Annotated in this window: 45 protein-coding genes and 5 pseudogenes (2 of these 50 cut by a window edge); 38 read left to right on the forward strand and 12 right to left on the reverse strand. The window is 68.8% G+C overall.

Annotation, left to right across the window (positions count from 1 at the left end):
- Window positions 1-1,889, forward strand: the final stretch of a protein-coding gene (locus tag ACFYPC_RS28925) for a polymorphic toxin-type HINT domain-containing protein (RefSeq protein WP_388682012.1). It extends 5,419 nt beyond the left edge of the window; the window shows 1,889 of its 7,308 coding nt (coding positions 5,420-7,308); the start codon falls outside the window, past its left edge; it ends in the stop codon at window positions 1,887-1,889.
- A 421-nt stretch (window positions 1,890-2,310) separates the two neighbouring features.
- Here ACFYPC_RS28925 and ACFYPC_RS28930 read toward each other — a convergent pair.
- The 3 genes and pseudogenes from ACFYPC_RS28930 to ACFYPC_RS28940 form a co-directional block, all read right to left on the reverse strand.
- Window positions 2,311-2,530 (reverse strand): annotated as a pseudogene (locus ACFYPC_RS28930) (site-specific integrase); the annotation flags it as partial.
- A gap of 502 nt (window positions 2,531-3,032) precedes the next feature.
- Window positions 3,033-3,278: a hypothetical protein gene (locus ACFYPC_RS28935; protein WP_388682015.1), complete on the reverse strand. Its 246-nt coding sequence runs from the start codon at window positions 3,276-3,278 to the stop codon at window positions 3,033-3,035.
- The gene (locus tag ACFYPC_RS28940) at window positions 3,266-3,508 is read right to left on the reverse strand and encodes a hypothetical protein (RefSeq protein WP_388682017.1); all 243 of its coding nucleotides are present in this window, start codon (window positions 3,506-3,508) and stop codon (window positions 3,266-3,268) included. Before ACFYPC_RS28940 ends, ACFYPC_RS28935 begins: the two co-directional genes overlap by 13 nt.
- A 281-nt stretch (window positions 3,509-3,789) precedes the next feature.
- Here ACFYPC_RS28940 and ACFYPC_RS28945 point away from each other — a divergent pair, with 281 nt between their 5' ends.
- The 7 genes and pseudogenes from ACFYPC_RS28945 (at window position 3,790) to ACFYPC_RS28975 (ending at window position 9,061) form a co-directional block, all read left to right on the forward strand.
- A complete protein-coding gene (locus ACFYPC_RS28945) occupies window positions 3,790-4,509 on the forward strand; it encodes a DUF5919 domain-containing protein (protein WP_388682261.1) in 720 nt (239 codons plus the stop codon).
- Window positions 4,510-4,511: 2 nt separating this feature from the next.
- Window positions 4,512-4,982 (forward strand): NUDIX domain-containing protein, encoded by a 471-nt coding sequence (locus ACFYPC_RS28950; protein ID WP_388682021.1) that lies wholly within the window; start codon window positions 4,512-4,514, stop codon window positions 4,980-4,982.
- 551 nt (window positions 4,983-5,533) lie between these two features.
- Entirely contained in the window at window positions 5,534-5,902 is a 369-nt protein-coding gene (locus tag ACFYPC_RS28955) for a hypothetical protein (RefSeq protein WP_388682024.1), read from the forward strand.
- A gap of 496 nt (window positions 5,903-6,398) precedes the next feature.
- Window positions 6,399-6,869, forward strand: coding sequence for an SUKH-3 domain-containing protein (locus ACFYPC_RS28960; protein ID WP_388682027.1), 471 nt, complete (start codon window positions 6,399-6,401; stop codon window positions 6,867-6,869).
- A 682-nt stretch (window positions 6,870-7,551) separates the two neighbouring features.
- Complete coding sequence (locus ACFYPC_RS28965) at window positions 7,552-8,097, forward strand: transposase (protein ID WP_388682030.1); 546 nt, start codon at window positions 7,552-7,554, stop codon at window positions 8,095-8,097.
- A pseudogene (locus ACFYPC_RS28970) lies at window positions 8,058-8,468 on the forward strand (transposase); the annotation flags it as partial. The gene ACFYPC_RS28965 and the pseudogene ACFYPC_RS28970, both read left to right, overlap by 40 nt.
- A 113-nt stretch (window positions 8,469-8,581) precedes the next feature.
- Window positions 8,582-9,061, forward strand: coding sequence for a hypothetical protein (locus tag ACFYPC_RS28975; protein WP_388682274.1), 480 nt, complete (start codon window positions 8,582-8,584; stop codon window positions 9,059-9,061).
- Window positions 9,062-9,230: 169 nt separating this feature from the next.
- On the opposite strand, the gene ACFYPC_RS28980 is transcribed toward ACFYPC_RS28975, so the two are convergent.
- Entirely contained in the window at window positions 9,231-12,032 is a 2,802-nt protein-coding gene (locus ACFYPC_RS28980) for a hypothetical protein (RefSeq protein WP_388682033.1), read from the reverse strand.
- A gap of 336 nt (window positions 12,033-12,368) precedes the next feature.
- Between ACFYPC_RS28980 and ACFYPC_RS28985 the strand changes: the two genes are divergently transcribed.
- The 4 genes from ACFYPC_RS28985 to ACFYPC_RS29000 all read left to right on the forward strand — a co-directional run bounded on the left by ACFYPC_RS28985 (window position 12,369) and on the right by ACFYPC_RS29000 (window position 14,517).
- On the forward strand, window positions 12,369-12,737 hold the full coding sequence (locus ACFYPC_RS28985; RefSeq protein ID WP_388682035.1) for a sortase-dependent protein: 369 nt from the start codon (window positions 12,369-12,371) through the stop codon (window positions 12,735-12,737).
- Window positions 12,734-13,405, forward strand: a complete 672-nt coding sequence (locus ACFYPC_RS28990) for a class F sortase (RefSeq protein WP_388682038.1) — start codon at window positions 12,734-12,736, stop codon at window positions 13,403-13,405. Before ACFYPC_RS28985 ends, ACFYPC_RS28990 begins: the two co-directional genes overlap by 4 nt.
- Before the next feature lie 109 nt (window positions 13,406-13,514).
- Entirely contained in the window at window positions 13,515-14,006 is a 492-nt protein-coding gene (locus tag ACFYPC_RS28995) for an RNA polymerase sigma factor (protein WP_388682040.1), read from the forward strand.
- A complete protein-coding gene (locus tag ACFYPC_RS29000) occupies window positions 13,990-14,517 on the forward strand; it encodes a hypothetical protein (protein ID WP_388682043.1) in 528 nt (175 codons plus the stop codon). The genes ACFYPC_RS28995 and ACFYPC_RS29000 overlap by 17 nt, the downstream gene beginning before the upstream one ends.
- Here ACFYPC_RS29000 and ACFYPC_RS29005 read toward each other — a convergent pair whose 3' ends face one another.
- Window positions 14,518-14,979 carry an IclR family transcriptional regulator C-terminal domain-containing protein gene (locus ACFYPC_RS29005; protein WP_388682046.1) on the reverse strand — a complete coding sequence of 154 codons (462 nt, stop codon included), beginning with the start codon at window positions 14,977-14,979 and terminating at the stop codon, window positions 14,518-14,520. It lies immediately after the preceding gene.
- A 72-nt stretch (window positions 14,980-15,051) separates the two neighbouring features.
- Here ACFYPC_RS29005 and ACFYPC_RS29010 point away from each other — a divergent pair, with 72 nt between their 5' ends.
- A complete protein-coding gene (locus ACFYPC_RS29010) occupies window positions 15,052-15,582 on the forward strand; it encodes a hypothetical protein (protein WP_388682049.1) in 531 nt (176 codons plus the stop codon).
- Window positions 15,583-15,630: 48 nt separating this feature from the next.
- Here the strand turns inward: ACFYPC_RS29010 and ACFYPC_RS29015 are convergent, their stop codons facing one another.
- The 3 genes and pseudogenes from ACFYPC_RS29015 to ACFYPC_RS29025 form a co-directional block, all read right to left on the reverse strand.
- Complete coding sequence (locus ACFYPC_RS29015) at window positions 15,631-16,821, reverse strand: serine hydrolase domain-containing protein (protein WP_388682051.1); 1,191 nt, start codon at window positions 16,819-16,821, stop codon at window positions 15,631-15,633.
- A 153-nt stretch (window positions 16,822-16,974) separates the two neighbouring features.
- Window positions 16,975-17,658: a glycerophosphodiester phosphodiesterase gene (locus ACFYPC_RS29020; RefSeq protein ID WP_388682054.1), complete on the reverse strand. Its 684-nt coding sequence runs from the start codon at window positions 17,656-17,658 to the stop codon at window positions 16,975-16,977.
- Window positions 17,659-17,730: 72 nt separating this feature from the next.
- Window positions 17,731-18,844: pseudogene (locus ACFYPC_RS29025) on the reverse strand (adenosine deaminase).
- 99 nt (window positions 18,845-18,943) lie between these two features.
- Between ACFYPC_RS29025 and ACFYPC_RS29030 the strand changes: the two are divergent.
- Window positions 18,944-20,026: a DUF4190 domain-containing protein gene (locus ACFYPC_RS29030; protein WP_388682057.1), complete on the forward strand. Its 1,083-nt coding sequence runs from the start codon at window positions 18,944-18,946 to the stop codon at window positions 20,024-20,026.
- Window positions 20,027-20,265: 239 nt separating this feature from the next.
- Here ACFYPC_RS29030 and ACFYPC_RS29035 read toward each other — a convergent pair.
- Window positions 20,266-20,844 (reverse strand): annotated as a pseudogene (locus ACFYPC_RS29035) (NADAR family protein); the annotation flags it as partial.
- Between the two features lie 177 nt (window positions 20,845-21,021).
- Here ACFYPC_RS29035 and ACFYPC_RS29040 point away from each other — a divergent pair.
- The 8 genes from ACFYPC_RS29040 to ACFYPC_RS29075 all read left to right on the forward strand — a co-directional run bounded on the left by ACFYPC_RS29040 (window position 21,022) and on the right by ACFYPC_RS29075 (window position 30,932).
- Window positions 21,022-22,548: a gamma-aminobutyraldehyde dehydrogenase gene (locus ACFYPC_RS29040; protein ID WP_388682059.1), complete on the forward strand. Its 1,527-nt coding sequence runs from the start codon at window positions 21,022-21,024 to the stop codon at window positions 22,546-22,548.
- A gap of 157 nt (window positions 22,549-22,705) precedes the next feature.
- A complete protein-coding gene (locus tag ACFYPC_RS29045) occupies window positions 22,706-23,953 on the forward strand; it encodes a spermidine/putrescine ABC transporter substrate-binding protein (RefSeq protein ID WP_388682062.1) in 1,248 nt (415 codons plus the stop codon).
- Between the two features lie 5 nt (window positions 23,954-23,958).
- Window positions 23,959-25,110: an ABC transporter ATP-binding protein gene (locus ACFYPC_RS29050; RefSeq protein WP_388682264.1), complete on the forward strand. Its 1,152-nt coding sequence runs from the start codon at window positions 23,959-23,961 to the stop codon at window positions 25,108-25,110.
- A complete protein-coding gene (locus ACFYPC_RS29055) occupies window positions 25,110-26,033 on the forward strand; it encodes an ABC transporter permease (RefSeq protein WP_388682065.1) in 924 nt (307 codons plus the stop codon). Before ACFYPC_RS29050 ends, ACFYPC_RS29055 begins: the two co-directional genes overlap by 1 nt.
- Entirely contained in the window at window positions 26,034-26,834 is an 801-nt protein-coding gene (locus tag ACFYPC_RS29060; RefSeq protein WP_388682068.1) for an ABC transporter permease, read from the forward strand.
- Window positions 26,835-26,886: 52 nt separating this feature from the next.
- Window positions 26,887-28,305: an NAD(P)/FAD-dependent oxidoreductase gene (locus tag ACFYPC_RS29065; protein WP_388682071.1), complete on the forward strand. Its 1,419-nt coding sequence runs from the start codon at window positions 26,887-26,889 to the stop codon at window positions 28,303-28,305.
- Between the two features lie 159 nt (window positions 28,306-28,464).
- Complete coding sequence (locus ACFYPC_RS29070) at window positions 28,465-28,920, forward strand: hypothetical protein (protein WP_388682074.1); 456 nt, start codon at window positions 28,465-28,467, stop codon at window positions 28,918-28,920.
- 284 nt (window positions 28,921-29,204) lie between these two features.
- On the forward strand, window positions 29,205-30,932 hold the full coding sequence (locus tag ACFYPC_RS29075; RefSeq protein ID WP_388682267.1) for a chitinase: 1,728 nt from the start codon (window positions 29,205-29,207) through the stop codon (window positions 30,930-30,932).
- Here ACFYPC_RS29075 and ACFYPC_RS29080 read toward each other — a convergent pair.
- A pseudogene (locus ACFYPC_RS29080) lies at window positions 30,871-31,730 on the reverse strand (phosphatase PAP2 family protein). The gene ACFYPC_RS29075 and the pseudogene ACFYPC_RS29080 sit on opposite strands and share 62 nt — an antisense overlap.
- Window positions 31,731-31,900: 170 nt before the next feature.
- Window positions 31,901-33,235 (reverse strand): 4-aminobutyrate--2-oxoglutarate transaminase, encoded by a 1,335-nt coding sequence (gene gabT / locus ACFYPC_RS29085; RefSeq protein ID WP_388682077.1) that lies wholly within the window; start codon window positions 33,233-33,235, stop codon window positions 31,901-31,903.
- Window positions 33,236-33,536: 301 nt separating this feature from the next.
- On the opposite strand from gabT, the gene ACFYPC_RS29090 reads away from it, so the two are divergent.
- The 5 genes from ACFYPC_RS29090 to secA all read left to right on the forward strand — a co-directional run bounded on the left by ACFYPC_RS29090 (window position 33,537) and on the right by secA (window position 44,500).
- Window positions 33,537-35,663, forward strand: a complete 2,127-nt coding sequence (locus ACFYPC_RS29090) for an ATP-binding protein (RefSeq protein WP_388682080.1) — start codon at window positions 33,537-33,539, stop codon at window positions 35,661-35,663.
- Window positions 35,664-35,894: 231 nt separating this feature from the next.
- Window positions 35,895-37,553 (forward strand): PucR family transcriptional regulator, encoded by a 1,659-nt coding sequence (locus tag ACFYPC_RS29095; RefSeq protein ID WP_388682083.1) that lies wholly within the window; start codon window positions 35,895-35,897, stop codon window positions 37,551-37,553.
- Between the two features lie 352 nt (window positions 37,554-37,905).
- A complete protein-coding gene (locus ACFYPC_RS29100) occupies window positions 37,906-39,351 on the forward strand; it encodes an aldehyde dehydrogenase family protein (RefSeq protein ID WP_388682086.1) in 1,446 nt (481 codons plus the stop codon).
- A 305-nt stretch (window positions 39,352-39,656) separates the two neighbouring features.
- Window positions 39,657-41,588 carry an acyl-CoA dehydrogenase family protein gene (locus tag ACFYPC_RS29105; RefSeq protein WP_388682089.1) on the forward strand — a complete coding sequence of 644 codons (1,932 nt, stop codon included), beginning with the start codon at window positions 39,657-39,659 and terminating at the stop codon, window positions 41,586-41,588.
- A 173-nt stretch (window positions 41,589-41,761) separates the two neighbouring features.
- The gene (gene secA / locus ACFYPC_RS29110; RefSeq protein ID WP_388682092.1) at window positions 41,762-44,500 is read left to right on the forward strand and encodes a preprotein translocase subunit SecA; all 2,739 of its coding nucleotides are present in this window, start codon (window positions 41,762-41,764) and stop codon (window positions 44,498-44,500) included.
- Window positions 44,501-44,507: 7 nt separating this feature from the next.
- Here the strand turns inward: secA and ACFYPC_RS29115 are convergent, their stop codons facing one another.
- The gene (locus ACFYPC_RS29115) at window positions 44,508-44,957 is read right to left on the reverse strand and encodes a lamin tail domain-containing protein (protein WP_388682095.1); all 450 of its coding nucleotides are present in this window, start codon (window positions 44,955-44,957) and stop codon (window positions 44,508-44,510) included.
- 190 nt (window positions 44,958-45,147) lie between these two features.
- Between ACFYPC_RS29115 and dxr the strand changes: the two genes are divergently transcribed.
- The 11 genes from dxr to ACFYPC_RS29170 form a co-directional block, all read left to right on the forward strand.
- Complete coding sequence (gene dxr, locus ACFYPC_RS29120; protein WP_388682097.1) at window positions 45,148-46,422, forward strand: 1-deoxy-D-xylulose-5-phosphate reductoisomerase; 1,275 nt, start codon at window positions 45,148-45,150, stop codon at window positions 46,420-46,422.
- Window positions 46,419-47,723, forward strand: coding sequence for a M50 family metallopeptidase (locus ACFYPC_RS29125; RefSeq protein WP_388682100.1), 1,305 nt, complete (start codon window positions 46,419-46,421; stop codon window positions 47,721-47,723). The genes dxr and ACFYPC_RS29125 overlap by 4 nt, the downstream gene beginning before the upstream one ends.
- Before the next feature lie 184 nt (window positions 47,724-47,907).
- Window positions 47,908-49,818, forward strand: a complete 1,911-nt coding sequence (locus ACFYPC_RS29130; protein WP_388682104.1) for a recombinase family protein — start codon at window positions 47,908-47,910, stop codon at window positions 49,816-49,818.
- Window positions 49,819-49,994: 176 nt separating this feature from the next.
- Window positions 49,995-51,152, forward strand: coding sequence for a flavodoxin-dependent (E)-4-hydroxy-3-methylbut-2-enyl-diphosphate synthase (gene ispG, locus ACFYPC_RS29135; RefSeq protein ID WP_388682107.1), 1,158 nt, complete (start codon window positions 49,995-49,997; stop codon window positions 51,150-51,152).
- A gap of 332 nt (window positions 51,153-51,484) precedes the next feature.
- Window positions 51,485-52,333 carry a GNAT family N-acetyltransferase gene (locus tag ACFYPC_RS29140; RefSeq protein ID WP_388682110.1) on the forward strand — a complete coding sequence of 283 codons (849 nt, stop codon included), beginning with the start codon at window positions 51,485-51,487 and terminating at the stop codon, window positions 52,331-52,333.
- 108 nt (window positions 52,334-52,441) lie between these two features.
- Complete coding sequence (locus ACFYPC_RS29145) at window positions 52,442-53,011, forward strand: GNAT family N-acetyltransferase (protein ID WP_388682114.1); 570 nt, start codon at window positions 52,442-52,444, stop codon at window positions 53,009-53,011.
- Window positions 53,012-53,091: 80 nt separating this feature from the next.
- Window positions 53,092-54,783, forward strand: coding sequence for a proline--tRNA ligase (locus tag ACFYPC_RS29150; RefSeq protein ID WP_388682117.1), 1,692 nt, complete (start codon window positions 53,092-53,094; stop codon window positions 54,781-54,783).
- A gap of 161 nt (window positions 54,784-54,944) precedes the next feature.
- The gene (locus ACFYPC_RS29155; RefSeq protein WP_388682120.1) at window positions 54,945-55,250 is read left to right on the forward strand and encodes a hypothetical protein; all 306 of its coding nucleotides are present in this window, start codon (window positions 54,945-54,947) and stop codon (window positions 55,248-55,250) included.
- Window positions 55,247-56,437, forward strand: a complete 1,191-nt coding sequence (locus ACFYPC_RS29160) for an FAD:protein FMN transferase (RefSeq protein WP_388682123.1) — start codon at window positions 55,247-55,249, stop codon at window positions 56,435-56,437. The genes ACFYPC_RS29155 and ACFYPC_RS29160 overlap by 4 nt, the downstream gene beginning before the upstream one ends.
- Window positions 56,434-57,063 (forward strand): ferric reductase-like transmembrane domain-containing protein, encoded by a 630-nt coding sequence (locus ACFYPC_RS29165; protein ID WP_388682126.1) that lies wholly within the window; start codon window positions 56,434-56,436, stop codon window positions 57,061-57,063. The genes ACFYPC_RS29160 and ACFYPC_RS29165 overlap by 4 nt, the downstream gene beginning before the upstream one ends.
- Window positions 57,060-57,671: the 5' portion of an NADH-ubiquinone oxidoreductase-F iron-sulfur binding region domain-containing protein gene (locus tag ACFYPC_RS29170; protein ID WP_388682129.1), read on the forward strand. The gene runs 606 nt beyond the window's last position; the window shows 612 of its 1,218 coding nt (coding positions 1-612); its start codon is at window positions 57,060-57,062; its stop codon lies off the right edge, out of view. Before ACFYPC_RS29165 ends, ACFYPC_RS29170 begins: the two co-directional genes overlap by 4 nt.

Raw genomic sequence — 57,671 nt, forward strand, 5'->3', positions numbered from 1 at the left:
CGCCCACCGGCTCCACCCTGTACCTGGGCGAGACCGAGCTGACCACCGACTCCACCGGCAAGATCACCCGTTCCTCCCGCGCGTACGCCCAGGGCGGCGCCCCCGCCGTTGTCCGCACCACCGTCAACGGCGCGACCACGGGCCACAAACTCAACGTCCTCATCACCGACCAGCTCGGCACCGCCAACACCACGGTCGAACTCACCGGCACCCAGCCGGTCACCCGACGCGCCTTCAAGCCGTACGGAGAGGCCCGCGGCCCCAAGCCCACCACCTGGCCGAACAACCGCAGTTATCTGGGCGTCGGCATCGACGACGCGGCAACCGGCCTCACCCACATCGGCGCCCGCGAATACGACCAGGCAGCAGGCCGTTTCCTCTCGGCCGACCCGGTCATCGACATCGCCGATCCGCTCCAGATGAACGGCTACGCCTACAGCAACAACAGCCCGATCAGCAAGAGCGACCCCACTGGGCTGATGTACATGGCCGAGCGGGGAGGTGGAGGCGGAGGCAGCGGAGGGGACGTCAACAACGAGGGGGCCGGCACACCGCCGTCGACAGCCTCGGGCACCCCGACCACGGTCACGTACACGGTCACCAAGACCGTCACGGTGACGAAGCCCGCCCCCTGCGACTGGAAGTGCAAGGCCAAGGGCTGGCTGTCGAAGCACGTCACGGTTGTCACCATCGTCACCGAGATCGTCGTCGGTGTGGCATGCGGAGCTGTCGCGGTCGGCGCCGGCGCGGCCACGGCGGGAGCGGGCGCGGTAGCGGTCGGAGCGGCATGCGGAGCCATCGCGGGAGCAGCCGCCGGAGCCGTCGGCAACGCCCTTGACCCCAAAGCCGATCACAGCATCGGCGGATACGCATCCGCCGCCGGCACCGGCGCCGCCGTCGGAGGCGTCAGCTCGGTCATCGGCGGTGCGATTGGCAAGGCCGCGGTCAAGGGCGTCAAAGCGGTCGGCTCGAAACTCCTAGGAAAAACAGGCGGGACCAAGGCAGCTGCCACCAAGACAGGCGTCCCCCAGTGCTTCCTCGCCGGCACCCCGGTCCTCCTCGCCGATGGCTCCTCGAAGAACATCGAGGACATCGAGGTCGGCGACAAGGTCCTCGCCACCAACCCGGCAACGGGTGAGACAAGCGCTCAGCCCGTCACCGAACTCCTCCCGTCCGAAGGCGAAAAGGAGCTCAACGAGCTCACCATCGCCACGGACGACGGAAAAAAGAAGATCACGGCCACGGCCGAGCACCCCTTCTGGGTCCCCAAGGAAAACGCCTGGGTCAACGCCGCCGACCTCACCCCAGGCACAATCCTCAGCACCCCCGACGGCACCACCGCCAAGATCACCAACAACCGCCCCTACACGGACCACGTCCGCACCTACAATTTCACCGTCGCCAAACTCCACACGTATTATGTCCTCGCTGGGACCACGCCGATCTTGGTCCACAATACGTGTGGGCCGGTTTTCCGCGGCACAACAAGGGGATATAAAGGAAGCCCTGGAGTTCAGAGTGCCGGTGTGACACCAACCTCCTCTGATCCGGGAGTGGCCACGATCTTTGCGACTCACTCCGAGCAGTTTGGTGATGGTGCCATAGTGCAGATAGCTATGCCGGGGGATATCGCCGGTGTCGAAGCGCTGCCTGGATATATTGCCAGGGAAGCTGAGGTTCAACTGGGTATTTCGCCGACAGAGTTTTCTGCTCGCGCAAGCATGGACATACCTGCATCTGCCGCCAGGTCTATTCTTGATGGAATGGGCATAGGGATTCCGAGAAGTATTGGAATTGAAGATCTTAATCCGACTCTCGAATTCACCCCAAAACTAACGCCAGGTCAGATTGGCCAGTTCGTGCGGGAGGCAGGGCAGTATGGTGGCTAGTGGATCGCTTCAGATCGAACAGATCGTTGCGTCTTCGGCCGAGCGCATCGTCTGTATCGTTCGTTGCATGAGGGGCTCGGTACGTTCGGGTGATGCTGTGAGCGTCAATGATGGCCAGCAAATGGGAATCGGGGACGGAGCTATTTCGGCATATGTCGGAGAGATGTGGTTTCCTGGTCGAAGGATTGACCTTCTCGATCCCCCTCATGTTGCCAAGATAGAAATTCTTGGGCGTGGCTGCACGATGCTCCATGATTGCTCGCGAATTTACACCAATTCTGTAAATGGTGAAGATTTCGGCGATTCTTAGAGTGTCCCAGAAGCTTGCCTCGACTAATTCTGCAGAGTTATGAGCGGCCCCGCCGAAACCTACTTCCGGCGAGGCCGCCGGGGTGCCTGACGGCAGTAGTTGACGGCAACGTCAGCGGACGGGCGACGCACAGAGCGGTGGTTCGTCGCCGTCGTCGGACCTGCCGGTGGTCTCGGCGAGGTTGCGGAGGGCGTGGCTGGTCGATGGCGTCGCGTTGGAGGCGAAGTCGGATGTGGGCCGTAGACGGTGGCGGTGACGCCGATGTGTGCGTGGCCGAGGAGTCTTTGATGACGACGAGTTCGACGCCCCGTTCCACTAGGAGCGTCGCGGTCAAGGGCGTCCCGCTGACGCGGGCCGCCGCGCGCCAGCGGTCGGTGACCGTCGCCCGCTCCTGTCTGCCGCCCCGCTGGCGACGGTCACCGACCACTCGGCGCGCAGAGCCCGGGAGCGTAGGCGGGACCATCAGTCGTAAGGCCGGTCCGACCGCTCAGCAGCAGACTGGCCGGGCACCTGAGAGCCGCCCGGCGGGCTCGGGCCGTCCCGGACGCCCGTACTTGCTGCCTGGCTGGGGGCCGTGACGATGGAGATAACAGGGCTGATGCCGGTACGGGGTTGAGCGAGACTCACGTGGCGGGTGGCCGGTCAGCGTGCCCGCCGTGGTGGCTGACTTTCTGTGGCACAGGTCAGAACTCCCACAGCCATGGATGCGGCATGCACGTGAGGCCCGTCCCTGCCGGGGTTGACGAGTGCGGGGGAGCCTCGATCGGTTGCGCCCGGCAGGGACGGGAGTCGGGTGGGTCAGCGCGGTGCGGTGCCTGGGCGAGCGAGGTGGGTCACGTCTGGCGCCAGGTCCGCCAGGGGCGGGTGATGATCTCCCGGTAGGTGTGGTGGGACGGGTTCTGGCCGCAGTGCCGCAGGAACCAGTCCTGCGGTTCGGCGAAGTCCTCGCTCGTCGGGGAGGTCTCTCCGTCCACGGAGCACTGCATCGCGTACAGGACCGGCTCCGCGTCCGGCTCGCGGTCGGGCTGGAGCGTCCAGGTCTCGTAGCGCAGGACCGAGCGAGGGGTCACCGTCCCCACGTCCGGTTGGCCACGGCCACCTTCGCACTCAACGCCTCCGTCGGAGTCGGCGTACGTACGTCCTCGGGCGGCACGTCCCACTCCCGGCCACCGCGCGGTGGCCGAAGCTGCACGTACGTCCCCACATGCCCCATCACCACGCCCACCCGGTCGCTTCGCCGGTCGACCACCAGGGCGCCGGCATCGGGCGAGACAGTGTGCCCGTCGGCATCAGGGGTGGGGGCCGTCACCGTGACCGCCCCGGCGAGGCGGCGCGCGACCGGGCGTCCAGTCGCAGGGCGGGAACACGTGGGATGGCGCTCATTCGCACGGTGACGCTCCTCGGCGGCGTTGATGCGTGCCCTGGGCCTGTTGGTGCCGCAGGGTCGGCACCGATCCTCACGCCGGTCACCGGGACGAAGGAACCTCCACCAAACCCCACTTCGGGACGTCCCGCACCGTGTAGAACGTCCCTGGTGCCGTCCGGAGACGAAGGGGGAGACTCGTGCCGAACGAAAGACTACGAGCCGCCATGGCGGCGGGAGGCTGGACGTACGCCGCACTCGCTCAGCAGGTCGAGGTCGACCCCAAGTCGGTCGAGCGCTGGGTGAACCTCGGGCGTATCCCACGCCGCGCCACCGCCCTCCAGGCGGCCACGGCCCTGGGAGAAGACGTGCACGCACTCTGGCCGGCGCTCCGCCAGGCCCGCCCCGCCCGCGCCATCAGTCCTGAACTGGTGGCGCTCTACGAGCAGCGGGCCGACCTCCCCGTCTCGGCGTTCACCGACCTGATGGCCCAGGCCCGGGAACGGATCGACATCCTCGTCTACGCGGCCGTCTTCCTCCACGAGGCCTACCCGCGGCTGAACGAACTCCTCACCGAACGCGCCGCCGAAGGCTGCACCGTCCGCATCGCGATCGGGGACCCCGACAGCGACACCGTCCAAGCCCGCGGCCAGGAAGAGCGGTTCGGCCACGGCATCGAATCCCGCTGCCGCCTCGCCCTCATGCACTACAGGCCACTCGCCGCCACCCCCGGCATCGAAGTCCGCACCCACGCCACCACGCTCTACAACTCCCTCTACCGCGCCGACGACCAGCAACTCGTCAACGCCCACCTCTGGGGCGTCAACGCCTACGCAGCCCCCGTATGGCACCTTCGCCGACACCAGGAGAGCGGCATGTTCGACACCTACGCCGAGAGCTTCGACGCCGTGTGGGCGACCGCAACCCCCGTACGAGAGGAAGGCTGACCGTGGCCCGCACCGAGTACTACGACGACCCGAACGCGCCCAAGCCGAACAGCATGGTCGTCGCAGCCTCCGCCGTCGTCACCGACGACCACGGGCGCATCCTCCTCCAGCGCCGCCGCGACAACGACCTATGGGCCCTGCCCGGCGGCGGCATGGACCTCACCGACTCCCTGCCCGGCACGGCCGTCCGCGAAGTCAAGGAAGAGACCGGCCTCGACGTCGAGATCACCGGCCTGGTCGGCACCTACACCGACCCGAAACACATCATCGCCTACACCGACGGCGAGGTCCGCCGCCAGTTCAACGTCTGCTTCACCGCCCGCATCACCGGCGGCCAACTGGCAATCTCCGACGAGTCCACCGAACTCCGGTTCGTGCCGCCGGAAGAGATCGAGCAGTTGCCGATGCACCACACCCAACGACTCAGGCTCCAGCACTTCCTGGAACAGCGCGAGAAGCCGTACCTGGGTTGAACCATCTGACGGCACTAGCGACGGCAACAACCCCGCACAACCACGGACACCGGCGCACGTCACCGGACCAGCAAACCGCACTTGACCTGCGAAAAAGCAGGCAGAGGGGTCCGCGTAGCACACGTACTATGTGGTGGCGGAGGCTGCGCCAGTTCTTGTGTACAACACTCGTGGCAACGCGACTGTGCGCTGGGTTTAAGGATATGGAACACGCCACCATCCGTGTGGAAGGAGACGGTCTCCCCTCGAAACCGAGCAGGTGATCAGCGCCTGGGGGACGGTGCCGGAAGTCCAAGTGGTCTTGGCACCACCAGAGCGCATGCTGGACATCTTGTGCCGAACGTGATCGAGCGGACCTTTGACCTCCCCGATGTGGGGGCTGCCATGAGGGCCCAGTAACAATCTATTGGGGCAGACTTGGGCAGCCATGACGGAATTCATAACAGCTGCGTCGCCTACTGTGTCTCTATTCTCAGAGCTGGCGGGGTAGATATACCGGCTGGGGCGTGTGGAATGCTCGCACTTCGGAAAACGCTAAGTTAGGGATTGCGGTGACCTGGCAGAAAGAACATCATGACGCTATTCTGGCCGAGATTCTTTTGAGTGAAAAGGTTGGTGTTGCGCACGTGCGACACGTCGGTGATCTGATTTCCGCCAGGGCGCAATTGAGTATGGGGATGCAGGGAACGGTCGGCCTCTCCTTCGGTCAGCGCGCAGACATAGCTGAAGCCGTGCTAAATCTGGAGGACGCCTACTATCTCGAATGGGGTAAGGTGTCTGGTGAATCATGCATTGATCGGCGGATTCCAATGCTGGCCAAATTGGAAGGCGCCTTGCGTGATGCTGTGGTAGGTATACGAAGAGTCGCTTGTCAGAACGGAATTGAAATCGACTGCTGCTCACCTCGGATGGGAGGGTAAAAATTCGTCTTCGCTGTATCCTGAGATGGGGTCTCGGAATTATCGATTGATTATCTGATTCAGTTTGGTGGGAGCGTAAGGCAACGAGCCTGACCGCTCAGAAGGCGATCCGGCTCCTGCGCGGTCCGCTTTCCTTTCCGCAGGTGCCGGCCCGAGATCCCAGCCACCCGCATCAGCTGCGCGACCCGCTTGTGGTTCACCACCGGCCCGGTCTACCGCAGCGTATTTGGAGCCTGAGACTGAAGGGGCTGCAGCAGATGGCGGCCAGATGTTCGGCGGTGATGCGGCCAACTGTGCGGAAATTCCCGCCTGTAACGCGCTATTTGCTAACCATGCCGTCGACTTTGAAGACGATTTCGGGCGAGCGCTCCAGATTTCCGATATCGAATTCTTGACAGTTCGGAGCTCCAGTGGATCGCCGGAAGCCGCATGCCTTTCCTGTCAGAGTGCGCTTGTCAGACGTGGCGCTACCGACCTCGCAGGGGGAGGATGAAGTATGAGCACACCGTTCAGTGACGCGGCTCGAGCGTTGCTCGAAGGGGCAGGTTGGACCTGGGGGCGGAGAGTTGATGTCGCGGCTCTGGTTGGCGACATGAGGGCGGTGGGATTCGATGTATCGGATGCTTCCGTGGACTTCCTGGAGGAGTTCTCTCAACTGCGAATTTCGCACGCGCCGAGCATCATAATGGGCGAGCGAGAGATCTTCTGCTGGACTGAGTTTGACCCTGCTCGGGTCTGCACCAAACGTGACGCCAGGATTGCAAATCGATGCTCCGAGTTGGTGGGGAAACCGCTCTGCCCTGTGGGTACGGATGGGTTCCACTTCACGGTCTACATTTCCGCTGGCAGTAAGTTTTATGCTGGGATGGATGCATCGGTATATAGCTATTCGGAGAATGCTGGCGAGCTGTTCTCCCTGATGACTGGTGGGGTCAGGCCGCAGCACCTTGCAGACTGGGGAGTGTAAGGCGAGGAATCGGATCAGAATTGCCGACTATCGTCTTTTCTTTCCCATGTGAGAGGCCCTATTGGAGATATTTCCAGTAGGGCCTCTTGGGTTTCTGGCGGCAGTAGTACCCAGTCCTTGAAGGGTTACGGGCTGACCCGCCCCGGAGCTCCAAAGATCTTTACCATCCGAGCGTGAGGTGACGAGGTGAATACCATTCCAACCCGTATGGTCCTCGAGGTTGTCCGTGACGGGGGAGGGCGATGGGATACTCGATCGATCGATCGATCTGGAGCTTGGAAGGCGCGGGGCTCGAATCGAGAGCGGAATTCTCTCTGATTTGCGCCGGCTTGCCGATCGGCATCTAATTCGCGAAGGTGACACCGCGCCACGGGGGACTGGCCCTCGATGGCATCTAACTGCCCGCGGTGCCAGGTGGCTCGAGGGTGCAGAGAACGCGATCGAAGAGTAGTTGGCTTTGGGTGACTTCATCCCTAAATACGTTCCCGGGTCCGAATTCCGTCGAGTCTCTGGTCTACCGGAGGAAGACCCAGGCGGCGCTTACTTAGGCATATTAGGCCGAGCTGAATGAAGAAACCCGCGGGGCCTCGCCAGACGTAGGCTGCCTAGGCCCCAAAGCGTTTTGACGCTGAGGTTGAAAGGGTGGGGTGACAGAGGGTGTTGGCGGTGCTGAATCCTCGTGATGAGGTACGCGGATGGCGGCGGTCTGACCGCTGTGGGGCGGGCGAAGCGTGAAGCAGTGCGGTTCGAGGCCGCGGCGATGTTCGAGCAGGGTGTACGGCCGCCGGGGGTGGCCCGCAGGTTACGGGTGTCGCGGAAGTATGCGTACGCCTGGCTCGCCGCCTGGCGAAAAGACGGCAGAGCGGCCCTGGCCTCCGAGGGAGCCGGCGGCCTCCCGTGCCGACTGGGCGATGATCAGGCCGAGCGGCTGCGGGCCGAGTTGGAGGCCGGACCGGCCGCGTACGGCTGGAGCGAGGACCAGCGGTGGACCTTGACAAGGGTCGCGGAGCTGAATCACCGCATGTTCGGCTGTCAGTGCACCCCGCGCGGTGTGTCGTATCTGCTGCACCGGCTGGGCTGGTCACCGCAGGTCCCCGTGCACAGGGCCGTCGAGCAGGACGAACAGGTGGTCGCCGCGTGGCGGACGGAGCAGTGGTCACGGGTCAGGGGGCGGCCCGGTTTCTGGGCGTGTGGACAGTCTTCGAGGACGAGGCCGGCCAGGACCTGAAACCCGGCAAGGGCCGAACCCGGTCGCGACGTGGGCGGGCGCCACTGGCCAGGGTGACGGGCAAGGGTTCCGGCCGGGTCCTCATGGCCGGGATGATCTGCGTCAGGCAGGGCCGCGAGACCCGGCTGATCTACCGGACCCAGACGTACCGGGGCCGGACCGGCGAGAAGAAGGGCTTCCGGGCTTGCGAGTTCGCGGACTTGCTGACCTTCGCTCGTCGGCAACTCGGAGGTGCCCCTCTGATCGTGGTGTGGGACAACGCCGGCACCCATCACGCCAAGCCCTTGCGGGACTTCTGCGAACGCAACAGCGACTGGCTGACCGTCGTCAGGCTCCCGCCCTACGCACCCGACCTCAACCCCGTCGAAGGCGTATGGGCCCACTTGAAGAAGTCCCTGGTCAACCTCGCACCCCGCACGATCGACGACCTCACCCCACCTTTTCAACCTCAGCGTCACAAACCATCTACGGAGATGAGGGAGAGATGGGTATTTTGGCGCAGTTTGAGTTGCGGCGTCATGAATGGCGCAACATTACATGTGGGTGCGGTAAGTCTGCAGACCATCTTCTGGGCTGGCTGGAGTCGGGGATCGGCGAGAATGGCATCGCATTGAGAGCCCTTGATGGACATGCTTTCATTGAGTCGAATCTCCAGCCGCCCGCTCCTGCGGTCACTGCCGTGGCCATGGCCGCACTTTCCGAGGCGCAGTCGACGGAATACAGGAAGCAGCTACTTTGGCTCCTTCTGTCGCTCGCTGCCGGGGAGGAGGATGGCGATTCCGTCGAATCGAGCATTTATTGGAAATGTCACGAGTTGATTCGAGATGGGCTTTGGTTGATTTACGGAGAAGTGGTGAAGGCGGAAGGCGCTGTAATTGGACAGTATGCCCTTGAGATTGCCGAGATCGTGGAATGGGATGAGGCTCGACTGGGCATGTACAGGGGAACTGGAAAGGGTTTCTGACGTCAGTCGGAGCTTAAGACGGTGTCTCGGTTGGCCGAGTCGTGAGCTGCGGCATGATCGTCTGGCTGAGCAGGACTGTCCAACCACCTTCAACCACCTCCAACCTCTCCCGGCTCGGCAGCGGAGGGGGCACGGCTCAACCGGTCCACGCCCCCCTCCGCCGGGCGGCCTACGGCGCGTCCACCACACTGCCCGTGACCACGGGGCTGCCGGGCAGCGGCACGCCGTCGTAGTCGGTCACCGCGAGGCGTACCGACTCGGCCGGCTCGGCCACCTGGTCCTTCACCGTCGGCACGGTGAAGTCGGTGCTGGTGGCCCCGGCCGGGATGGTCGCGTACACCCACTGGATCACCTGGGAGAGGGGGCGTTCCGGGTCGGGGAGCTCACCGATGAGGTCCATCAGCCACTGTGGGTCCACGTCCTTGGTGGACAGCTCGGCGCCCTCCGTGACCGGGAACGTCAGGACCGGCTGTCGGATGTCCTCGTCGGCGGGCGCGGAGAGGGTGAGCCGCCAGGTCAGCGTGTCTCCCTCGGTCCCCTGGTCCTTGACCGGAGTCAGGCTGACCGTGGGCTCGGGGTCGTCGTTCTGCGCGGTGACCCCGCCGCGGTAGGAGCCGATGACGGCTCCGCGTACGGCCTTGGCGAGGATGTCGTATTGCTCGTCGTAGCTGAATCGCGTGTCGCCCTCCACCTCGATGGGCACGTCGATGGCGTTGCTGCCGGCCTTCACCGTGACCAGTTCGCTCGTGGACTCCCGGGTTGCGGGGTCGACGACAGAGATGCGGACCTTGCCGCTGCCGGGCCCGGAGACCCGCACCGGGACGTGGTAGGTCTGGGTGCCCGAGTCGCCTTCCTTGACGGTGAGCCGGCCGATGTCGACGCGCGGCAGCGCAGCGGCCTTGACCGCCGGGGTGCCGGGGGCCCAGCCCCAGGCGTCCATCAGCCAGGCCTGTCCGGACCCTGAACGCGGTGTCAGCTCAAGGGACTTGATGTGCTTGAGGTCGAGTCCGGCGCGGGTGGCGGCGGTCAGCGGGACGCGCAGTTCGCGTGCCCAGTACGAGGCGGTGAGCATGCTGCCCGGCAGCCCGTCGACTTGGACCTGGCCGAGCTTGACCCGGCGGCCGGAGGAGTCGGTGACGGTCACGTCCAGCTTGGTGCCGGTCGTGTTGGGGGGCACGAACACGCGCAGCGCCAGGCTCTTGGCGCCGGAGAGAGACACCGGAGCGGCGGGGCGGATCTTGGCCGCGGTGCCCGGCGCCGACCACTTCAGCGCGACCGCGCCGCGGCCGGCCTCCTTGGTCGTGAACCACCAGGGGAAGTGCGGCGACGAACCCTCGGCGTCCGGGGGCAGACAGGCCACGGCCGGGTCGGGGTCGAGCGCCGCGCACAGCCTGCCGCCGGTCACCTTCACCGGGGCGTCGGGCAGGAAGCCGCCGGTGCGGCGGGCGCCGACCGCGTGGGTCAGCACGCGGGCCGGATCGGCGGACGGGGCGCGCAGGCCCGAGCCGTCGAGCAGCGGGCGCACCCGGTCGTCGCCGGCGACGAACAGCCGAGCAGCGGCGGCGATGTAGGTGGAACCCGCCCGGTGCTGCTGGTCGGCGGTCAGCCGGGTGCTGGCGCCCGGGGAGCACACCGGGTCGGGCTCCTCGTCCGGGAACTCCCAGAAGTCGTCCCAGGAGGGTGCCTCCGCCTTGCCCGGCGTCCACTCGGTGTTGAAGAAGTTGTGGTTGGCGCCGACCACGTAGACGGCACTGTGCAGTGCGGTGCCCTGGCTGACCCCGCGCGTCCCGTCGACGTACACCTCGCCCTGGAGGTCGGAGACATCGCCGTCGCAGCCGGGGAGGATCGTCGTGGACGGCACGTCGGCGACCGGATTGTGGCCGAAGATCGTCGGTGCGATCAGGACGGTCCCGCGGATCTTCCAGCGCACCGGGCCTTTGTAGCCGTCCTGTGCGCCGGGCGGCGGGTAGAGGCTGTCCAGGGCGGCCCGGTTGACGCCCTCGCCGCCGCGCGAGTGGCCGACGAGCAGAACGCGGGACAGGTCGGCATTGGTCGCGCCGGGCACGCCCGCGGGGGCGGTGGCCGGCCTGGCGGCCCATCCGGCCCACTCGGCGAGGTGCTGCCGCACCAGCGAGGAGCGCGCCTGCGCGCCGCCGTCCTCGGCCTCCCAGTCCTGGCCGTTGATGCCGTTCGCGGAGATCGACACCGTCACATAGCCCTGGGAGGCCAGCAGCTTCTGATCCTGCAGATAGCCCTTGTGGCTCGGAATCGGCTGAGTGCCGGCCGAGCAGGGCCATTCCATGGTCACGTCGTCCTCAGTCCCGCCCGGCTTGAAGCAGGCGGTGTGGCGGCCGTGCAGGAAGAGCGCGAGGGGCCGCTTGCCGGTGGCGCCCCTGGGCGCGACGACGACGGCCTCCATCTCGACCGGCGCGGCGAACCCGGGCAGCTTCACCGGGTCGAGGTCGTACTCGCCGGTGACCGTGGAGTACGAGCCCGGCCTGCCGGGGTCCACGGAGTTCGCCGGGAGCTGGGCGAGGGGCTGGACGGCCGCCGCGGAGTCCGTCGACTTCTTGCCGGTGCTGTCGCTGTCGGCGGGCGCGTCCAACCGGCGTCCGCTCGCCAGGACTTGGAGGTCCTTCAGCGGCGTGGTCCGGTCGAGGGCGAGCCGGAACGTGCGGCCGTCCTTCGTCGGTCTCGGTACGCCGAGCAGCCTGCCGTCCGCATGGAACTCGACACGGGCGTCGCCCGCGGACACGGGCCTGTCCGACCGCCAGACCAGCTCTCGCGCGCCGCCCTGCCCGGTGACGCGCCAGCCCGGCGGCAGTCCGCTGTCGGCGTTCGCCGTCAACGGCGTTGCCTGGAGAGGCTGTTGGGCCTGGGCCAGTCCCGGTAAGCCCGCCAGGGCCGCGAGCGCGGCCACGGCGGTGACACCTATTCGCCGGGTACGGTTCAAGGGTCCCTCCTCACACATAGAGCGAGGGCGTCCCGTCCGTCCCGGAAGCCCCTCACGCTTCGTAAGGAAGCGAAAGGGGGCCTGTGGGTTGCCTGTGGCGGGGAAGTGGGCCCGGGCGGGGCATGAATCGGGTCGCCGGGGTCGCCTGGCCGTGCGGCCATCTGGCCGGCCTTGCTGTGCGGGTCGGCTGCCTCCGCCGGTCCCGGCAGGGTGACGTGGCTCCGGGTTAGGCAGACCGGCACCCGGCTTTGCCAGTTCTTTACAACGCGCCCCGCCGCTCCCTCGTCTCTCCTCTCGATCCGTACCCAGCCCGCCGGTCAAGAGCGCGGGCGGGCCGACGAAAGAGAGCGATTCATGCGCCGAACTGTCCTCAGCGCCATGGCACTCGCGTGCACCGCCGTGCTGGCGAGCACGGTGCCCGCGTTCGCCGACGGGACTTCCCCGAGCCCGGTCCCCACCCGCGCCGCCCAGAGCGTGTCCCCGACCCCGGTTCCGAGCGCCGAACCGAGCAAGGCGCCTGCCCAGAGCGCCGAACCGACCACGGCGCCTGCCCCGGCCGAGGTCGCCGAGGTACCGAAGGGAGCGCCCGACACCGGTGTGGCGTCGGCGTCGGCACAGTCCGGAACCGACGGAGCGCTGATCGGCGGGGGCGCGGCCGCGGCCTTCGCGGCGGGCGGCGTGGCGTTCTACCTCGTACGGCGCCGGCAGGCGACCGGGGCATGACCTCGCTCTCCAGGCGCGCGTTCACCACCGCGGCCGTAGCCTCACTGCTCGTGAGCTGCGGTGGCGGCGGTGGTCGGGCCGGGGAACAGCCCACGACCGCACGGCCCGGTACGAGCACGGGTACGGGTACGAGCACGGGTAGAGGTACGGGCCCGACCATGAGTACGCCGCCGTCCTCGCGGTCCTCCGCGAAGGCAACGCATGCTCTCGCGCGGTCGGTCCCGGTCAGCTTGCAGATCCCGGCCATCGAGGTCGACACCCCGGTCATGCGGCTCGGGTTGGCCGCGGACGGCACCGTGCAGGTCCCCCCGATCACGGCACACGACCGGGCGGGCTGGTACCGGCACTCGCCGACGCCGGGTCAGACCGGCCCGTCGGTGATCCTCGGCCATGTCACGGTCGGCGACTACGGGGACGGCGTCTTCCGTCGTCTCGCAGGTCTGCACCGGGGAGACAGGATCGTGGCGCGCCTGGAGAACGGCACAGCGGCGGTGTTCGGCGTCACCTCCGTACGGACGGTCGCCAAGGCGGACTTCCCGACGGACGACGTCTACGGTGACGTCGGCCGACCGGAGCTGCGGCTCATCACGTGCGGCGGGACGCTCACCGATGACGGGTACCCCGACAACGTGATCGTCTTCGCCGCGCTGAGCGACGCAAGTCCCTGATCCGCGCCCCTTGAACACGGATCCCGGGCCGCCGTTGCCCCGTACGACAGCGGCGGCCCGGGATCCTCCCCCCACCCCCCCCACGAGTGCATCACGACCATGGAGAGCGTTGAAACGGTCCCGCGAGAAGGCAGCGTCCGAACTGTTCGCCGCCCTCTACCCGCGCCTCGCCGGCTGGTGCCGTCGCCTGGTCGACGACGACGAGACGGCGCACGAGATCGCCTCGGAGGCGTTCACCCGGCTCTGGGCACGATGGACGTCGGTGGAGGAGCCCCGCGGGTTCCTCTACGTCACCGCGGCCAACCTCGTCCGGGACCACTGGCGCAGGACCGAGCGCGAACGCAGAGCCGTGCACCGTGCGACGGTCGAAGCCGCCGTCCGCCCGGGGATCGAACAGGCCGACCCCTCGGTACGCCTGCTCGTGCAGTCCCTGCCGGAACGACTGCGCGTCCCGATCCTGCTGCACTACTACGCTGACATGCCGATCCGGGAGGTTTCCGTGCTGACCGGGCGCAAGGAAGGAACCGTCAAGGCCGACCTCCACGCGGCCCGAGAACTGCTGCGCGCCCACCTGAGGAGAAGCCTTGATCACACACTCTGACCACGGTCCGGACTCCGACCCCGACGACCCTCTCGCCGTCATCCTGCGGCCCGGCTCGGAGTACCTCGGCCCGCCCCCGGGGCGGTACGAGGCGATCCGCCGCGGTGCGGCCCGCCGCCGACTGCTCCGCGCCGCGGCCGGGGTCGCCGTGTCGTGCGCGGTCGCCGCCGTCATCTCGCTGCCCGTCCTCCTGGCGGCACCCGAGACACCCGTGTCCCCGACGGTCCCACTCGCCCCGCCCCCGGCGACCAGCCCACCCCCCGCGACCAGCCCGCTGCCCGCGACCGGCGCCCCGGCGACGACCGCTCCTCCGACCAAGAGCAGCCCTTCGGGCGCACCCACGCCGTCGGCAACGCCCGATCCCGTCGACTCCCTCCCGACAAAGGGTGCCTCGACCGGCAGCCCCAGCATCCCGACCCGCGCACCGTCGGAAACACCGCCGTCGCCGGCCACCGAGGCGTCGACTGTTCCGAGCGCGGCCGAGCCCACACAAGCGGCCCCGCAGGGGTGACTACGGCCGCGCCGACGCACGCGGTGGCGCGTCGAGTGCCCGGCTGATCGCGGCCGCTGCCTCCCGTACGGCGGCAGCGAGCCGGTCCCGCGGGGCGGCGGTTCCGGTGGTCACAGCGACCGCGGCCAAGGTGATGCCGGCACGTGACACCGGGGCGGCCAGGGAGAGTTCACCGAGCCGGTACTCCTCGTGGGCTTCGGCCAGGCCCCCCTCGCGGATCCGCGCCAGCTGGGCGCGGAGGGGGCCGGGCGCGGTCAGGGTGTACGGGGTGTGGCGTACGCCGGTGGCAGGCAGCCCGTGTCCGTACGCCAGCAGTACCTTTCCCGCCGCGGTCGCGTGCAGCGGCAGCCGTTCGCCGGTCACCAGACACAGTGCGGTGCCGGCCGCCGGGACGGCAAGGTCCGCGTGGCCGCCCGTACGGGCTGTCAGCGCGCGCAGTGCAGGAAGCGCGGGGTGCTGCACTGGGACGCGTGGTGAGCTCCGACACGAGGGGCTGGTTTTGAACGTGTTCAACTCTAGGCGTACGCTCCGGGCATGAGCGAGAGATCCGCCCTTCTGAAGGGCATCCGCGCGTGGTTGGTCCTGTTCGTCGTCTGCCTGGTGCTCAGCGGGGCCACGGCCTTCCCCCTGGTGCACGAACTGCGCTGGACCGAGGACGTGTTGAGGGCCCTGTCCGTGCCCGAGCACCTTCCCGGGCTGATGGACTGGATCGAGCGGGTGCGCCGGGGGCTCGACGCCGCCGACGCCGAGTACCCCTTCGTGCTGTACGGCACGGACTGGCTGGCGTTCGCGCACCTGGTGATCGCGGTCGCCTTCTACGGGCCCTACCGCGACCCCGTACGCAACATCTGGGTCATCGAGTTCGGCATGATCGCCTGCGCCGGGATCATCCCGCTCGCACTGATCTGCGGCCCGATCCGGGGAATTCCCTTCTGGTGGACGGTCATCGACATGTCGTTCGGGATCTTCGGGGTGCTCCCGCTGTACTGGGTTCGCAGGAAGATCAAGCGCTTGGAGACGCTCACCGCCGTCGCACCTTCGACGGCGGCCGCCGTCACAACCTGAACGTCGCCGTCACAACCTGAACGTCGCCGTCACAGCTGAACGTCGCCGTCACAACGTGAACGTCGCTCGCACGATGCGCTCGGCGACGGGATTCATCCCTTGCCCCTTCGCGTCGGTCGAGTTGACGGAGTAGACGAGGGTTCGGGACAGGTCGCGGGTGGCGGCGATGATCGTGTTGTAGCCCCAGCGACCGCCCGTCTTCAGCCACAACTCCGTGCCGTCCCCGGTGACATACCGCTCGAGCCCCGCGCTCATCGTGGCCCCGGGGATGCCCGCCGGGACCGTGAACATCTCCTTCAACTGCCGCTGCGGCACGACCTGTCCACGGAAGAGTGCCTTCAGGAACCGCTCCAGATCCACCGTCGTGGAGATCATGTCGCCCGCCGCCCAGGCGTCCGTCACGCCCCACACGGTGACATCACGCAGTTCGGTCGTGCCGTCGGCGTGCGTGACGCTCTGGTAGCCGTGGTTGTGCGGTCCGTTGATGGCCGGGTCGGTGCCGGGGAAGTACGTGTTGCTCATCCTCAGCGGTTCGAAGATCCGGCGTGCCGCCTCCTGCTCGTACGAGTGGCCGGTGAGCCGTTCGACCAGCAGGCCGAGCACGGTGTAGTTGATGTTGAGGTAGTGCTGCTGAGTGCCCGGCGTGAACTCGGGTTCCTTGGCGGTGGCCGAGGCGAGCATCTCCTGGGGGGTGTGGAGGTCGAAGCGGTGTGCGTACACCTCCTCGAAGGTGTCGCCGGGGAGGTCGGCGGCCGGAAAGCCGCTGGTGTGGTTCAGCAACTGCCGGACGGTGACCTTCTTGTACGCCGCCGGGATCAGGTCAGGAAGGTAGTCCCGGACCGGCCGGCCGAGGTCCGCCCTTCCCTCCGCCGCGAGTTGGAGCACGAGCGCCGCCGTGACCACCTTCGTCGTCGAACCGGCCCGGAAGAGCCCGTTCGGATCCGCCGCCGAACCGCTTGCGAGATCGTGCACCCCGGCACTCCCGCGCCAGCGCCCGTCGGCGCCCCCGACCCGTACGAGCGCGGCCGTAGCGTCGGAGTCCGGCAGCCCGGTGAGCGCGGCGGCCAGAGCGTTCACATCCGGGCCGGCGGTGGTGGACCGGGTGACCCCGGCGGGGGACGCGAAGGCGGGGACTGCCAGCGGACCCGCCGCCAGGCCCAGGACGAGGGTGGCGGCGATAGCTGTGAGGGCACGCGTGCGCATGGGCTGCTCCTGGTGGGCGCGGCTGTTGGTGATCATCCTGCGGCCGTACGCGCCCGGCCGGATCCTCACTGGGAAGGGTCCTGCCCCCGGTGCAGACCCCGAGTAACTCCCTTATCGAGAAGGGGAGTTGTCAGGGATGGCCCCTAGGTGCCGCCGGTGGTGTGCATGGGGATTTCCCGCCCCCACCCCCTACCCCTTGCGCAGGGCGCACAGCGTGTCGATGCGGTTCGTCGTGATCGAGTCGACGCCGAGGTCGAGGAGTCGGCGCATGGAGCGGCGGGTGTCCGGGGTCCAGACCGACAGCAGGTAGCCGTCGCGGTGGACGCGCGCCGCGAGGCCGCGGTCGATCAGGCCGAAGCGGTAGTTGAGCCAGCGGGGACGCACCGCGTCGAGGAGGACCGGCCGCGGGGGTGCCAACGTCGTCCAGGTCAGCGCGATCTCCGCGGCGGGGTCGGCGGCGCGCACGGCAAGCATGGACGCGGCGCCCGCGCAGTAGTACACCCGCTCCTGCGCCCCGCAGTCGCGGATGACGTCCACGATCCGGCGTACGACCGCGACGTCGGGCGAGTCCGGCAAGTCGATCATCACCCGGCCGTCCCCGGTCGCGGCCAACGCGTCCGCCAGCGTCGGCACCCCGCCACCCGTGAGCCCGCGCACCTCGTCCGAGGAGAGCGAGCCGAGCGGCCGGTCATGGCCCCAGAGCCGCTTCAGCGTCGAGTCGTGCAGGAGGACGGGGACGCCGTCACGGGTGAGCCGTACGTCGATCTCGACCGCGTCCGCGCCCAGTTGGAGCGCGGAACGCAGCGAGTCGATCGTGTTCTCGCGGACGCGGTAGGGGTCGCCGCGATGGGCAACGGCAGTCACGGTGCGCATGGGCCCATTGTGAAGGTTCGGCGTCGCGAAGCGGATCGTTGAGGGGTGGTGGTCAGGTGAGGAGTGGGTTGCTCACGGCGCGAGCCAGGCCGAGGCGTACGTGTCGATCTCCTCGGCGAGCCTCGCCTTGCCGGGCGCGTCGAGGAACGACGCCTCTACGGCGTTCTTGGCGAGTGCGGCGAGGCCGAGTTCGTCGAGGTCGAGGAGACGGGCGGCGACCGCGTACTCGTTGTTGAGGTCGGTGCCGAACATCGGCGGGTCGTCCGAGTTGATGGTCACCAGAACCCCGGCCCGGGTGAACTCCTTGATGGGGTGCTCGTCGAGGGTGCGGACCGCACGGGTCGCGATGTTCGAGGTCGGGCAGACCTCCAGCGCGACCCGGTGCTCGGCCAGGTGCGCGAGCAGCTTCGGGTCCCGGACGGAGCTGGTGCCGTGTCCGATGCGGTCGGCGCGCAGGTCGTTCAGCGCGTCCCAGACTGTCTCCGGGCCCGTCGTCTCGCCCGCGTGCGGCACGGAACGCAGGCCTGCCGCGATCGCGCGGTCGAAGTACGGCTTGAACTGCGGTCGCGGTACGCCGATCTCGGGCCCGCCGAGCCCGAAGGAGACAAGCCCCTCGGGGCGCAGCCGGTCATCGGTGGCGAGCCGCACCGTCTCCTCGGCGGCTTCCAGCCCCGCCTCGCCGGGAATGTCGAAGCACCAGCGCAGTACGACACCGAGCTCGGCCTCAGCCGCCTTGCGGGCGTCCTCGATCGCGTCCATGAAGGCGCGTTCGTCGATGCCACGGCGGGTGGAGGAGAACGGCGTGATGGTCAGCTCGGCGTAACGGACCTGCTGCCGGGCCATGTCCCGCGCGACCTCGTAAGTCAGCAGCCGCACGTCCTCCGGAGTGCGAATGAGGTCGACGACGGACAGATACACCTCGATGAAGTGGGCGAAGTCCGTGAAGGTGAAGTAGTCCGCGAGGGCCTCGGGGTCGGTCGGCACCTTGGAGTCGGGATGGCGGGCGGCCAGCGTGGACACGATACGGGGAGAGGCTGAGCCGACGTGGTGCACGTGCAGTTCGGCCTTGGGAAGCCCGGCGATGAAGGAGTGCGGATGGCGGACGGCATCGCGTGGGGTGTGGTGGACGGTCAAGGGTTCCTCCCCGGAACGGCGTCCCCGCACGCGGCAGCGGGACGCGGGTGATCGGCTGATCGGTGGTTCAGGGATCATCGTAGGCGGCGGCCCACCTGGCACAGGCTCGGGCCGTAGCATGACAGAACGCACAACAGAGGGGGGCTCTGGCATGTCCGACGACGCGCAGACGCGGGGAGTGCCGCACGACGAGGGCGCGGGTGCGTCGGCTTCCGGGGGAGAGGCAACCCCGGTGCCGCGATCCGACGCGACGCCACCGGGGGATCAGCCGTCGGGTGCCGTGCCTGAGGCTGCCGCTCCTGCCTCGGGGATCCCGTCGGGTGAGCCGGTGGAGTCGTACCCGCTGCTGTCCGATGCGATACCACCGGCGAACTTCGAGCCCGGTGCCGCGCCTGAGGCTGCCGCTCCTGCTCCCGCTCCGAAGGTCCCCTTGGACAAGCCCGCCGCGGGCCCGGGTTCCGAGCCGAACCTATGGGCAGCCCCGGAGGAGAAGGCCCGCTCCAGACGGAACGGTGCCGAGCCCGTGCACGACCAGCGGACGGTCACGCCGTTCCCCGGGCCGGGTGCGGCGGGTGCGGCGGCGGCAGCGGGTGCGTCGGGTGCAGCGAGTACGTCGGCTACGCCGGTCACGCCCGCCCCACTCGCCGCGGGTGCCCCCATCCCCCCGCCATGGGACAACCCCTTCGCACCCCCCGCCGCACACACTCCCTATCCCCAGCAGCACAATCCTTATCCCCAGCCCGCTCCCTATCCCCAGCCCGCTCCCGGACAGTCCGTCCCTCCGCCGCCCTTCGCTCCCGGAGGCCCCGGTCAGCCGCCTCCGTACCCGTACGGCTACCCGTCCCACCCGCCGCAGCAGCTCTACTACCCGGGCGCCCCCGGCTATGGCGGCTGGCCTGCCATGCCCATGGCGCCGAGCAACGGCATGGGCACCGCCGCCCTGGTACTCGGCATCGCCTCGGCTGCTCTGTTCTGCGTGTGGCCGCTGACGTTCGTGATGGGGATCCTCAGCGTGGTCTTCGGCGTGATCGGCCGCCGCAAAGCAGCTCGTGGTGAGGCGACGAACCCGGGCCAGGCGCTGGCCGGGATCATCTGTGGAGCGGTCGGCATCGTCCTGGCCATCGCGCTGGTCGTGTTCATCTTCGTCTTCGCGGACGGCGGCACATCCGAAATCGACTCGGGCACGGACGGCGACGGTTTCTCCACGTCACTTGTCATGGAGCAGCTCCGCTAAGCGATCTGCCGAGCGCTCCGCCGGAAGTACAGGGATGTGCCGTCGATCGTCTGCGGCACCGTCGTGGCTGGTCGCGCAGTTCCCCGCGCCCCTTCAGGGCGCTGCCGAACCGAAGCGGACCTTCACCCGCCCTGCTCAGCGGCCCCGAACGAAGCTCCCCGCGGGTCAAGACCTCCCCGCGGGCCAAGCCCGCCGCGAGCGACTCCGCCAGGTATCTCCCCGCCGTCCTCGACCACCCGCCGGAACCGCCCCCGCACCTCCATCAGCGCGAACCCCAGCAGATTCAGCCCCCGCCACCGCCCCGGATCCGCCGCACGCTCATCGTCGGCCGCCAGCCCGATCCCCCATACCCGGTCCATCGGGCTGGCCTCGACGAGCACCCGCTCGCCCGTGCCCAGCAGAAACTCCCGTAGTTCGGGATGCGCGGCGAACTTGTGGACGCTGCCCTCGACCACGATCGCGAACCGCTCGCGCTCCCACACGGCGTCGTCGAAACCGCGCACGAGCCGCCCCGCCTTCTTGGCCTGCGCGGGACTGCGGGCGTCGACAGCGCGCCGCTCGGCCTCCGGGTCGCCGAAGAGCCGCGCTTTCCGCGCCATCATCCAGTGCTCGGCTGTCGCGTAGGCCACGCCGTCCACCGTGAACGGCGATGGCCACCACTGACTGAGACAGCTCGCGCCCACCTGGCCGTCCGGCCTCGGCCGGTGCCCCCAGAAGCGCAGGTACTTCACCTTTCCCCCGGAGCGGACCCTGCTGACCAGCGCGTCCCGTGAATCGATCTTCCCCATGCACGCGAGTCTGGCAGCCACCACTGACAATCCGTCCTGCCTTTTCCAAGAGGACTCGACACCTGGTCGACAGATTCCGTCGCGTAACCAAAAGGCAACAACGGAATCACTTGTTGGAGTCCCTTTGCTCTGTCAGGATCGGCACTCAAATCGAGCTGGAGCTACGCCGACCCCCGCAGGACGGGGAGGGTGGCGGAGGAGAGCGACATGCACAAACCGGGCCATCGCTTCCAGGCGCAGGACCGCTTCGCGGACGGCGCGCAGTACATCGCGGGCCGACTGACCAAGGGCACCTCCGGCCGCACGTACGCGGTTGTCGACCCGTCCACGGGTGAAGAGATCTACAGGTACGAGCTCGCGGGCACCGCCGACGTGGACGCCGCTGTCGCGGCCGCTCGCGCGGCGTTTCCCGGCTGGTCCGGCGCCACACCGGGCGAGCGCTCCGACGCGCTGCACCGCTTCGCGGCCGTGCTCGCCGACCGTGCCGACGAGCTCTCCCGTGCCGAGTCCGTGCAGTGCGGCAAGCCGCTCAAGCTCACCCGGGAGTTCGACGTCCCGGGGACCATCGACAACACCGCCTTCTTCGCGGGCGCGGCCCGACACCTGCAGGGCCAGTCCGCGGGCGAGTACTCCGGCGACCACACCTCGTACGTACGCCGTGAACCCATCGGTGTCGTCGGCTCCATCGCGCCCTGGAACTACCCCCTCCAGATGGCCGCCTGGAAGGTCCTCCCGGCCATCGCGGCCGGCAACACGATCGTCCTGAAGCCCGCCGAGCTCACCCCGCTCACCTCCCTCCTCTTCGCCGAGGCGGCCACGGCGGCGGGCATCCCCGACGGTGTCATCAACATCGTCACGGGGGCGGGAAAGGATGTAGGTGAACATCTCGTCGGCCACCCCGACGTCGTCATGACCTCCTTCACCGGGTCCACCGCCGTCGGCAAGCGGGTAGCGGAGATCGCCACCGCGACCGTCAAGCGGCTCCATCTGGAGCTGGGCGGCAAGGCGCCTTTCGTGGTCTTCGACGACGCGGATCTCGACGCCGCCGTCAACGGCGCGGTCGCCGGTTCGCTGATCAACACCGGGCAGGACTGCACGGCCGCCACGCGCGCGTACGTGCAAAGGCCTCTCTACGAAGCCTTCGTGTCCCGAACCGCCGACCTCATGGCGCGTGTCCGCGTAGGCGACCCCTTCGCGCCCGACACCGATCTCGGGCCGCTGATCTCGCACGCCCAGCGCGACCGTGTAGCCGGATTCGTCGACCGGGCGCGCTCCTACGCGCGCGTGGTCACCGGCGGAGCCGTCCCGCAGGGCGACCTCAAGAGCGGCGCCTACTACACGCCGACCCTCGTCGCCGACGCCGCCCAGGACAGCGAGATCGTGCAGTCCGAGATCTTCGGGCCGGTGCTCGTGGTGCTGCCCTTCGACACCGACGACGAGGGCATCGCGCTGGCCAACGACACACCGTACGGACTCGCCGCCTCCGCCTGGAGCCGTGACGTCTACCGCGCCAACCGCGCGACCCGCGAGATCAAGGCGGGCTGCGTCTGGGTCAACGACCACATTCCGATCATCAGCGAGATGCCGCACGGCGGTTACAAGGCGTCCGGCTTCGGCAAGGACATGTCCGCGTACTCGTTCGAGGAGTACACACAGATCAAGCACGTCATGTTCGACAACACTGGGGTTGCCGAGAAGGACTGGCACCGCACGATCTTCGGGGACCGGAGCTAGGGCCTGTCGTCAGATTCCCGCCTGCCTCGCGACGTCCGCCCTCCGGACGGACGACGGGATTTTGACGACAGGACCCAGCCGATTCACATCGGCCCGCGCCGAGTGGCAGACCAGGCCGCGACCACGGCCGCGACCCTTTCGAAAGGGCACCAGGATCATGGAGCAGTACGAGCCCGAACGCCTCTCCCCGGTCCAACTGGCCGCCATGCGGCGCAGCCTCAGGAACGGCAGGGCCTCCCTCGGCCGCCGTTCGCTGCTGCGTGCCTCGGCGGGCGGTGCGCTCGCCATCGGCGGACTCGGGGCGCTGAGCGCCTGCGGGATCCCCGCGGCCGGCAAGACCCAGGGTGGCGTCTCCGCCGACGACCTCTCGGCCAAGGAGAAGACGATCAACTTCTCCAACTGGACCGAGTACATGGACGTCGACGAGAGCGAGAAGCACCACCCCACGCTGGACGCGTTCACCAAGCGCACCGGCATCACGGTCAAGTACACCGAGGACATCAACGACAACGCCGAGTTCTTCGGCAAGATCAAGCCGCAGCTCGCCGCGGGCCAGGACACCGGTCGCGACATCATCGTCCTCACCGACTGGCTGGCGGGCCGGCTGATCAACCTCGGGTGGGTCCAGAAACTGGACCCGGCCAACCTGCCGCACGCCTACACCAACCTGTCCCAGCAGTTCCGCAACCCCGACTGGGACCCCGGACGCGCCTACTCATATCCCTGGCAGGGCATTTCGACCGTCATCGCCTACAACAAGAAGGCGCTCGACGGCATCGAGGTGAAGTCGGTCTCCGACATGCTCGACAACCCCAAGCTCAAGGGGCGCATCGGCTTCCTGACGGAGATGCGCGACAGCATCGGCATGACCCTGCTCGACATGGGCAAGGACCCGGCGAACTTCACGGACGACGACTACGACGCGGCGATCGCCCGTCTCCAGAAGGCCGTCGACAAGGGCCAGATCCGCCGCTTCACCGGCAACGACTACACGTCCGACATCACCAGCGGCGACTTCGCGGCCTGTATCGCCTGGGCCGGTGACGTCGTACAGCTCAAGGCGGACAGCCCGGACGTCGACTTCATCATCCCGGACAGCGGCTACATCACCTCGACCGACAACATGCTGATCCCCAACAAGGCGCGCCACAAGACGAACGCCGAGCGGCTCATGGACTACTACTACGAGCCCGAGCCGGCCGCCGAACTCGCCGCCTACATCAACTACGTCTGTCCGGTCGACGGCGTGAAGCCGTACCTGGAGAAGATCGACAAGGACGCGGCGGACAACCCGCTGATCATTCCCGACCAGGCCATGGCCGCCAAGTCTCACGCCTTCCGCCTGCTCAGCAGCGAGGAAGAGACGGCCTACGAAGAGAAGTTCGCGAAGCTCACAGGGGCGTGACCATGATGACGACAGACAACAGCGGCGACGTCCGCCTCTCCGGGATCAGCAAGGCGTACGGCGCCTTCACGGCCGTACACCCGCTCGACCTGACCGTGCCGCAGGGATCGTTCTTCGCCCTCCTGGGTGCCTCGGGCTGCGGCAAGACGACCACGCTGCGCATGATCGCCGGCCTGGAGGAGCCCACCTCGGGGACCGTGCACCTGGGGGAGCAGGACGTGACGAACCTGCCGCCCTACAAGCGCCCCGTGAACACCGTCTTCCAGTCCTACGCGCTCTTCCCGCACCTCGACATCTTCGAGAACGTCGCCTTCGGCCTGCGCCGGCGCGGCATCAAGGCGGTGAAGAAGCAGGTCGAGGACATGCTGGAGCTCGTACAGCTCGGCGAGCAGGCCCGTAAGAAGCCGCACCAGCTCTCCGGGGGCCAGCAGCAGCGTGTCGCGGTGGCCCGCGCGCTGATCAACACCCCCAAGGTGCTGCTCCTGGACGAGCCGCTCGGCGCCCTCGACCTCAAGCTGCGCCGCCAGATGCAGCTGGAGCTCAAGCGCATCCAGACCGAGGTCGGCATCACGTTCGTGCACGTCACGCACGACCAGGAGGAGGCCATGACGATGGCCGACACGGTCGCCGTGATGAACGCGGGCCGCGTCGAGCAGCTCGGCTCGCCCGCCGACCTCTACGAGAACCCGAACACCACGTTCGTCGCCAACTTCCTCGGCACCTCCAACCTCATCGAGGCCGAGGTCGACTCCAGGAGCGGCGACGAGATCGTCCTCAAGGCGGGCGGCGGCAAGCTGCTGCTGCCCGCCGCGCGCTGTTCCGCACCCACGACGACCGGCGGCAAGGTACTGGTCGGCGTGCGCCCGGAGAAGATCTCGCTCACGCACGCCGACGACGCGGGCGAGATCCCGGCCGGACGCAACCGGATCACCGGCAAGATCGCCGACTCCAGCTTCATCGGCGTCTCCACGCAGTACGTCATCGACAGCGCCGTCTGCCCCGAGTTCGAGGTCTACGCCCAGAACATCGACCGCGACCCCCGGCTCAGGCCCGGCACCGATGTCGTCCTGCACTGGAGCCCGGCGCACACCTTCGGCCTGGACGCCGCCCAGGACATCGACGCGGGCGTGGAAACAGTCGACGAGGAGGCCGCCTGATGGCCACCGTCACCGAGGCACCGCCACTGGTGCCTCAGCCCACCGAGAAGCCGCCCCGCAGACGCGGCCGTCTCACCCCGTACTGGCTCCTGCTGCCCGGCATCCTCTGGCTGCTGGTCTTCTTCGCGCTGCCGATGGTCTACCAGGCCTCCACGTCCGTGCAGACGGGCTCCCTGGAGGACGGCTACAAGGTCACCTGGCACTTCGCGACCTACTGGGACGCGCTGGCGGACTACTGGCCGCAGTTCCTGCGCTCGGTGCTCTACGCGGGCTCCGCGACGATCCTGTGCCTGATCCTCGGCTACCCGCTGGCCTATCTGATCGCCTTCCGCGCGGGCCGCTGGCGCAACGTCGTCCTCATCCTGGTCATCGCGCCGTTCTTCACCAGCTTCCTGATCCGCACGCTCGCCTGGAAGACGATCCTCGCGGACGGCGGCCCGGTGGTCGGCGCCCTCAACTCGCTGCACATCCTGGACGTCACCAGCTGGCTCGGCATCACGGCAGGTGACCGCGTCCTGGCCACACCCCTCGCGGTGATCTGCGGCCTCACGTACAACTTCCTGCCGTTCATGGTCCTGCCGCTCTACACCTCGCTCGAACGCATCGACGGACGGCTCCACGAGGCGGCCGGCGACCTGTACGCGAAGCCGTTCACCACCTTCAGGAAGGTCACCTTCCCGCTGTCGATGCCAGGTGTCGTCTCCGGGACGCTGCTGACCTTCATCCCGGCCAGCGGTGACTACGTGAACGCCGATCTGCTCGGCTCCACCGACACCCGGATGGTCGGCAACGTCATCCAGACCCAGTTCCTGAGGATTCTCGACTATCCGACGGCGGCGGCGCTCTCCTTCATTCTCATGGCCGCGATCCTCATCATGGTCACGCTCTACATTCGCAAGTCCGGGACGGAGGATCTGGTCTAAATGCCCTTCGTGCGCTGGTTCAAGAAGCATCTCGTCGTCATCGCGGGACTGCTGACACTCGGATATCTGCTCCTGCCGAACGTCGTTGTCACGGTGTTCTCCTTCAACAAACCGAAGGGCCGCTTCAATTACGAGTGGCAGAACTTCTCCACGGACGCCTGGACCGACCCGTGCGGCGTCGCCGACCTGTGCGGCTCCCTCTCGCTCAGCCTCCAGATCGCCGTGTGGGCGACGCTCGGCGCCACCGTCCTCGGCACCATGATCGCCTTCGCCCTGGTCCGCTACCGCTTCCGCGCGCGCGGCGCCGTCAACTCGCTGATCTTCCTGCCGATGGCGATGCCCGAGGTCGTGATGGCCGCCTCACTGCTCACCCTCTTCCTCAACATGGGTGCTCAGCTGGGTTTCTGGACGATCCTGATCGCCCACATCATGTTCTGCCTCAGCTTCGTCGTGACGGCCGTCAAGGCACGCGTCATGTCGATGGACCCGCGCCTGGAGCAGGCGGCGCAGGACCTGTACGCGGGACCCGTGCAGACCTTCGTCCGCGTCACCCTGCCCATCGCGGCCCCCGGAATCGCCGCGGGCGCGCTGCTCGCCTTCGCGCTCTCCTTCGACGATTTCATCATCACCAATTTCAACGCCGGCTCGACCGTCACCTTCCCCATGTTCGTCTGGGGCTCGGCACAGCGCGGAACACCCGTTCAGATCAATGTCATCGGGACAGCCATGTTCATCGTCGCCGTACTGTTCGTGCTGTCCGGAATGGTCATCGGCAACCGCCGCAACAAGCAAAAGGCCTAAAGGCAAAAGGCGTAGAGGCGCAACCGCAAGATTCCTGTAGGGAGTTGAAATCATGGCCCCAAGCGCCATGACCCGTTGGACCAAATCCCTTTCCGACGCGCAGCCGGTGTCCTACTGGCTGGACGACCCCGGCAAGCCGCACCCCGAACCCGCCCTCACCACCACCGAGACCTGCGACCTGCTCGTCGTCGGCGGCGGCTACAGCGGACTGTGGACCGCGCTCCTCGCCAAGGAGCGCGACCCCCGGCGCGAGGTGGTCCTGGTGGAAGGCCGCGAGGTGGGCTGGGCCGCCTCCGGCCGCAACGGCGGCTTCTGCGCCGCGTCCCTCACCCACGGTCTGGCCAACGGCCTCACCCGCTGGCCGGACGAGATCGGGAGACTGGAGGAGCTGGGCGCCCGCAACCTCGACCAGATCGAGGCGGCCGTCGCCCGCTACTCCCTCGACTGCGACTTCGAGCGCACCGGCGAGATCGACGTCGCCACCGAGCCGTACCAGGCGGCCGAACTGCGCGAGTGGCACGAGGAGTTGCGGCGCGAGGGCCTGGCGGACGGCACCGAGTACCTGGACGCCGAAGCGGTACGGGAACAGGTCGACTCACCGACATTCCTGGCCGGCCTGTACGACCGCCGGGGCGTCGCCATGCTCCACCCCGCCAAGCTCGCCTGGGGCCTCAAAAGGGCGTGCCAGGAACTCGGCGTCCGCGTGTACGAGCACACCCCGGCACTCCAGCTGAAGCCGCACGGCGCCGCAATGGCCGTACGCACCCCGTACGGCTCGGTCCGCGCCCGGCGCGTGGCTCTCGGCACGAACATCTTCCCGAACCTGGTCAGGCGCGTCCGCGCGTACACCGTCCCCGTCTACGACTACGCGCTGATGACCGAGCCGCTGACCGCCGACCAGTTGGCGTCCGTCGGCTGGAAGAACCGCCAGGGCCTTGGGGATTCGGCGAACCAGTTCCACTACTTCCGGCTGTCCGCCGACAACCGGATCCTGTGGGGCGGCTACGACGCGATCTACCCGTACGGCGGCAGGGTGCGCGCCGAGTATGACCACCGTCCGGAGACGTACGCGAAGCTCGCGGACCACTTCTTCACCTGCTTCCCGCAGTTGGAGGGGCTCCGCTTCTCGCATGCCTGGGGCGGCGCGATCGACACCTGCTCTCGCTTCTCCGCCTTCTTCGGTACGGCGCACCAGGGCAGGGTCGCCTACGCGGCCGGCTACACCGGGCTCGGCGTGGGCGCGACCCGGTTCGGCGCGGACGTGATGCTCGACCTGCTGGCGGGGGAGCGTACGGAACGCACCGAGCTGGAGATGGTCCGCAGGAAGCCGCTGCCGTTCCCGCCCGAGCCCTTCGCCTGGACGGGCATCGCGCTCACCAAGTGGTCGCTGGCGCGGGCGGACGCGCACGGCGGGCGGCGCAATCTGTGGCTGAAGACCATGGACAAACTGGGGCTCGGCTTCGACAGCTGAAGCCCCTCGTCGGGGTACGGATCCAGGGCGTACGACCTGCTCAGCAACTGTGACCCGGCTCACTGTCAACAATTATTCAGAACCCGCGTAATGATCGGCCCGAACCTCGCTCTCCCCTGTGACGCGACCAGCGTCGACATGAGAGAGGGAGGTTCCGCCATGACAGGGGCTAAGACGGCGGTCGACTGGCTGGCATCCGTAGCTCCGGATCCCGAGGCCTGCCGGTGGGAATGGGAGCGCAATCCGCTGGGGATCGCGCTGCTGCCCGCGGGCAAGGCCTGGGACGTACTCATCCTGCCGGGCGAGCTCGGCTACCCCACGCTCGACGTGCTGTCCCGGGTGATCGACCAACCCGGACCCGTGCTCGTCGACTTCGGGGACGCCCGGATGGGTTTCTTCGTGCCCGCGGGCACCGCGGCCCGGTGGCTCGGCACGGGGGTGCGCACCGCGGGCCGCGGCACCTGGATCGTGGTGCCGTACCCGGGAAGGACGACCGGCGGCGGCGTTCGCTGGCTGATCCCGCCGGACGGCTCCGGCACCCTCACCGACCCGGCGCTGCTGGAACTGGCCATGCACGAGGCAGCGGCGGATCGCGCCGGAAACGGGGAGCGATAGCCGTGCCGGGGCCGGACCCCGGGGACAGTCACAGGATTCGACAACAGGCCCTGAGGTTCTGGAGGTTCACGGGGCCCTGACTTTCCGGAGGCCCTGAGTTTCCTGAGGTCTTGAGTTTCCTGAGGTCTTGACAACAGGATTGGTCTGGACCAAATTGGGCGCGCTTCACCCCTCCAATTCCCCCATGCCCGGAGGCAGTCGTGGATCGCACCCGACGCAACGGATCACTCACGCGTCACAGACTTCTCGCCGTGTGCACGGCCACCGTCCTGGCCGTTCCCGGCATGACCGCGCTCTCGTCGGCCGCCCGTGCGGCCGACGCGGACCTCGCGAAGAACGGCGGTTTCGAGGCGGGCCTGGACAACTGGACCTGCACGGCGGGCACCACCGTCAACTCACCCGTGCGGAGCGGAAGTTCCGCGCTGCAGGCGACCCCGGCCGGCAGCGACTACGCACAGTGCTCCCAGTCGGTGACCGTTCAGCCCAACTCCCAGTACTCCCTTGCCGGTTACGTCCGGGGCAGCTACGTCTACCTCGGCGCGAGCGGCACCGGCACCACCGACGTCTCCACCTGGACCCAGTCCGCGCCCGCCTGGCAGCAGCTCACCACGTCCTTCACCACCGGCGCCGCCACCACCAGGGTCACCATCTACACGCACGGCTGGTACGGCACCGGCGCCTACAACGTCGACGACATCTCCCTCGTCGGCCCCGCCGTCGACCCGGGCCAGCCGCCGGCCGCACCCACCGGCCTGACGGCAGGCACGGTCACCTCGTCGAGCGTCGCCCTGTCCTGGTCCCCGGTGACAGGCGCGACCGGATACGCCGTCTACCGCAACGGCGTGAAAGTCCAGACGGCGACCGGGACTTCGGCCACGGTCAGCGGACTCACGGCGTCGACGGCGTACACCTTCCAGGTCGCGGCGGTGAACGACGCGGGCGAGTCGCCGAAGTCGGCGACGGTGACCGCGACGACGACCGCCGGCGGCGGCGGAGGCTCGACCGAACACGCCCTCGTCGGCTACCTCCACGCCAGCTTCGCGAACGGCGCCGGGTACACGCGCCTGGCCGACGTCCCCGACAGCTGGGACATCATCGACCTGGCCTTCGGTGAACCGACCACCACCACCTCCGGCGACATCCGCTTCACCCGCTGCCCGGTCACCGAGTGCCCGACCGTCGAGAGCGAGGCCGACTTCAAGGCGGCGATCAAGGCCAAGCAGGCGGCGGGCAAGAAGGTCCTGATCTCCATCGGCGGTGCGAACGGCCAGGTGCAGCTGACGACGACAGCCGCCCGCGACACCTTCGTCACCTCCGTGTCGAAGATCATCGACACCTACGGCCTGGACGGCCTGGACATCGACTTCGAGGGCCACTCGCTCTCGCTGGACGCGACCGACACGAACTTCAAGAGCCCGACCACCCCCGTGATCGTGAACCTCATCTCGGCTCTGAAGACCCTGAAGGCCAAGTACGGCGCCGGCTTCGTGCTGACGATGGCCCCGGAGACCTTCTTCGTCCAGCTTGGCTACCAGTACTACGGCAGCGGACCGTGGGGCGGCCAGGACCCGCGCGCCGGCGCCTACCTCCCGGTCATCTACGCCATGCGCGACGACCTGACGCTGCTGCACGTCCAGGACTACAACTCCGGCTCGATCATGGGCCTGGACAACCAGTACCACTCCATGGGTGGCGCGGACTTCCACATCGCGATGACCGACATGCTCCTGACGGGCTTCCCCGTCGCCGGCAACGCGAGCAACGTCTTCCCGGCCCTGCGTCCCGACCAGATAGCCATCGGCATGCCGGCGACGACGAACGCGGGCAACGGCTATGTGGCGCCTTCCGAGGTCAACAAGGCCCTCGACTGCCTCACCAAGAAGACCAACTGCGGCACGTACGCCACCCATGGCATCTGGCCGGGACTCCGCGGCCTGATGACCTGGTCGATCAACTGGGACCGGTTCGGGAGCTGGGAGTTCCAGAAGAACTTCGACGCCTATTTCGGCTGAGCAGCAGCCAGAGGGAGAACAGCAGCACCGTGCACAGACACCAGCTCGCCACCACGTCCAGCGGCCAGTGGAAGCCGCGCCGGACCAGACCGTAGGGCACCGCGAGGTTCAGGACCACACAGGCGGTGACCAGCGCGCGGCGGGCACGGGCGGTGCGAAGCCAGGGGAGGAGTACGAGCGTCGCGGCGCCGTACGCGATGGCGGCGGTCGCCGTGTGCCCCGAGGGATAGAAGCCCGTGCCCGGGCCCATGACCGGTGGGCCCGGGCGGGCGATCAGCTCCTTCACCGGCACGACCAGTGCCGGTACGGCGGCCATCAGCACCGCCGCGGCGACGGAGGGCAGCCACCAGTGGTCCCGCCCGGCCCGGCGCGCACGCAGGGCGACGTACATGAGCACTACGGCGAGAACGGGAACGGCGACCGCGATGTTGCCGAGATCCGCGAGGAGTTCGTAGATCCGCGCCGGGTGTACGAGACGGCCGCGAGGCGTTCGTCCGCGCGGGCGAGGGGGCCATGGGCCGCGACCTGCCAGGTGATCAGCGCGAAGAGGAGGGCCGGGAGGCCGAGAAAGAGGGAGAAGGTCGGCCACCCCGGAACAGGGGGGGTGGTTCCGGGGTGGCCGACCGGATCGGATCGTCGCACGCCCCGGGGGGTTTGGGGCGGGCGACTGTCCGATCGGTGAGGAGATTCGGAGCTGGAAGCTCCGGGTGTGTGCGCGAGGGCACGACCAGGGCGAAGCTGGGGAGGCCCCGACCCGGTGCCGCCCACAGTCCCCTGTGGGCGGGGTGTATCTCTCATCTGGATAGAACCTACGACAGAGAATCCGGGTCCGACAGACGGAATCGCCTCCCCTCATGCACCTCGCACACCTTCTTCACACGGCCTGCCGACCGCCGGCCCACCCCCGCTGACAAGCGGAATCCCGTGCGAAGGGCGGTCGGGATCCACTGGTGAGGGCCATGGGGCTGTCAGATACCGGCGAAAGCCTGCTCGATGATGTCGAGGCCCTCGTTCAGGAGGTCCTCGCCGATGACCAGCGGCGGCAGAAAGCGGAGGACGTTGCCGTAGGTGCCACAGGTCAGGACCAGCAGACCCTCCTGGTGACAGGCCTTGGCCAGCGCGCCAGCCGCCTCGGCGTTCGGCTCCTTGGAGTCGCGGTCCTTGACCAGCTCGATGGCGATCATGGCGCCGCGGCCGCGGACCTCGCCGATGATGTCGAACTTGTCCGCCATCGCCGGCAGCCGCGCCTTCATCGTGGCCTCGATCGCCTTCGCCCTGGCGTTGAGGTCGAGCTCCTTCATCGTCTCGATCGCGCCGAGGGCACCGGCGCAGGCCACCGGGTTGCCGCCGTAGGTGCCGCCCAGGCCGCCCGAGTGCGCGGCGTCCATGATCTCGGCGCGGCCGGTGACGGCGGCGAGCGGGAGACCGCCCGCGATGCCCTTGGCCGTGGTGATCAGGTCCGGCACGATGCCCTCGTCCTCGCAGGCGAACCACTGGCCGGTGCGACAGAAGCCGGACTGGATCTCGTCGGCGACGAAGACGATGCCGTTGTCGGTGGCGAACTTGCTGAGGGCGGGCAGGAAGCCCTTGGCCGGCTCGATGAAGCCGCCCTCGCCGAGCAGCGGCTCGATGATGATCGCGGCGACGTTCTCGGCCCCGATCTGCTTGTTGATCATGTCGATGGCCTGGGCGGACGCCTCGGCGCCCGCGTTCTCCGGGCCGGTCAGCCAGCGGTAGCCGTAGGCCACCGGCACGCGGTAGACCTCGGGGGCGAACGGGCCGAAGCCGTGCTTGTACGGCATGTTCTTCGAGGTCAGCGCCATCGTGAGGTTGGTGCGCCCGTGGTAGCCGTGGTCGAAGACGACCACCGCCTGCCGCTTGGTGTACGCCCGCGCGATCTTGACGGCGTTCTCGACGGCCTCGGCGCCCGAGTTGAACAGCGCCGACTTCTTGGCGTGGTCGCCCGGGGTCAGCTCCGCCAGCGCCTCGGCGACGGCGACGTACCCCTCGTAGGGCGTGACCATGAAGCAGGTGTGGGTGAAGTCCTGGAGCTGGGCGGAAGCCCGGCGTACGACGGCTTCGGCGCTCGCGCCCACGCTGGTCACGGCGATACCGGAGCCGAAGTCGATCAGACGGTTTCCGTCGACGTCCTCGATGATGCCGCCGCCGGCGCGCGTGGTGAACACGGGGAGCACCGAGCCCACCCCGGCCGCGACCGCGGCGAGGCGTCGGGCCTGCAGCTCCTGCGACTTCGGGCCGGGGATGGCGGTGACGACGCGGCGCTCCTGCGGAAGTGCGGTCATGGGGGGCTCCCTGATGATCTTGCGAACCGGACGGTCCCCGGCGCAGCGGGGTGCACCGGGCGGGGGGATTTCGGACGCTTGACTGCTTTCTTCGCAGGTTATGGCCGGGGGAGGGGGGTGGGCATGCTCCACGGGGGAGATGTTCGGGGCACCGGTTGTCCGCCGTGGACATAGCGGGGTGGGTGCCGAGCGAGGTGGTCGCAGCGCAGGTCCGGCCGTGTAAGCGGTGAACTCCCCCTGCGGGGGCACTAGATTGACTCGCGGACGACGTACGGAGCGGCTGGTCAGGGGGCAAAAGGCGATGAACAGCGACGGGACGCAGGACGCGCGGGGCACGCATGCCCATCCTGTGCCGCGTCCGGCGGGACCCCCGGACATGCCGGCGACACCACCCCGGCCCGCACGGGCACCGGGGATGCCGTCGTGGCCGGACGGTTCCGACTTCCTGACGTGGGTCCGGACGGCCAGGCCCGAGGCGGCGCCCGGGGTGTGGCGGTTCGGTTACCGGCAGCGGCCGGACGAGGAGCCGGAGGAGATCCCGGCGCGACAGCTGCTGAGCGGCGCCGTGATCGCGTTTCTGGTGGGGTGGCTGATCTGGTCGCTGCTCTGGAACGGCTACCTGGGCGGCTGGTGGATCATCCCGCTCGACCTGTTCACCCCTGACTCCTGGCGCCGGAGCGACGACCGCGTCGGCAACGCCTTCCTCTGGTACGGCTACTACACGCTGATCGCCCTCGCCATCATGTTCGGCGTCGGCCGCCTCGGCCGTTGGGGCGAGGTCTGGCGGCGCTACGGGCCGCCCGCCTGGCGCCGCGCCGCTCCCGTGAGCGAACGGCCGCCCGCGCCCGCGGAGGACCCCGCCCAGTGGAACCAGCTCCGCGCCGCCGGTGCGGCCGACGCCGCCGACCGGCTCGCCGCCGAGGCCCGCTCCGGGCTGATGTGCGATGTCGACCACGCCCGGATCGCCCGCGCCTGGCAGGGCGTACGGAGCGGGCGGCACAGCCTCGCCACCTTCACCGGGGCCGTCCTGAAGGACGGATCCGCCGCCTGCCTGCACCCCTCCGGGGCGCGCGACCTGCCAGGACGGCACGCCCTGCACGACCTGGTGACCGGACAGGTGCGGCTGGGTACCACCGCTGACGACGCCCGCAACCCGTACGCCTACCGCGGCACCGGCCTCGCTCTCGGCCCCGACCTCCTCGGCACCTCGCTGCTCGCGGTCGGTCCGCCCGGATCCGGCAAGACGGGCGGCATCGTCTGGCCGCTCGCCGAGTCGCTGTGCCTGCACGCGCTCGCCGGGCGGGCCGCCGTGGTCGTGGTCGGCGCCGCGGGTGCCGGGCTCGGGGCCGCCGACGCGTACGACGTCGTCGTACGGATCGGGAATCCCGAGTCCGTGTACGACCTCGACCTGTACGGCGGGACCGCCGACCCCGACGAGGCCGCCGCCGTACTTGCCGAGGCGCTCGTCGGGGATCTGGCCGATCCGCATCCCGGGGGCGACAGCCGTCGGTCGACGACCGTTCTCGCCCAGCTCCTGGGACCTTTCCGGGCCGTCCACGGCCGGTTCCCGTCCGTGCCCGAGCTGCGGCAGCTCCTCGACGGCTCGCCCGGTCCGCTCGGGGCGCTGCGCAAGGCCCTGGAGGACAGCGGGAAGGAGTCGCTGCTGCGCGAACTCGACGCTCGGGAGCGGCAGTTGGGGCAGCCGGGCGATGTGGGGGGTGTACTCGCGGACCGGGTCGCACTCCTGGACCGGCCCGCGTTCGCCGGTTTCTTCGACACCTCAGGACAAACCCGCCCCTTCTCAGTGCGCGCCCTCGACCATCCCGTACGGGTGCGGATCGATCTGCCGGCGCGCGGGCACGCCGATGCCTCGCGGATCCTCGCGCGACTGGTGCTCGCGCAGTTCACGGCGAGTGTCGCGGTACGGGAGGACCGGTCGCTGTTCGCCTGTCTGGTCCTTGACGACGCGACCGGGGTCGTCACGCCCGAGGCCGTGCGGGGTATCCAGCGGCTGCGGTCCGGCAACGCGGGCGCCGTGCTGACGCTCCGGACACTCGACGACGTGCCGCGGGCGCTGCGGACTCCGCTGCTGGGTGCCGTCGGGTGCCGGATGGCGCTGTCCGGGCTCACGCCCTGGGACGGGCAGGACTTCGCCGAGGTCTGGGGCAAGGAGTGGATCGAGGCGCGCGACGTCACCGACCGGCAGATCATCGCGGAGACACCGGCGGGCAAGGCGCTGCACATGGTGCGGCGGGTGATCACCGGCCACGCACCGACCGCCCGGGCCGTCACCGTCCGCCAGGTCGAGCGGGAGCGCTGGTCCGCGTCCGAGCTGGCGCACGGGGTGCCGCCGGGACACGCGGTGCTGTCGCTCACGAGCGTGCGGGGCGAACACGCACCACCGCTGCTGGTGGATCTACGGGGCTGAGGCTTCTGTGGATCTCCTGGGGATCCGCAGGGGTGACGCTCGTGGGCTTACCGGGCTGACTCCCAAAGGTCTACGGCGCTGACCTGTACGTCTGGACATACGGCCACGGCCGTACCGTACGGTGAGGCAGAATCGACATTGGTCGTTCATACACCGCGGCCAAAAGATCACCGCGCTGGTGACCGTCGAAGATCCTGTGAAGATCTGAGAATCCGAAGACCTGAAGGTCCCATGCCCCCCACGCTCGCCTCGCTCGTCCACCACTCCGCGCTCAAGCTCACGGTGCGCGCGGGCGAGGAGCGGCTGGACGTGCCCGTCCGCTGGGCGCACGCCAGTGAGCTCGCCGACCCCGTGCCGTACATGGAGGGCGGGGAACTCCTCCTGATCACCGCGCTGAAACTGGACGCGGACGATCCCGAGGTCATGCAGCGCTATGTGAAGCGGCTGGTGGGAGCGGGGGTGGCCGGCCTCGGTTTCGCCGTCGGGGTCCACTACGAGGAGATCCCGAAGGCGCTCGTCGACGCGGCGGAGGAAGAGGGGCTGCCGCTTCTCGAAGTACCCCGGCGTACGCCCTTCCTGGCCATCAGCAAGGCCGTTTCCGCCGCCATCGCCGCCGATCAGTACCGGGCCGTGACCGCGGGGTTCGCCGCGCAGCGCGAGCTGACCAGGCAGGCGCTGAAGGACGGGCCCGAGGGGCTGCTGTCCTCGCTCGCCGGACAGGTCGACGGATGGGCGGCGCTGTACGACGCCTCCGGTGCCGTCGTCGCCGCCGCGCCGGAATGGGCGGGGCGGCGGGCCGCGAGGCTCACGCAGGACGTGGAGCGGCTGCGGGACCGGCCGGCGCCCGCGAGTTCGGTGGTCGGCGGCGAGGACCGGGTCGAACTGCACTCGCTGGGCACCGGACGGCGGCCGCGCGCCGCACTCGCGGTCGGTACCGCCGCCGCCCTCGGCACGGCCGAGCGGTACGCCCTGCACTCGGCGATCGCCCTGCTGACGCTCACCACGGAACGCTCCAGCTCCTTGCAGGCGGCCGAGCAGCGGATCGGCGCGGCGGTGCTGCGCATGCTGCTCGCCGGGGAGTCCGACCACGCCCGGGCCGTCGCCGGTGACCTGTTCGGCGAACTCCTCGACGCGCCCTTCCGGGTGATCCTCGCCGAATCGGGGTCCGCGTCGGCCGGCCGGGCGCACGCCGACGGCCACGCGCGTGTGGCCGCTGCCGCCGTCTCCTCCGCCGCCGTCGCGGCGCCCGACACCGTGGGTGATCCGCTCGGCGCGCTCGCCGAGGTCGTGGAGTCCGCGGCCGCCCGTTCCGGCGAGGCCGTACTCGTCGTACCCGACGGGGAGCGGCTCGTCGTGCTCGCCGTGGACGAGGGCGCGGCGGTCGCCGCCTGCGGGGAGCACGCGACGGCTCTGGAGGCTCTGCGTGCCTCCGTGCGGGAGCAGTCCGGCGGTGACGAGGTCGACCTCGTGGTCGGGCTGTCGGCGCCCGCCGGGCCGATCGCCGTCGGTGCCGCGTACAAGCAGGCCGAGCAGGCACTGTCCGTCGCCCGGCGGCGCGGGCGGTTCCTCGTCGAGCACGAGCAGCTGGCCGCGGGGTCCGTGCTGCCGCTGCTCGCGGACGACGCCGTGCGGGCGTTCGCGGACGGCTTGCTGCGGGCGCTGCACGAGCATGACGCGACCGGGCGGGGGGATCTGGTCGCCTCGCTGCGGGCGTGGCTGTCCCGGCACGGTCAGTGGGACGCGGCGGCTGCCGACCTGGGGGTGCACCGGCACACCCTCCGATACCGCATGCGGAGGGTCGAGGAGATCCTCGGGCGCTCGCTGGACGATCCGGATGTCCGGATGGAGCTGTGGCTGGCGCTGAAGACGACGGCTGCGGTGGGGGAGTGAGGGGTGGTTTTTTCGCCCCCTCCGCCCCTGCCCATTCCCGTCACTTGGGGGCTCCGCCCCCAAACCCCCGCTCCTCAGACGCCGGAGGGGCTGAAATTCTTTAGCCCGTCCGGCGTTTGAGGACGAGCGCGTTCAGCGCGATGCGGGGGTCTGGGGGCAGCAGCCCACAGGTACGGGACGGGTAGGGGCGGAGGGGGCGAAAAACCACCCCCCCCCGCACCCCCCACCACCGTGCCAAACCGGCGCACCCCCACCCCCGACTGCTACGCCCCGGACAAACGACCTCTCGCTGCCCCACCCCTACCGTTGACGATGAAGCCACGCCACCAACCTCGGAAGGGCCGGGACTCACATGACTTCCACCCACGCCTTCTGGCTCGCCGGCCGCCAGGCCACCGGTGAGACCACCTTCGACGTCACCTCCCCGTGGGACGGCCGGCTCGTCGGCCGGGTCAGCGTGCCGACCGACGTCCAGGTCGAGGAAGCCGTGGCCGCCGCCTACGCCGTACGGGACGAGTTCGCCGCAACTCCGGCGCATGTCCGGGCCGCCGCCCTGGACCACGTGTCGAGGCGGCTGGTCGAGCGGACCGAGGAGATCGCCCGGCTCATCTCCGCCGAGAACGGCAAGCCGGTCAAGTGGGCGCGCGGCGAGGTCGGCCGAGCGGTCTCGGTGTTCCGGTTCGCGGCCGAGGAGGCCCGCCGGTTCAACGGAGGCGAGGCACAGCGGCTCGACACGGACCTCGGCGGTCAGGGCAGGCTCGCACTGACCCGCCGGTTCCCGAAGGGCGTCGTGCTGGGCATCGCACCCTTCAACTTCCCGCTCAACCTGTGCGCCCACAAGATCGCCCCGGCCATCGCAGCCGGCGCGCCGATCATCCTGAAGCCGGCGCCCGCGACCCCGTTGTCGGGCCTGATCATCGGCGACCTGCTGGCCGAGACCGAGCTGCCCGCCGGTTCGTGGAGCATCCTGCCGGTGTCGAACGAGCGGATGCCCGCACTGGTGCAGGACGAGCGGTTGCCCGTCATCTCCTTCACCGGATCCGAGAAGGTCGGGTACGCGATCATGGACAGCGTGCCGCGCAAGCACTGCACGCTGGAGCTCGGCGGCAACGGCGCGGCCGTGGTGCTGGCCGACTGGGCGAGCGAGGCGGACCTGGACTGGGCCGCCACCCGCATCGCCACCTTCTCCAACTACCAGGGCGGCCAGTCCTGCATCTCCGTGCAGCGGGTGATCGCCGACGCGGCCGTGTACGACCGGCTGCTGCCGCGCATCGTCGCCGCTGTCGAGGCGCAGGTCACCGGGGATCCGTCCGACGACAGGACCGACGTCGGCCCGCTGGTCAGCGAGGACGCCGCCAAGCGTGTCGAGGCGTGGGTGGAGGAGGCCGCCGGGGCCGGTGCCCGCGTGCTCACCGGCGGCAAGCGGGACGGTGCCGCGTATGCGCCGACCGTGCTCGCCGACGTACCGGGGGACACCACCATCTCCTGCGAGGAGGTCTTCGGGCCGGTCCTCACCGTACGGCGGGTGGAGGGGGAGGCCGCCGCCTTCGCCGCCGCCAACGACTCCAAGTACGGGCTCCAGGCAGGTGTGTTCACGCACGACCTGCAGACCGCGTTCCGAGCCCACCGCGCGCTGGAGGTGGGTGGCGTGGTGATCGGTGACGTGCCGTCCTACCGTGCCGACCAGATGCCGTACGGCGGTGTGAAGCAGTCCGGTGTGGGCCGGGAGGGCGTGAAGTTCGCGATGGACGACTACACCTACGAGCGGGTCCTGGTTCTGACGGGTCTCGCCCTCTGATCCGCACCCCGAAACACCTAGCTCATGGGAACCATTTTCATATAGGCTCCCGCTGAAGGGCCCGGCGCCGATGCCTTCCGGTGCCGGGCCCTTCGTTTCGGGCCCTTCGTTTCGGGCGCGCACGTTGGGCCGAACGCTGCACGAGGACTGGTGGGGTCATCCGGAATCAGGTACATACGATCGAGTAGCACCGATCGGTAACGTGCGCCCGAAGACCGGTGAAATGGGCACACAAGATCGGGCTGTCAGAGCGTACGAGATCGGTACACAAGCCCCTGTTCCCGATGCGCGGCGAGGTGACCCTCATGACCGCAACACCCCACAAGCCCACTGTCACCGAACGCGAGGCACGGCAGGTCGCCGAGGCCGCGCGCGAACAGGACTGGCGCAGGCCCAGCTTCGCCAAAGAGCTGTTCCTCGGCCGTTTCCGGCTGGACCTGATCCACCCGCACCCGCTGCCGGCCGACGAGGACGCCCGGCGCGGCGAGGAGTTCCTCGCCAAGCTGCGCGACTTCTGCGAGACGAAGATCGACCCGGCGCTCATCGAGCGCGAGGCGCTGATCCCCGACGAGGTCATCAACGGCCTCAAGGAACTCGGCGCCTTCGGTATGAAGATCGACACGAAGTACGGCGGTCTGGGCCTCACCCAGGTGTACTACAACAAGTCGCTCGCCCTGATCGGCTCGGTGAACCCGGCGCTCGGCGCGCTGCTCTCCGCGCACCAGTCGATCGGCGTACCGCAGCCGCTGAAGCTCTTCGGCACCCAGGAGCAGAAGGACGCCTTCCTGCCGCGCTGCGCCCGCACCGACATCTCGGCGTTCCTGCTGACCGAGCCGGATGTGGGTTCGGACCCCGCCCGCCTCGCGACGAGCGCCGTGCCGGACGGTGACGACTACCTCCTGGACGGCGTGAAGCTCTGGACGACCAACGGCGTCGTCGCCGACCTCCTCGTGGTCATGGCGCGTGTGCCGAAGTCCGAGGGTCACAAGGGCGGCATCACGGCCTTCGTCGTCGAGGCTGCCTCCGAGGGCATCACCGTCGAGAACCGCAACGCCTTCATGGGCCTGCGCGGCCTGGAGAACGGCGTCACGCGCTTCCACCAGGTCAGGGTGCCCGCCGCGAACCGGATCGGCCCGGAAGGCTCCGGCCTCAAGATCGCCCTGACCACCCTGAACACCGGCCGGCTCTCCCTCCCCGCGATGTGCGTGGGCGCCGGCAAGTGGTGTCTCAAGATCGCCCGTGAGTGGTCGGCGGCGCGTGAGCAGTGGGGCAAGCCGGTCGCGTTCCACGAGGCGGTCGGCGCGAAGATCTCCTTCATCGCTGCGACGACGTTCGCGCTGGAGGCCGTCCTCGACCTGTCCTCCCAGATGGCCGACGAGGACCGCAACGACATCCGCATCGAGGCCGCCCTCGCGAAGCTGTACGGCTCCGAGATGGCCTGCCTGATGGCGGACGAGCTGGTCCAGATCCGCGGCGGCCGCGGCTTCGAGACGGCTGAGTCACTGGCGGCGCGCGGGGAGCGGGCGGTACCCGCCGAGCAGGTCCTGCGCGACCTCCGTATCAACCGCATCTTCGAGGGCTCCACCGAGATCATGCACCTGCTGATCGCCCGCGAAGCCGTGGACGCCCACCTCTCGGTCGCCGGTGACCTCATCGACCCCGAAAAGTCCCTCTCGGACAAGGCGAAAGCGGGCGCGAGCGCCGGTGTCTTCTACGCCAAGTGGCTGCCGAAGCTGGTCGCTGGCCAGGGTCAACTTCCGCGTGCGTACGCCGAGTTCAACCAGGAAATCGACCTCTCCCCGCATCTCCGCTTCGTCGAACGCAGCGCCCGCAAGCTCGCCCGCTCCACCTTCTACGCCATGTCCCGCTGGCAGGGCCGGATGGAGACCAAGCAGGGCTTCCTGGGCCGGATCGTCGACATCGGCGCCGAACTCTTCGCGATGAGCGCGGCCTGCGTACGGGCCGAACTGCTGCGCACCACCGAGGGGCACGGCCGCGAGGCCTACCAGCTTGCCGACGCCTTCTGCCGCCAGTCCCGTATCCGCGTCGACGAACTCTTCGGCAGGCTCTGGACCAACACCGACGACCTCGACCGCAGGGTGGTCAAGGGCGTCCTGGCGGGCCGCTACGAGTGGCTGGAGGAGGGCGTCATCGACCCGTCGGGCGAAGGACCGTGGATCGCCGACGCGTCGCCCGGTCCGAGCAAGAAGGAAAACGTCCACCGCCCCATTCGCTGACGTTCTCCCCACGAACACCCGGCAGCCCCGTCCGTCATTCCACCGCTTGCCGCACCGAACCTGTGCGCCAACAATGAAATGAGTGGAATGGCGAACGGGCGTCCGCATTCTCCGGTGGGCCCACCACTGGGCAGGGCTGCTCACGGACGCCGCTCAGTTGTGGGGGAATACCCATGCCAGCCAAGGGCCTTGACGCCATCACCGGCAGGATCATGCGGGCCGGCGAGGGCCGGATGCTGCGCCGCCTGGAGCGCGTGGCCGAGCAGGTCGGTTCCCTGGAGGAGGACTTCAAGGAGCTGTCCGACGAGGAACTCCAGTCGCTCACACCGGAGTTCAAGGAACGGTACGCCGCAGGTGAGAGCCTCGACGACCTGCTGCCGGAAGCCTTCGCCACGATGCGCGAGGCCGCACGGCGCACCCTGGGCATGCGCCACTTCGACGTCCAGATCATGGGCGGCGCGGCGCTCCACCTCGGCAACATCGCCGAGATGCAGACCGGCGAGGGAAAGACCCTCGTCGGCACGCTTCCCGTCTACCTGAACGCCCTGACCGGCAAGGGAGTCCACCTCGTCACGGTCAACGACTACCTGGCCGGGCGCGACGCCGAGTGGATGGGCCGCGCCTACCGCTTCCTGGGCCTGACGGTCGGCGTGATCAAGACGCAGTCGACGCCGGCCGAGCGCCGCGACCAGTACGCCTGCGACATCACGTACGGCACCAACACCGAGTTCGGCTTCGACTACCTGCGCGACAACATGGCCTGGTCGAGGGACGAACTGGTCCAGCGAGGCCACCACTTCGCGATCGTCGACGAGGCCGACTCGATCCTCATCGACGAGGCACGCACGCCGCTGATCATCTCCGGCCCGGCCGACCAGCCCACGCACTGGTACGACTCCTTCGCCAAGTTCGCCCTGCGGATGAACGGCGTCCTGGTGCAGGAGGAGCAGTTCACCACGCCGGCCGACAAGGACCGCCTGGCCGAGCTGCGGACCCGGTACGACTACGAGTACGACCCCAAGAAGCGCACGGTGTCGATCCTGGACCGTGGAGTGGAGTACATCCAGGACCAGTTGGGCATCGACAGCCTCTACGAGTCCGACCACACCCCGCTCATCGGCCACCTCAGCAACGCCCTCAAGGCCAAGGAACACTTCAAGAAGGACAAGGACTACGTCCTCGTGGACGGCGAGGTCCTCATCGTCGACGAGCACACCGGGCGCATCCTCGCGGGCCGCCGCTACAACGAGGGCCTGCACCAGGCCATCGAGGCCAAGGAAGGCGTGACGATCAAGGACGAGAACCAGACGCTCGCCACGATCACCCTGCAGAACTTCTTCCGCCTCTACGAGAAGCTCGCCGGAATGACCGGCACCGCCATGACCGAGGCGGCCGAGTTCCACCAGATCTACAAGCTGCACGTCGTCCCGATCCCCACCAACCGGCCGATGGTCCGCGTCGACGACCCCGACCAGATCTACCGCACCGAGGAGGCGAAGTACGCCGCGATCCTCGCCGACATCGCCGAGAAGCACGCGGCCGGCCAGCCGGTCCTGGTGGGCACCACCTCGGTCGAGAAGTCCGAGGTGCTGTCCGCGCGGCTGCGCAGGGAGGGCATCCCGCACGAGGTCCTCAACGCCAAGAACCACCACCGCGAGGCCCAGATCGTCGCGCAGGCAGGACGCAGGGGCGCCGTCACCGTGGCCACCAACATGGCGGGCCGCGGAACGGACATCATGCTCGGCGGCAACCCGCAGGCCATGGCGCTCGCCGAGTCCGGCGCGGACACGGACCCCGAGGACCAACAGAAAGTCCTCGACCGGATCACCACCACGGCCGCCGCCGAACACGACGAGGTCAAGAGCCTCGGCGGCCTCTACGTCCTGGGCACCGAACGCCACGAGTCACGGCGCATCGACAACCAGCTGCGCGGCCGCTCGGGCCGGCAGGGCGACCCGGGAGCCTCCCGCTTCTACCTCTCGCTCCAGGACGACCTGATGCGGCTGTTCCGCGCCAACGTCGTCGACCGCGTGATGTCCATGGCGAACGTCCCCGACGACGTACCCATCGAGAACAGGATGGTCACCCGCGCCATCGCCTCCGCCCAGGCCCAGCTGGAGCAGCAGCACTTCGAGTCCCGCAAGGACGTCCTGAAGTTCGACGAGGTCCTCAACAGGCAGCGCACCCTCATCTACGCCGAACGCCGCAGGGTCCTCGCGGGAGAGGACCTGCGCGAACAGATCCTGCACTTCATGGACGACACCGTCCGGGCCTACATCGAGCAGGAGACGAGCGAGGGCTTCGCCGAGGAGTGGGACCTGGAGCGTCTGTGGGGCGCCCTCAGGCAGCTCTACCCGGTGCGGATCACCGTCGAGGACCTGGAGGACGCGGCGGGCGGCCGCGCGAACCTCACCGCCGCCGACCTGCTCGACGCGGTCACGGAGGACATCCACGCCCGCTACGAGGACCGCGAGGCCGAACTCGGCGCCGACACCCTGCGCGACCTGGAACGCCTGGTCGTCCTCTCCGTCCTCGACCGCAAATGGCGCGAGCACCTCTACGAGATGGACTACCTCCGCGACGGCATAGGACTGCGCTGGACGCTCGGCAGGGAGCCGATCGTCGAGTACGAGCGCGAGGGCTTCGACATGTACGGCGCGATGACCGAGGCCATCAAGGAGGAGTCCGTCGGCTATGTGTTCAACCTCGACGCCACGGCTCCGGCCGCCGAGACCCGGCGTGGGCCGACCGGCGGACTTCACTTCACCGCGCCCACGGTGGACACGGCGGAGGGGGTGGTCGAGGGGGCCTTCGCCCCGGCAGACGCAGCTCGCGAGCCCTCGGAGGAGGCGCCCGCGCGAAGCGGCGCCCGGCCCGTGAAGTCGAAGGCCAGGCGCCGCCGCAAGCGGTGAGGACGGGTCAGCAGTACTTGCTGCTGGGATCCCGCGTCGTCCACGAGCACGAGTCGACCTTGCTGCCGTTCGCCTTGGTGAGCGTGGCGGTGTCGCTCGTGTTGTTCCAGACGTACGCGCGCCGGTTCTGGTACCTGTGCGCCGAGGTGGCGGTCCCCTTGCCGGTGTGCACGATGACGGTCTTGCCCGCCCCGATCTTGACGTTGGGGAAGGTGAACCTGTGGTTCGCGACGTCCTTCAGGATCCAGCCGTTGACCGAGATCGCCGCGGAACTGGTGTTCTTGAGCTGGATCCACTCGCCGTTGAGGCTGGCGTTCGAGCCCGTGTCCGTGCCCGGGCTGTCGAAGTAGGCGCGGTGGATGGTCATACCGCCGGCAGCCTGAGCCGGAGTGCTGAGAAACGTGCCCGTCAGTGCCACGGCGCCCGCGAGTGCGGGCAGGGCAGCGCGTATCCGCATGAGAAAGAAACCCCCCAGGGTGTTGTCCACCGGTCGGTCGTCCGCCGACCGGTGATGCAGTGCTATCACACGATCTTCACGTTGGTTTCACAAAGGACGATTTCAGTCCCTCTGGCACACGGAGGTGCCAAAGGGACCGGAAGAGGGGCGCGCTGTCCTGCGCCCGACGCAATGCGGCCACAATGGGGGAATGAGCGACAGTCCAGCGCCCCTCGCTGATCCGCATCTTGTCTTCGACCCCGTGGACGGAGTCCGGGATGTCGTGATCCTCGGCTCCACCGGCTCGATCGGCACGCAGGCCATCGACCTCGTGCTGCGCAACCCGGACCGGTTCCGGGTCACCGGGCTCTCCGCCGCCGGCGGACGGGTCGCACTGCTCGCCGAGCAGGCCCACCGGTTGCGCGTCCAGACGGTCGCCGTGGCGCGCGAGGACGTCGTACCGGCGCTGAAGGAGGCCCTCGCGGCGCGGTACGCCTCCGGGGAACCCCTTCCCGAGATCCTCGCCGGACCGGCCGCGGCCACCCACCTGGCCGCCTCCGCCTGCCACACCGTGCTGAACGGAATCACCGGCTCCATCGGCCTCGCGCCCACCCTCGCCGCCCTGGAGGCGGGCCGCACTCTCGCGCTCGCCAACAAGGAGTCGCTCATCGTCGGCGGCCCGCTGGTCAAGGCGCTGGCCAAACCCGGCCAGATCATCCCGGTCGACTCCGAGCACGCCGCCCTGTTCCAGGCCCTCGCCTCGGGCACCCGGGCAGACGTACGCAAACTCGTCGTGACCGCATCCGGGGGCCCCTTCCGGGGGCGTACGAGATCCGAACTGGCCGCCGTCACCCCCGAGGCCGCACTCGCCCACCCCACCTGGGCCATGGGACCGGTCATCACCATCAACTCCGCGACCCTGGTCAACAAGGGGCTCGAAGTCATCGAGGCGCACCTCCTCTACGACATTCCCTTCGAACGGATTGAGGTGGTCGTGCACCCGCAGTCGTATGTCCACTCGATGGTCGAGTTCACCGACGGATCCACGATCGCCCAGGCGACGCCGCCCGACATGCGCGGGCCCATCGCCATCGGCCTGGGCTGGCCCGAGCGCGTGCCCGACGCGGCGCCCGCCTTCGACTGGACCAAGGCGTCGAGCTGGGAGTTCCACCCCCTGGACACCGACGCGTTTCCGTCGGTCGCCCTCGCCCGGCACGTCGGGCAGCTCGCGGGCACGGCCCCGGCGGTGTTCAATGCCGCCAACGAGGAGTGCGTGGACGCGTTCCTGAACGGCGCACTGCCGTTTCTCGGGATCATGGAGACTGTCACACGAGTGGTCGAGGAACACGGCACACCGGTTACGGGAACTTCTCTGACCGTCGCGGACGTCCTCGAAGCGGAGACCTGGGCGCGCGCCCGGGCCCGCGAACTGACAGCACAGACGAAACAGACAACGCAGGCGACAACCGCGGAGGCTCGTGCATGACGACCTTGATGATGATCCTCGGCATAGTCGTCTTCGTGGTCGGCCTGCTCATCTCGATCGCGTGGCACGAGCTGGGGCACCTGTCGACGGCCAAGCTCTTCGGTATCCGCGTGCCCCAGTACATGGTCGGTTTCGGCCCGACCATCTGGTCGCGCAAGAAGGGCGACACCGAGTACGGCATCAAGGCGATCCCGCTCGGCGGCTACATCCGCATGATCGGCATGTTCCCGCCCGGCCCGGACGGCAGGATCGAGGCCCGCTCGACCTCCCCCTTCCGCGGCATGATCGAGGACGCCAGGTCGGCCGCCTTCGAGGAGCTCAAACCCGGCGACGAGAGCCGCCTCTTCTACACGCGCAAGCCGTGGAAGCGCGTGATCGTGATGTTCGCGGGCCCCTTCATGAACCTCATCCTGGCCGTCGCGATCTTCCTCGGCGTGATGATGACGTTCGGCATCCAGACCCAGACCACCACCGTCGGCAAGGTCTCCGACTGTGTCATCCAGGGCAGCGAGAACCGGACGAAGTGCGAGGCCGGCGACGAGGCCGCACCCGCCAAGGCCGCCGGCCTCCAAGGCGGCGACAAGATCGTCGCGTTCAACGGCGTGGCCGTCGAGGACTGGTCGACCCTCCAGTCCGACATCCGCGACAACCCCGGCAAGACCGTCACCCTCACCGTCGACCGCAAGGGCGAACAGCTCGACCTCACCGCCCACCTGATCACGAACCAGGTCAGCAAGACCGACGGCAACGGCGGCTATGTCGAGGGCCAGTACGTGTCCGCCGGCTTCCTCGGCTTCACACCCGCCACCGGCATCGTCGAGCAGTCCTTCGGCCAGTCCGTGGACCGCATGGGCGACATGATGCAGAACGGCGTGGAGTCGCTGATCTCCCTGCCCAGCAAGGTTCCGGCCCTGTGGGACGCGGCCTTCGGCGACGGCCCGCGCGAGGCCGACTCCCCGATGGGCGTGGTCGGCGCGGCCCGTATCGGCGGCGACGTCTTCACCCTCGACATCCCGGCCTCGCAACAGATCGCGATGATGCTGTTCCTGGTGGCCGGCTTCAACCTCTCGCTCTTCCTCTTCAACATGCTCCCGCTGCTCCCGCTCGACGGCGGGCACATCGCGGGCGCGCTGTGGGAGTCGCTGCGCCGGAACCTGGCGAAGGTGCTGAGGCGGCCCGACCCCGGTCCCTTCGACGTCGCCAAGCTGATGCCGGTGGCTTATGTGGTGGCGGGGATCTTCATCTGCTTTACGTTGCTCGTATTCGTGGCAGATGTTGTCAATCCCGTGCGCCTGAGTTGATGAATCGGTCATTTTCTTTCTGTGCGCTGTTATGACTGCGCCCTTCACTCGGGTAACTCACACGAGTGAAGGGCGCAGCTTGTTCGTGCGTCATGGTCGCGGGCTTCGTACGTTCTTGCTGTTCATGGGTGACCCCAGCGGTGCGCTAACACCCTGGGGTCTGGCCAGTCTGGAAAGGACTGACATGCAGCAAGGTACTGCGCCGCGCGCAGATGGCAAGGACAGGGACGCGGAGACCGCTGACGTCGCCGCCTACATGCGGGTCTCGACCACTGAACAGCGGGGCAGGTACGGGATCCCCGTCCAGGAGCAGGCCATCCGTGCGTTCGTGGAGCAGCGGCCGCAGTGGCGTTTTGTTGAGGGGCGCCAGGATGTTGGCGAATCGGGCTCGACGCATTCACGCCCTGGATTCGACGCACTGCTCGGAGACATCGCCGCAGGGCGGGTGAAGCTGGTCCTGGTGCATCGTCTCGACCGGCTGGGGCGGACTGCGGCTGCCATTTGGCGTTGCATCTGGCAGATCGAGGATGCCGGGGCGCGGGTGGAGTGCTGCACCGAGCCTCTTGGTGAGCCCGGCATCGAGCGATGGCTCACGGTAGACGGGCTGGCGCAGGGCGTGGAAGCGGACTACAAGCGTATTCTCGCGCGCACCCAGGCGGGTCGGCAGCTGAAGGCGGTCGACGGTGGGTGGCCGGGTGGTCCGGCCCCGTACGGCTACAGGATCAGCGGCAAGGGGGCATTCGGGTCGACTCTCGAAGTAGATCCGGCCGAAGCGAGTGTGGTGAGGCTCATCGCCGACCTCGTGATCGGCGGACTGTGTGGCTTCCAGGGCCTGGCGGATGAGCTGAACGATCGAGGCATCTTGACTCGAAGTGGCAAGCGCTGGAGGCCTTCGAACCTGGTCAGGCGGCTACGGAGCGGGACTTTCCTCGGGGAGGTGGTCTTTCGCCGTCTTGATCAGCAGTGGGGTGACCACTGCACCAGACTGGGCGGTGACGGGCGCCCTCTGCATGGCGAGAGTGTGGTGATCCCACTGCCTCCGATTCTCTCGGCGGATCGGATCAAGGCCTTTCAGGAGGCGCTGGTCAAGCTCGCCAGACCGCGAAAGAATCCCAATGGGGAGTACCCGCTCACCGGGCGCATCCATGGCCAATGCGGGCTGCCGTACGTCGGTTGCTTCCGTAGTAAGGACGGGGTTCGTACCTACCGCTGTCTCGGGTGGCAAGGTTCTGTCGCATGCGGGTGTGTCTTCCTTCTAGCCGATTACGTGGAGGACGAGGTGGCGACGCGCGTCAATGCTTTGCTCGCCTCGATGCCACCGAGCAGTAGGCCGACGCTGTCGTCTCTCCCGGAGGTGGTGACGACGTCGATCGGGCAGATCGAGCGGGCGAGGTCGCTGGACCGGCTCGTCGCGCGGTGCGGAGAGGAGCTCGAAGCGCTGCGGAGCCGGGCTGAGCGAGACCTTGTCGTCGCGGCTGCGACGCGTCAGCTCGAATCGGACGTGCAGGTGTTCGGCCGGATCCTGGCTCATGCGCGTGACTGGCTGCGTGAACTCGAGGATCTGGGTCACAAGGATGCGCGGCTGAAAGCTGTTTTTGCATCGGACACCCCGGACATTCGGACTCTCCCACCGTCCGATCGGCGTCGTGTGGTCGAGCTGGCCGACGTGCGTGTTGAAATCGTGGATCCCACGTTCCGGTCACGAGAAGGGCGGGAGTGCTCCACGACCGAGTGGCATCAACGCACTGGGACGCCGGTCCCGACCGACCCCACGGACGGTCAATGGGAACACGTTGACCGGCTGCTCCGCTCCAAGTATCCGGCTCACCACTTCCGGTCACCGTTGAACCTGCGGGCGGCTCTCATGGGGATGCTGCACCGCCTGCGTACCGGAATCCGTTGGCCCGACCTTCCGGAGAGGTTCGGCAAGTTTGCGAAGGTTCGTCTGAGGCAGCGCACATGGCTGGCGGACGGCGTGTGGCCGGACATCATGCGGCTGCTCAACGAGGAGGGAGAGGGCAGCCCGGTTTTTGAGCGCGCTGCTGTCCCTTCCCTCGTGATCCACACGGACCTGGACGCCGCTCGGGCGTCCTGAGGAGTTCCACAGCCGTCCGGGGAGCATGTCCTCCCCGGACGGCCACCATGCCCGGCCGCCCACCAATGAGTACGTTTACCTGCGGGATGTGTCCCGGCCCGTGCCCGTGCCGTAATCTCGAAGCCTGGAGCCCACGATTCCGGGACCTTGATCCACAACTTGGGGTTGCACAGCAGATGACTGCGATTTCTCTCGGCATGCCGTCCGTTCCGACCAAGCTGGCCGAGCGCCGCAAGACCCGGCAGATCCAGGTCGGAACCGTGGCCGTGGGCGGAGACGCACCCGTCTCGGTGCAGTCGATGACGACGACGCGTACGTCGGACATCGGCGCCACGCTTCAGCAGATCGCCGAGCTGACCGCGTCCGGCTGCCAGATCGTCCGGGTCGCCTGCCCCACCCAGGACGACGCCGACGCCCTCGCGGTCATCGCCAAGAAGTCCCAGATCCCCGTCATCGCGGACATCCACTTCCAGCCGAAGTACGTCTTCGCGGCGATCAACGCCGGCTGCGCGGCCGTACGTGTGAACCCGGGCAACATCAAGCAGTTCGACGACCAGGTCAAGGAGATCGCGCGGGCCGCCAAGGACACCGGCACCCCGATCCGGATCGGCGTCAACGCGGGCTCGCTGGACAAGCGGCTCCTCCAGAAGTACGGGAAGGCGACGCCCGAGGCGCTCGTCGAGTCCGCCCTGTGGGAGGCGTCCCTCTTCGAGGAGCACGACTTCCGCGACATCAAGATCTCGGTCAAGCACAACGACCCGGTGGTCATGGTCAACGCCTACCGCCAGCTCTCGGCGGCCTGCGACTACCCCCTCCACCTCGGCGTCACGGAAGCCGGTCCGGCGTTCCAGGGCACGATCAAGTCGGCTGTCGCCTTCGGAGCACTGCTCAGCGAGGGCATCGGCGACACGATCCGCGTCTCCCTGTCGGCCCCGCCCGTCGAGGAGATCAAGGTCGGCATGCAGATCCTGGAGTCGCTGAACCTCAAGCAGCGGCGCCTGGAGATCGTCTCCTGCCCGTCCTGCGGCCGCGCGCAGGTCGACGTCTACAAGCTGGCCGAGGAGGTCTCCGCCGGCCTCGACGGCATGGAGGTCCCGCTGCGCGTCGCCGTCATGGGCTGCGTCGTCAACGGCCCGGGCGAGGCCCGCGAGGCCGACCTCGGCGTCGCCTCCGGCAACGGCAAGGGACAGATCTTCGTCAAGGGCGAGGTCATCAAGACCGTCCCCGAGTCCAAGATCGTCGAGACCCTCATCGAGGAGGCGCTGAAGATCGCCGAGCAGATGGAGGCGGACGGAGTCGCTTCCGGCGAGCCGTCGGTGTCGGTGGCGGGCTGATTTCCTTCGCCCCCTCCGCCCCTTCCCGTCCCGTTTCTGGGGGCTGCCGCCCCCGGGCCCCCGCTTCGCGCTGAACGCGCTCGTCGTCAAACGCCGGACGAGCTGAAAACTTCTAGTGCCGGCCGGGGAAAGATTCAGCCCCTCCGGCGTTTGAGGAGCGGGGGTCCAGGGGGCAGCGCCCCCTGGTGGGGTCTGGGGCGGAGCCCCAGGGACAAGGGACGGGCAGGGGCGGAGGGGGCGAAAAACCCTCCCCACCCCAACGGGGCGGCGCGTCACAACCGTGGCAGGTACAGTGCGGAGATCAGCAGATCCGTTTGGTGAGGCCCCCGCACGTGTTGACGCAGACCACCACAAGGGTCCTCGAACCGAGTGACCTGGACGCCGCGCTCGCCGTCCTCGACCGCGAGCCGGTCACGAATGCTTTCGTCGCGTCCAGAGTCCAGATCGCCGGCCTCGACCCCTGGCGCCTCGGCGGCGAGATGTGGGGCTGGTACGAGGACGGCATGCTGCGGTCCCTCTGCTACGCCGGCGCCAACCTGGTGCCGATCTGCGCAACCCCCCGAGCCGTCCGCGGCTTCGCCGACCGCGCCCGCAGGGCCGGCCGCCGCTGCTCGTCGATCGTCGGCCCCGCCGAGGCCACCGCCCAGCTGTGGCGCCTCCTCGAACCCAACTGGGGCCCCGCCCGAGACGTCCGGCCGCACCAGCCCCTGATGGTCACCGACCGGCTCCCCACCGACATCGCCCCGGATCCGTACGTCCGCCGCATCCGCAAGGACGAGATGGAGACGATCATGCCGGCGTGCGTGGCGATGTTCACCGAGGAGGTCGGGGTCTCGCCGCTCGCCGGTGACGGCGGCCTGCTCTACCAGGCCCGCGTGGCCGAACTCGTCGGCTCCGGCCGCTCGTTCGCCCGCCTCGACCGAAACGGCAAGGTCGTCTTCAAGGCCGAGATCGGCGCCGCCACGACACGGGCATGCCAGATCCAGGGAGTCTGGGTCGCCCCCGAGTACCGGGGACAGGGCCTCGCGGCCCCGGGCATGGCAGCGGTCCTGCGCTACGCCCTCGCGGACGTCGCCCCGGTCGTCAGCCTGTACGTCAACGACTTCAACACGGCGGCGCGGCGCACCTACCAGAGGGTGGGCTTCACGGAAGTCGGCGCATTCATGAGCGTCCTTTTCTAGTCCCGGTTCCAGCCCGGTTCCAGCCCGGCCTTCTTGCCGGCCGTCCGGTTCCGGACGCGTGCCGGAGGGCAGTTCTGAGCCCCGGACGTGACCTGTAGTCTCCCCGACATGCTGCGCTTTCCCGGTCAGGGCCCCCACAACCCCGACGACGTGGTCATCGGCCCGCTGGATCTCACCGCGCGCGTGGACGAGGCGCTCGCCGTGCAGGCCCTCGCCTTCGGGCTCGGCGCCGACGAGATCGCCGTACGACGCCAGATCGTGCTGCGGCACCTGAGCTGTCCGGGAGCCCGCGCGCTCGGCGCGACCACCGTCGACGGGCGGCTCGTCGGCTTCGTCTACGGCATGCCGAACGACCGTACGCACTGGTGGTCCACCGTCGTCGATCCGTATCTGCGCGGCCAGGGCCAGGACGGCTGGCTCGACGACTCCTTCGTGATCACCGAACTGCATGTGCACCCGCACTTCCAGAACCGGGGTGTCGGTCGCGCGCTGATCACCACCATCACGGACGCCGCCGCCGAACCCCGCTCGATCCTCTCCGCCATCGACACGGACAGCCCGGCCCGAGGCCTGTACCACTCACTGGGCTACGAGGATCTGGCCAGGCAGGTTCTGTTTCCCAGCGCGCCGAAGCCGTACGCGGTGATGGGCGCCCCGCTGCCGCTCCGGCGCCGCTGACGGGGAAACGGATTTCCGGGGACGGCGGGCCCCCGGCTAACCTCCTTGCCATCACCCTTGAGCAGCAGGAGTCAACGATCATGGCCCAGGTCCAGCGCATGTCCCGTTTGATGGTCAAGACACTGCGTGACGACCCGGCGGACGCCGAGACGCTCAGCCACAAGCTGCTCGTCCGCGCCGGCTATGTGCGCCGTACCTCCGCCGGCATCTGGTCCTGGCTGCCGCTGGGCAAGAAGGTTCTCGACAACGTCTCCCGGGTCGTCCGGGAGGAGATGGACGCCATCGGCGCGCAGGAGGTCCTCCTCCCCGCCCTGCTGCCCAAGGAGCCGTACGAGGCCTCCGGGCGCTGGCAGGAGTACGGCGACCTGCTCTTCCGTCTCAAGGACCGCAAGGGCGCCGAGTATCTGCTCGGCCCCACCCACGAGGAGATCTTCACCCTGCTCGTGAAGGACCAGGCGTCCTCGTACAAGGACCTGCCGGTCATGCTCTACCAGATCCAGACGAAGTACCGGGACGAGGCCCGCCCGCGCTCCGGTGTGCTGCGCGGCCGCGAGTTCCAGATGAAGGACTCGTACTCCTTCGACACCACGGACGAGGGCCTCGCGGAGTCGTACGCACTCCACCGCGCCGCCTACCAGAAGATCTTCGAGCGCCTGGGCCTGGACTACCGCATCGTGTCGGCCGTCTCCGGCGCGATGGGCGGCTCGGCCTCGGAGGAGTTCCTCGCACCCGCCGCCGCCGGCGAGGACACCTTCGCGGACTGCCCGGCCTGCGACTACGCGGCCAACACCGAGGCGGTCACCTTCGCGCTGGCGCCCGTGGCCGGCGAGCACGGCCCGGTCGAGGAGCTGGACACCCCCGACACCCCGACCATCGAGACCCTCGCCGGGCTCCTCGGCGTCCCCGCCTCCGCCACCCTCAAGAACCTCCTGGTCAAGGTCGACGGGGAGATCGTCGCGGTGGGCGTCCCCGGCAACCGCGAGGTCGACCTCGGCAAGCTGGGCGAGCACCTCGCGCCCGCCGTCGTGGAACTGGTGACGGCCGAGGACTTCGAGGGCCGCGAGGATCTCGTACGCGGCTACGTGGGCCCGCAGGGTCTGGAGAAGGTCCGCTACATCGCCGACCCGCGCGTCGCCCCCGGCACCGCCTGGATCACGGGCGCGAACAAGGCCGACACCCACGCGAAGAACGTCGTCGCCGGCCGCGACTTCGAGGTGGACGACTACTTCGACGTCGTCGTGGTCGAGGAGGGCGACCCCTGCCCGTCCTGCGGCACCGGCCTCAAGCTGGACCGTGCCATCGAGATCGGCCACATCTTCCAGCTCGGCCGCAAGTACGCCGACACCTTCCAGCTCGACGTCCTCGGCCAGCAGGGCAAGCCCGTCCGCGTGACCATGGGCTCGTACGGCATCGGCGTCTCCCGCGCGGTGGCGGCCCTGGCCGAGCAGTCGGCGGACGACCAGGGGCTGTGCTGGCCCAAGGAGATCGCTCCGGCCGACGTGCATGTCGTGGCAGCGGGCAAGGCGCTTCAGACCGAGCTGGCCCTGGACGTCTCGGAGAAGCTGGCCGCGGCCGGTGTCCGCGTCCTCGTGGACGACCGCGCGGGTGTCTCGCCGGGCGTGAAGTTCACGGACGCCGAGCTCATCGGCGTACCGCAGATCCTGGTGGCCGGGCGGCGCTCGGCCGAGGGCGTCGTGGAACTCAAGGACCGCCGCACCGGCGAGCGCGAGGAACTGACGGTGGACGAGGCAATCGCTCGCCTGACGGCGTAACCCCCGATTTACCCTTCCGCGGCTCTTCGATTGCTCGAAGTCTGAAATCAAAGAAGTCTCTCAGAGACTTCTTCTCGGCCCTAGGGTCGTCTGACAGGCATCTCTCAGGCTGCTCCCCGACCGTATGACGTGACAGCGCGTCATTCGGAGGGGAGCAGCCAATGACAGGCAGCGACTGGGGAGCCGCCGAGGCGGTCCGCAGAGGGACACGGCGTACGGCGGCGGTGGCAGCGGCCGTGACACTGGCGGCGGCTGCCGGGCTGTTCGCCCTGATCGGCACCATGCACGCGGACGCGGACACGGCGGCGAGCGGGGCCACGGACTCCTCGTCGAGTTCGACGGGTTCGTCCTCGGACTCTTCGTCGTCTTCTTCTTTCTCGTCGGGCTCGAGGCTTCATGCGCCGCCCGACAATCCCACCTCCGCGGGCAGCGGCGGCTCGGCCGACTCCACCTCGGGGGCGTCATGACCGCCGCCGCCGACTGGCGTGCCCTCGGCACGAGCGTCCGCCTGGTCACCACCGACCCGGCCCTGCTGGACTCCTGCAACCTGCTGCTCGCCCGGTTTCTCGCCGAGGTCGACGCCACGTGCAGCCGTTTCCGCGAGGACTCGGAACTGGCCGCGCTCGACGGCACCGAGGGCCGCCCGGTCAAGGTCAGCCCGCTGCTCGCGGAGGCCCTGGCCGTCGCGCTGCGCGCCGCGGAGGCGACCGACGGAGCCGTCGACCCGACGCTCGGCTCGGCGATGAACGCCCTGGGCTACGACCGCGACTTCCAACTGATCCAGGACCACGGACGGCCCGTGCGGCTCACCGTGCGCCCGGCCCCCGGCCGGCGCCGGGTGACCCTGGACCGCGCGACCAACACGGTCACTGTCCCGGCAGGGATCCGCCTCGACCTCGGCGCCACGGCGAAGGCATGGGCCGCCGACAGGGCGGCGGCGATGCTCGCGGAGGCTGCCGGCTGCGGAGTCCTGGTCAGCCTCGGCGGCGACACGGCCGTCGCGGGCGAACCACCGCACGGCGGGTGGCGCATCCGCGTCCAGGACGCCACCGGTGCCGTGGCCGAGATCCCGGCGGCCGGCTCGTACGCCACGATCGGGATCCGCGGCGGCGGTCTCGCCACCTCCGGTACCACCGTGCGCCGCTGGCGCCGAGGGGTTCACCACCTCCACCACATCCTCGACCCACGCACCGGTCTGCCCGCCGAGACCCCGTGGCGCACGGTCTCCGTAGCGGCAGCGACCTGCGCCGACGCCAACGCGGCGAGCACGGCGGCCCTGGTGAAGGGCGCGGGCGCGGAGCGCTGGCTGACCCACCTGGGCCTCCCGGCGCGGCTGGTGGCGAACGACGGCACGGTGGTCACGACACCGGGCTGGCCGACGCCGACACCCCCCTCTGATCCGGGACGGGCGCTCACAGCCCGGCCGGCCTCGTTCGAGGAGGAGGTGGTGCCACCTCGATCCCCAGCTCACCCGTTGGGGCTGCACTCTTCAGCTTCGGCCAGGGAAGATCTTTCAGGCCGTCCGGCGTTCGAGGACGAGCGCGTTCGGCGTGATGCGGGGATCTGGGGGCGGAGCCCCCGGGTACATGGGACGGGCTGGGGCGGAGGGGGCGAAAAGCCCTGGACCTCAGCCACCTCCGAGGCCGCGGCATGACCGACTCCGCGATCCTCTGGTACGCCAACCGAGCCACAGGCGCGATCTGCCTGGTCCTGTTCACGATCGTCGTCCTGCTTGGCATAGCCGTACGGCTACGTGCCCGACTCCCCGGCCTCCCCCGCTTCGGCACCGTAACCCTCCACCGCACCCTCTCCCTCTCCGCCCTCGCCTTCCTGGCCCTGCACATCACAGCCGCCGTCGTGGACAGCTACGTCAACATCACCGTCGTGGACGTCCTTGTCCCCTTCGCCTCCGCCTACGAGCCCCTCTGGCTGGGCCTGGGCACGGTGGCCCTGGACCTGATCCTCGCGGTCCTGGTTACCAGCCTGCTGCGGACGAGGATCGGCCTCCGCACCTGGCGCGCCGTCCACTGGCTGGCGTACGCCTCCTGGCCGGTCGCCCTGATCCACGGCATCGGCATCGGCACGGACTCCGGCGCCACCTGGATGCTGTGGCTGACCATCTCGTGCGTGGCTGCCGCACTCACGGCCTTCGGCATCCGCGTGGCCCACGCGACCCGTGAGTCGAGGCGCACGCCGGCGGCTCTACTCCACACAGCTGAAGGCCGTACAGCCGAACTCCGTGCAGCCGAACTCCGCACAAGGGCGGGAGCCAGCTCATGACCATGACCTTCACGGACATCTACATGTCACCCCGCCTGCTCGCCCCCGGCGGCACCCCGGCCGGCCACGTCACCCACCAGCAGCGCTACGGCCCGGTGGCGTACGGCAACCCGGCGCACCTGCTGCACACGCTCGCCGAGTCCGGGCTCACCGGCCGTGGCGGCGCGGCGTTTCCGACGTACCGCAAAGTGGTGGCAGTCGCGGAGGCGAGCCGCCGCGCGGGCCGCGCCCCGGTCGTCGTGGCGAACGGCGCCGAGGGCGAACCCGCCAGCCACAAGGACAGGACGCTGCTGCGGCTCTCACCCCATCTCGTTCTGGACGGAATCCAGTTGGCGGCCGAGGCGATCGGCGCGGGGGAGGCGTACCTCGCTGTCGAGGACGGTGCGACTCCCCTGGAGAGGGCGCTCGCCGAGCGCCACGACCCGCTGCCCGTGCGCGTCGTACGAGTCCCGAAGCGCTTCCTCTCCGGCCAGTCGTCGGCCCTGGCCCAGTACCTCTCGGGGCTGGCCGCTCTGCCCCGCGACCAGCACCCCCCTGTCCGTGAGCAGGGCGTGCACAGGGCCCCGACCCTCGTCCAGAACGTCGAGACGCTGGCCCACCTCGCCCTG

The organism is Streptomyces sp. NPDC005808 (assembly GCF_042871385.1).
Taxonomy (GTDB): Bacteria; Actinomycetota; Actinomycetes; order Streptomycetales; family Streptomycetaceae; genus Streptomyces.

Excerpts from the sequence above, each read along its gene's own strand:
- ACFYPC_RS28945 (WP_388682261.1), top strand. The coding sequence starts at position 3,790 with ATGGCGGCGGGAGGCTGGACGTACGCCGCACTCGCTCAGCAGGTCGAG.
- ACFYPC_RS28960 (WP_388682027.1), top strand. The coding sequence starts at position 6,399 with ATGAGCACACCGTTCAGTGACGCGGCTCGAGCGTTGCTCGAAGGGGCA.
- ACFYPC_RS28965 (WP_388682030.1), top strand. The coding sequence starts at position 7,552 with ATGAGGTACGCGGATGGCGGCGGTCTGACCGCTGTGGGGCGGGCGAAG.
- ACFYPC_RS28975 (WP_388682274.1), top strand. The coding sequence starts at position 8,582 with ATGGGTATTTTGGCGCAGTTTGAGTTGCGGCGTCATGAATGGCGCAAC.
- ACFYPC_RS28980 (WP_388682033.1), bottom strand. The coding sequence starts at position 12,032 with ATGTGTGAGGAGGGACCCTTGAACCGTACCCGGCGAATAGGTGTCACC.
- ACFYPC_RS28985 (WP_388682035.1), top strand. The coding sequence starts at position 12,369 with ATGCGCCGAACTGTCCTCAGCGCCATGGCACTCGCGTGCACCGCCGTG.
- ACFYPC_RS28990 (WP_388682038.1), top strand. The coding sequence starts at position 12,734 with ATGACCTCGCTCTCCAGGCGCGCGTTCACCACCGCGGCCGTAGCCTCA.
- ACFYPC_RS29010 (WP_388682049.1), top strand. The coding sequence starts at position 15,052 with ATGAGCGAGAGATCCGCCCTTCTGAAGGGCATCCGCGCGTGGTTGGTC.
- ACFYPC_RS29015 (WP_388682051.1), bottom strand. The coding sequence starts at position 16,821 with ATGATCACCAACAGCCGCGCCCACCAGGAGCAGCCCATGCGCACGCGT.
- ACFYPC_RS29020 (WP_388682054.1), bottom strand. The coding sequence starts at position 17,658 with ATGCGCACCGTGACTGCCGTTGCCCATCGCGGCGACCCCTACCGCGTC.
- ACFYPC_RS29030 (WP_388682057.1), top strand. The coding sequence starts at position 18,944 with ATGTCCGACGACGCGCAGACGCGGGGAGTGCCGCACGACGAGGGCGCG.
- ACFYPC_RS29040 (WP_388682059.1), top strand. The coding sequence starts at position 21,022 with ATGCACAAACCGGGCCATCGCTTCCAGGCGCAGGACCGCTTCGCGGAC.
- ACFYPC_RS29045 (WP_388682062.1), top strand. The coding sequence starts at position 22,706 with ATGGAGCAGTACGAGCCCGAACGCCTCTCCCCGGTCCAACTGGCCGCC.
- ACFYPC_RS29050 (WP_388682264.1), top strand. The coding sequence starts at position 23,959 with ATGACGACAGACAACAGCGGCGACGTCCGCCTCTCCGGGATCAGCAAG.
- ACFYPC_RS29055 (WP_388682065.1), top strand. The coding sequence starts at position 25,110 with ATGGCCACCGTCACCGAGGCACCGCCACTGGTGCCTCAGCCCACCGAG.
- ACFYPC_RS29060 (WP_388682068.1), top strand. The coding sequence starts at position 26,034 with ATGCCCTTCGTGCGCTGGTTCAAGAAGCATCTCGTCGTCATCGCGGGA.
- ACFYPC_RS29065 (WP_388682071.1), top strand. The coding sequence starts at position 26,887 with ATGGCCCCAAGCGCCATGACCCGTTGGACCAAATCCCTTTCCGACGCG.
- ACFYPC_RS29070 (WP_388682074.1), top strand. The coding sequence starts at position 28,465 with ATGACAGGGGCTAAGACGGCGGTCGACTGGCTGGCATCCGTAGCTCCG.
- ACFYPC_RS29075 (WP_388682267.1), top strand. The coding sequence starts at position 29,205 with ATGACCGCGCTCTCGTCGGCCGCCCGTGCGGCCGACGCGGACCTCGCG.
- gabT (WP_388682077.1), bottom strand. The coding sequence starts at position 33,235 with ATGACCGCACTTCCGCAGGAGCGCCGCGTCGTCACCGCCATCCCCGGC.
- ACFYPC_RS29090 (WP_388682080.1), top strand. The coding sequence starts at position 33,537 with ATGAACAGCGACGGGACGCAGGACGCGCGGGGCACGCATGCCCATCCT.
- ACFYPC_RS29095 (WP_388682083.1), top strand. The coding sequence starts at position 35,895 with ATGCCCCCCACGCTCGCCTCGCTCGTCCACCACTCCGCGCTCAAGCTC.
- ACFYPC_RS29100 (WP_388682086.1), top strand. The coding sequence starts at position 37,906 with ATGACTTCCACCCACGCCTTCTGGCTCGCCGGCCGCCAGGCCACCGGT.
- ACFYPC_RS29105 (WP_388682089.1), top strand. The coding sequence starts at position 39,657 with ATGACCGCAACACCCCACAAGCCCACTGTCACCGAACGCGAGGCACGG.
- secA (WP_388682092.1), top strand. The coding sequence starts at position 41,762 with ATGCCAGCCAAGGGCCTTGACGCCATCACCGGCAGGATCATGCGGGCC.
- ACFYPC_RS29115 (WP_388682095.1), bottom strand. The coding sequence starts at position 44,957 with ATGCGGATACGCGCTGCCCTGCCCGCACTCGCGGGCGCCGTGGCACTG.
- dxr (WP_388682097.1), top strand. The coding sequence starts at position 45,148 with ATGAGCGACAGTCCAGCGCCCCTCGCTGATCCGCATCTTGTCTTCGAC.
- ACFYPC_RS29125 (WP_388682100.1), top strand. The coding sequence starts at position 46,419 with ATGACGACCTTGATGATGATCCTCGGCATAGTCGTCTTCGTGGTCGGC.
- ACFYPC_RS29130 (WP_388682104.1), top strand. The coding sequence starts at position 47,908 with ATGCAGCAAGGTACTGCGCCGCGCGCAGATGGCAAGGACAGGGACGCG.
- ispG (WP_388682107.1), top strand. The coding sequence starts at position 49,995 with ATGACTGCGATTTCTCTCGGCATGCCGTCCGTTCCGACCAAGCTGGCC.
- ACFYPC_RS29145 (WP_388682114.1), top strand. The coding sequence starts at position 52,442 with ATGCTGCGCTTTCCCGGTCAGGGCCCCCACAACCCCGACGACGTGGTC.
- ACFYPC_RS29150 (WP_388682117.1), top strand. The coding sequence starts at position 53,092 with ATGGCCCAGGTCCAGCGCATGTCCCGTTTGATGGTCAAGACACTGCGT.
- ACFYPC_RS29155 (WP_388682120.1), top strand. The coding sequence starts at position 54,945 with ATGACAGGCAGCGACTGGGGAGCCGCCGAGGCGGTCCGCAGAGGGACA.
- ACFYPC_RS29160 (WP_388682123.1), top strand. The coding sequence starts at position 55,247 with ATGACCGCCGCCGCCGACTGGCGTGCCCTCGGCACGAGCGTCCGCCTG.
- ACFYPC_RS29165 (WP_388682126.1), top strand. The coding sequence starts at position 56,434 with ATGACCGACTCCGCGATCCTCTGGTACGCCAACCGAGCCACAGGCGCG.